Here is a 55,088-nt window from a genome sequence, read left to right as displayed (position 1 = left end):
CTGGCCTACGAGACCGACCTCTTGGAATACGAGGACCTGTTCGACGGCTCCCACGTGGTCGAGGCCAAGGTCGCCGAGCTGTCGAAGGGCGCGCTGGAGCAGTTGGCCCTGATCGACGCGATGGGCGGGGCGTCCAGCGCCATCGACTACATGAAGGCCGAGCTGGTGACCTCCAACGCCAAGCGGGTGCGCTCGGTCGAGACCGGCGACCTGACGGTGGTCGGCGTCAACCGCTGGACCGACACCGAGGTCTCGCCGCTGTCGGCGGGAGAGGGCGCGATCGAGACCGTCGATCCGCGCCTTGAGGCCGACGTCGTCGCGAGGTTGAGGGCCTGGCGCGAGGCCCGTAACGAGAGCGCCGTGGCCGCCGCCCTTGCCGACCTGCAAGCCGCCGCCCGCGACGGCCGCAACGTCATGGAGCCCTCGATCGCCGCCGCCAAGGCCGGCGTCACCACAGGCGAATGGGCCGGGGCCCTGCGCGAAGTGTTCGGCGAGTATCGCGGGCCTACGGGCGTGGCGATCGTCGTTTCGACCAACGAAGCCGAGGACGTCGAAGCGGTGAAGGCGCAGGTCGAGCGGGTCTCCGAACTGCTGGGCCGCACGCTCACCTACCTCGTCGGCAAGCCCGGCCTTGACGGCCACTCCAACGGCGCCGAGCAGATCGCCACCCGCGCCCGCGCGGTCGGCATGGAGGTGGTCTATGACGGCATCCGCTCGACCCCGGAAGAGATCGTCCGCCGCGCCAAGGAAAGCCGCGCCCACGTGGTCGGCCTGTCGATCCTGTCGGGCTCGCACCTGGACCTCGTGCAGGAAGTCATCCGCGTCATGCGCGCCGAGGGCCTGGGTGACATCCCCGTCGTCGCCGGCGGCATCATCCCCGAGGCCGACGCCCTGATCCTCAAGCAGATGGGCGTGGCGCGGATCTACACGCCCAAGGACTTCAAGATCACCGAGATCATGGGGGATGTGGTGCGGCTGGTGGAGGCGACGGTGTTGGAGCGGGCTTAGGCCGCCTCGATCAACCGCCGAAACAGGTCCTCGGTTCGCGCCCAGAGCTCAGGATCGCGCGGCTTCGGACCCGGCTTCTCGCGCAACCCCCACTCCATCTGCGTCCGGACATAGTCGTCGATGGCGGCGATGCGGTCGCCGACGCCTACGCTTTCACCGGCGGCCTGCTTGCGTTCACGCAGGTCGGTCAGGGCCTCGGCCGTCTCCGGCGGCAGGGTCACGCCCTTCAGCAATTCGGGCAGGTTCATCGGTGGCTGACCGCCGGGACCCTCGCGCAGCCAGTGCAGGGCGCAGGCGGGACGGATCACATAGAAATACTTCTTCAGCCGCACCTGGTCGCGACCCTCGATGAACTTGCCCCACTGCCGGCGGGCCAGCCCGTAGTAGTGGGCGATATCGCCGTGTTCGCTGCGCCAGGCTTGGCCGATCGGGGTGAAGGCGTCGCGGAAGCCCTCGGCCTCGGCATAGACGATTGGCGACGACAGCCACTCCAGGATGACGGCGTTGCCGCGCGAGGCCAGCTTCAGGGCCTTGGCGATGTCCCAGCCGCCCAGGTCCAGGTCATCCTCGATCGGGCGCTCGATGACGTCGCGGGCCGGCTCCAGCCCCAGATAGTCGCGGACCGGGCGGGCATAGATGAAGCGGACGTCGTAGTCGCTGTCGGGCGAGTGGAAGCCCCAGGCGCGGCTGCCGGACTCGACGGCCAGCAGGATGCGCACGTCTTCCTCGGCCGCGATCTGGGCCAGGGATTGCGCGATCTGGGCGCGGCGGCCGGCGTCGACGGCAGCGGTCGGATCGAAGGGCAGGACGTCGGTCATGCCGCCTTCTGCCTGTCAGACCCGCGTGGGGTCAACCTTGGCGCGCGGTCAACCGCCACGCCGCCCACAGCCCCACCAGCGCCAGTGGGGTGAAGGCTCCAAACAGCAGCAGGCCGTTGGTCTGGGCCAGCGCCGGGTCGATGCCGTGGCCGAAGCCCAGGACGTTGGCGAGCGCGCCCGCGCCGGCCGAGCCGACGGCGCCGCCGATCAGCAGGGCGGTGGGGACGGCGGAGGCGGCCATGCCTTGCTCGTCGGCGGGGGCGGCGGCGATGGCGCGGCGGGCGACGAAGGCGTGGGCCAGGCCAAAGCCACAGCCCAGGACGAGGAAGGCCAGGGCGTTCTCGATCATGGTCCCGCGCGCCGTGGCCCAGGCGCTGGCGAAGGCACCCAGGACGATGACGGCCGCGCCCAGGCGGATCATGCGGTCGTCCTTGTCGGCCGGGACGTTGCCGGCGGGCAGGGCGGCCAGGGTCCAGCCGGCAGCGATGGCCCCGGTGACATAGCCGGCCGTCAGGGGCGAGGCGCCGTGGCGGGCCTGGATGAAGGCCGCGCCATAGACCGTGAAGCCGATGATCGCCGCCTCGCAGGCGAAGATGTGCGTGAGGCCAAGGCCCGTGGCGGTGCGCAGGTCGGCAACCGTGCGGGGCAGCAGGCGATCGCTGGTCCTGGCGTTGGCGGCCAGCATGGCGGCCATGCCGGCGACTCCGCCCAGCGCCAGGATGGCCGAGACGGTCGGCGAGGCCACGACCCCGGCGCCGCCGATCAGGGTGACGCCGATCACCAGGAGGATCAGCTGCAAGGTGGGGATGCGGCTGCGGCCCTTGTCGCTCTTGTCCGCCGGCAGCATGACCATCACCGCGCCGACGAAGACCAGCGCCTGGACGACGAAGAACCAGAACGTCCCGCGCCAGAAGTGGGCTTCGGCGAACAGGCCGCCGAGCAGCGGGCCCAGCAGCGTCGCCGCGCCCCAGACCCCGGCCACCGCGCCATAGACGCGCGGCCACAGGCTCTCGGGGAAGAGCGCGGTGATGGCGACGTAGCACAGGGCCACGACCGCGCCGGCGCCCAGGCCCTGGATCAGCCGGCCCAGGATGAAGGTGACGAACTCCGGCGCCAGGGCGCTCATCGCGCAGCCGATCGCGTAGACAAGGCCCGTGAGCGCCGTGGCCGTGCGCAGGCCCAACGCCATGGACAGCTTGCCCGAGCAGGCGCCGGCGACGATCGAACCGGTCAGATAGGCCGCCACCGACCAGCCGAAATACTGGTAGCCGCCGATCTCCCTGGCGACGCTGGGCATGATGGTCGCCGTCACCAGGGTGTCGGCGGCGTTCAGCCAGATGCCCAGGCACAGCAGGGCGAAGCGCGGGGCGATGCTCCTGTCGAACAGGCGGTCGGGGGCGGCGGGAGTCGTCATGCGGGCTGAATGGCGGTTTTTGACGCCGTGGCCAAGTCCGGAGGTTGAGCCCGTCGTCATGGCCGTGCTTGGTGCGGCGTTAACCTTTTCCCGTCCCAGGCGTTTTCTCCGCCCATGCGTTATCGCGTCCCGCACAACAAGCGCATCGAGCACGAGGTCCGGCATCGGGCGCGCCTGGCCCGCTATGCCGGGTTGGTGATCCTGTGGCTGATCGTGCTGCTGATGGCGTTCGTGGCCGAGCGGAAGATCCCCGACCAGCACCTGCCGTGGAAGCCGCTCAGCGTCGTCGATCCGGTCGGCCTGGCCACCCGGGTCAAGGCGGCGCGGGCCGGGGCCGATCCCAAGCTGTGCCGGGCGATCATGACCAAGGCCGGGGTGGTCTATGCCGAGGTCCCCGAACGCACCGAGGGCGAGTTCTGCGAGCTTCGCGACGCCGTGCAGCTGGAGTCGGGCCTGGCGCGGTTCGAACCGGCTTCCGCGCCGCTGGCCTGCAAGGAAGCCCTGGCCGTGACCATCTGGGAGCGCCAGGTGGTGCAGCCGGCCGCCGACGAGCTGCTGGGCCAGGGCGTGGTCGGCATCGAGCACTTCGGCAGCTATGCCTGCCGGCGAATGTACGGCCAGAAGGACGGGCCGGTCAGCGAGCACGCCCGCGCCGACGCCATCGACATCTCAGGGTTCCGGCTGACCGACGGCCAGGTGATCAGCGTCGCGTCCGACTGGACCGATCCGGGCCCGCGCGGCCAGTTCCTGCGGCGGGTGCGCGACGGCGCCTGCCGGGTGTTCCTGACCACGCTAAGCCCGGACTACAACGCCGAGCACCGGGATCATTTTCACCTGGATATGAGCGGGTGGACGAAGTGCTCGTGAGTTGCACCTAAATCCGTTTTCCCCGGCGAAAGCCGGGGCCCAGATCTCGAGGCATTGGGGCTGACTGGAAGGGCGCTGCGTTCTTAGAACCCAACCCAGCGCTCTTCCATCTGGGCCCCGGCTTTCGCCGGGGAGACGGGCTTGGGGCTAGGAACTACGGAAGCGTCGCCGCCAGCGCGGCCAGCTGATCCGCCACGATGCCCCAGCCCTCGTGGAAGCCCATCTGCTCGTGGGCGGCCTTGTCCTCGGCGCTCCAGTGGCGGGCCACGGCGCGGTAGCGGGTCTTGCCGTCGCCCAGGTCCTCGAAGGTGACGATGGCGACCATGAACGGCTTGGCGGACGGCTGCCAGGTCTCGGTGAAGGCGTCGGTGAAGACGATCTTCTCGTTGGGGACGACTTCCAGATAGACGCCCGGCTGCGGCATGACCTCGCCGTTGGGGCCGTTCATTTCCAGATAGGTGTTGCCGCCGGTGCGCACGTCCATGCGGACGTTGGAGACGGTCCAGGGCTTGGGGCAGAACCACTGCGGCATCAGCTCCGGCGTGGTCCAGCACTTGTAGAGCTTCTCACGTGGCACATCGATGATCCGTTCCAGGACCAGTTCGCGGTCAGCGGGGAAGGTGGCGGTGTCGAGCGGCATCTGAGCGTCTCCGTGTTTGATCCAGTTCTCGCCCCAAGGACGGCGTTGATCCAGTCGTCCCGACAGTCGTCACGAAAAATTCTGACGAACGGCGTTCGGCGATGGAATTCGCCAAATCCCGGTGGCTCCAGCACAGAGGCGCGCGCCCGAAACGCCGATGTTGTCCTTCGACGGTCGGACGGTCCGACCTACCAAGGAAACGACCATGACCCGCAAGTTCGCCGGCGCGCTCGCCGCTCTCACCCTGTCCACGCTCTTCGCCTCGACCTCGGCCTACGCGGTCGAAGCCTTCCCCGCCGGCTTCAAGGCCAGCGACATCGCCGTCAACGGCACGACCCTGCACGTGCGCGTCGGCGGGACGGGCCCGGCGGTGGTGATGCTGCACGGCTTCGCCGACACCGGCGACATGTGGGCTCCAGCCGCCAAGGAACTGGCCAAGACCCACACGGTCATCGTCCCCGACCTGCGCGGCATGGGTCTGTCGGCCCACCCGGCCGGCGGCTACGACAAGAAGACCCAAGGCGAGGACATCGCCGCGGTGATGGACGCCCTGAAGGTCCAGAAGGCCCAGCTGGTCACCCACGACATCGGCAACATGGTCGGCTACGCCCTGGCCGCCGAGCATCCCGACCGCATCAGCAAGTGGGTGGTGATCGACGCCCCGCTGCCGGGCATCGGTCCCTGGGAGGAAATCCTGAAGCTGCCGATGCTGTGGCACTTCAACTTCCGCGGCCCGGACATGGAGCGCCTGGTCGCCGGCCGTGAGCGCATCTATCTGGACCGTTTCTACAACGAGCTGTCGTTCACCCCGGCCTCGATCACCGAGCAGACGCGCGAGCACTATGCCGCGCTGTACGCCCGCCCCGGCGCGATGCACTCGGCCTTCGAGCAGTTCAAGGCCTTCACCCAGGACGCCGAGGACAACAAGGCTTTCGCCGCCAAGGGCAAGCTGCCCATGCCGGTGCTGGCGGTCGGCGCCGACCATTCGTTCGGGACCAACCAGGCGGCGGTGCTGCGCTTCGTGGCCAGCGACGTGACCGAGAAGGTGCTGCCCAACTCGGGCCATTGGGTGATGGAGGAACAGCCGGCCGCGACGACGGCGATCATCACGGGGTTCCTGAACTAGGCTTTCGTTCAAGACGTGTCGGTCCGGCTGCGGAACTTTCGCCGGGCCGACGCGTCGTTGGCTCTTAGGACTAGAGCAGGAGCAACCCGTCATGCCCGAACGTGAAGACGCTTACGAACCGACCAGCGTCGAGGTCGAGCGCAACATCCAGCAAGGCGGTGGCGTCGGCGCCCGCGACCTGGCCCGCCAAGCGGAGCCGTCCGAGGTGGTGACCGAGGACGCGGGTGATGAAGACCAGGACGCTCCGACCGAAGGCCTCGGCCGGGCGCATCCGCACGAGTAGGCGGGCCTGCCCTCGTCCTTCGACAAGCTCAGGATGAGGGCTACTGAAGCGTTCGAGTAGAAACCTCACCCTGAGCTTGTCGAAGGACGAGGTTTCGGCGCCTCACTTGACCGTCCGCCGACGCCGTCCCACTCTGCGTTCAAACAAACGTTTTAGGGTGGCGCGCCATGAACCTCTTCGACCTGACCGGTAAGGTGGCGATCATCACCGGCTCCTCGCGCGGCATCGGCAAGGCCATCGCCGAGCGGATGGCCGAGCACGGCGCCAAGGTGGTGATCTCCTCGCGCAAGCTCGAACCGTGTGAGGAAGTCGCCGCCGCCCTCAACGCCAAGCACGGCGAAGGCACGGCTATCGCGGTCCCGGCCAATATCGCCTCCAAGGACGACCTGCAGAACCTGGTCGACGAGACCCGCAAGGCCTTTGGCCAGGTCGACATCTGCGTCTGCAACGCCGCCAGCAATCCTTATTACGGCCCGCTGGCCGGGATCAGCGACGATCAGTTCCGCAAGATCCTGGACAACAACATCATCAGCAATCACTGGCTGATCTCGATGGTCGCGCCCGAGATGCAGGCCCGCAAGGACGGCTCGATCATCATCGTCAGCTCGATCGGCGGCCTGCGCGGCAACGCCATCATCGGGGCCTACAACATCAGCAAGGCCGCCGACTTCCAGCTGGCCCGCAACCTGGCCCACGAGTTCGGGCCCGACAACGTGCGGGTCAACTGCATCGCGCCCGGCCTGATCAAGACCGACTTCGCCAAGGCGCTGTGGGACAATCCCGAGACCCTGAAGCGCTCGACCGCCGGCGTGCCGCTGCGCCGGATCGGCGAGCCGGACGAGCTGGCCGGGGCGGCGGTCTATCTGGCCTCCAAGGCCGGCAGTTTCATGACCGGCCAGGCGCTGGTGGTGGACGGCGGGGCGACCATCTAGACGGCCAAATCTGGAAGGGTGTGCTCGAAGTCGCGCAACCGTCGCGACTTGCTTAACCGGTCCTACATCTATCGCCTCGAAGGGTGGCCGCAGTTCCCAGGAAACCGGATTTGCGGCGCCTCCTCGTCTTTCTCGCCTTGATCGGGTCCCTCGTGGCCGGCGCCGCGCAGGCGCAAGGCAACGCGCCCCCATCCCAGCTATTGTCTCAGCGCCTGGACCAGCTGGCCCAGGAGATCGGCGCCCACGAGGTCCGCAACCCGCCGCGCGACAACGAGGATATCGAACGCGCCGGCCGCCGCGCCCTGCGCGATCGCGGCCAGGCCCGGCTCTACGGCCTGTGGCGGGTGCTCTACGCCTACAAGAGCAACCAGATCGAAGGGCGGTTCGACAGTTGGGCCGAGCAGGCCCGCGAGGCCGCCAAGCGGGATCACGACACCACCCTGGCGACCCTGGTCGAACTGGAGACCCTGGCCTATCGCCATGAGACCCACGGTTTCCGCGCCTTCACCGACGGCGACTGGCGCAAATATCTGACGCAGTCCGGTCCCGACATCCGGGTGATGGCCGGGATCGAGCGTGTCCGCCATCTGGGGCAGGTGGGACGCTGGGCCGAGGCCGCGCGCCTGGCCGCCGACCTGACCGTCGACATCGAGCGCCGGGGCCGCGTGGCCCAGCCGGTGCTGGCCGAGCTGCACCAGGTGCACAGCTACACGCTGTCGGATATCGGCGACAAGGAAGGCGCGCTGGACCACATGGCCCAGGCCGTGCGCCTGGACGAGCGCGACGCCTTCCACATCCGCAAGATCGAGCGGATCTACGACATCGCCTACACCGCCGCCGACCTGGGCGAGCTGGGCGCGGCCCAGAAGATGGCCGACCTGCACCACCGAATGGTCGTGGCCGAGGGCGACAAGGATCTGCTGACCTGGGACCAGCATCTGTGCGGTCGCATCGCCCTGATCCTGAACCAGCCACGCAAGGTGCTGGACTGCCTGAAGGGCGCCGAGGCGGAGCTCGACAACCCTACGCGCCGGCTGCAAGTCATCCTGCTGCGCCAGCGCGCCCAGGCCGAGGCCCAACTGGGCATGGCCCCTGCCGCTCGCGCCGACCTGGAGCGCCTCAAGACCGTGCCCAACGTGCTGACCCAGCGCGATCCGCACGTCGAGGCCCTGGTCCAGGCCTATATCGACCAGGCCGAGGGCCGCAGCGACCTGGCCTTCCGCGAACTGGACGCCTGGCGTCGGACCAACAGCGCCGAGACCGACAAGGCCCACGCCCGCAGCGTCGCCGAGATGTCCGCCGCCCTCGACAGCGAGCTGCGGGCCAAGCGCGACGAGAGCCGCCGCCTGACCGAGGAGGTGCGGCTGTCGCGCAGCCTGGCGCGGGCTTCGGTGGTCATCGCCCTGCTGCTGGGCGTGCTGGTCGCCGGCGGCGTCGCCTGGGCCGTCCACCAGCGCCGCGCCTCGCGCCGCCTGAAGGGCGCTCAGGAGCACGCCGAGGCCGCCAACAAGGCCAAGTCGGCCTTCCTGGCGGTGATGAGCCACGAGCTGCGTACGCCGCTGAACGGCATGCTGGGCCTGGCCCAGGCTCTGCGCGCCGGAACCCTGACCGGCGAGCAGCGCGAGCAGGTCGATCTGATCCTGGACAGCGGCGACACGCTGCTCGTCTTGCTGAACGACATTCTCGACCTCTCCAAGATCGAGGCCGGCAAGCTGGAAATCGCGCCGACGGTCGGCGACCTGGTGCAGACCTGCGCCCGCCTGGTCGGCGGCTATCAGCCCACGGCCCGCGAGAAGGGCGTGGCCCTGACCTTCAAGCTGGAGAGCGAGGCGCCCGGGCCGCTGATGTTCGACGGCGTGCGGGTGCGCCAGTGCCTGACCAACCTGGTGTCCAACGCCCTGAAGTTCACGACCGTGGGCAAGGTCGAGGTGGGGCTGGCCTGCTATCCGGAAGCGGACGGCCGGGTCCGGGTGCGCCTGCGGGTCGCCGATACCGGCATCGGCATGAACGAGACCACGGTCGCCAAGCTGTTCCGGCCCTTCACCCAGGCCGACGCCTCGACCACCCGCAATTTCGGCGGCACGGGCCTGGGCCTGAACATCACCCGCCGCCTGGTCAAGATGATGCGCGGCGAGATCACGGTCGAGAGCGACGAAGGCCGCGGCTCGGTCTTCACCATCGAGATGCTGGTCGACGCCGCCGAGCCCTCCGAGGTCCCGGTCTGGGAAGCCGAGGCGGGCGACGAGGAGGCCGGCTTCGCGGAGCTGCAAGGCCGTCGCGTCCTGGTCGTCGATGACCATCCGGTCAACCGCCGGGTCATCCGCCTGTTCCTCGAGCCGTTCGCGTGCGAGCTGGTCGAGGCCGAGAATGGCCAGCAGGCCCTGGACGCCCTGGCGCGCGAACCGATCGATCTGGTGCTAATGGACGTCAACATGCCGGTGATGGACGGGCTGGAAGCGACGCGCCGACTGCGGGCCGATCCGCGCTTCGCGCGCCTGCCGGTGATCGCCCTGACGGCGGACGTGATGTCGGCTCAGATCAAGACCTGCCTGGAAGCCGGCTGTGACGCGCACGTCGCCAAGCCGATCGACCTGCGGAACCTGCTGTCGGTGATGGACCGCTGCCTGGCGCGAGGCATGGCGCGTGAACTGGCGGCGGGGCTGAGCGCGCTCTAGGCGAAGAGTAAAGGGCAAGTATTGATCACAAAAAAGTGATCGCCGTGCCCGTTTTGGTGGAGCGATTCGCGAGTGAGGATGTTGGTCCACGACGTTGCCGCGCCGTGGACCTTGTATCAACGGCTCGTAATGGCTGCGACACTGTAACGACTACAATCTGTCTATGATTGCGAGTCTCAGTCAATGCCATTCCGGCTCACGGAGCCTTATAAAATGGCGTACTACAAATACCCTCAATTTCTCGTTCAATCAGCAAGTGCAGAGTTTGATACGCTTCACGCACCTAACACCGAAACTCCATATTCCGGCATCTACCGGTGCGAAGGCTGTGGTCAGAGCGCGACTTTCGTGTTGGGCAACAATATCCCGCCGCAAAACCACCATCAGCACACGGCGGCACAGGGAGCTATCCGCTGGCGTCTGGTTGTGAAGTCTCACTATCGGTAGGCAACTGAGGTTGAACCAAACGGCGGGGCAGTCGAGCTTTTCGGCTGCCCCTAGATTGTTATGTCGACGGGTGGGGGAATTCAGCTCGTGCCGCCGCCAACCGCTGCACCGCTTCATCCAGCGTCGCATCCGCCTTGGCGAAGCATAGCCGCACCACGTTCGTCACCGGATTCTCGGCGAAGAACGCCGACACCGGGATCGCCGCGACGCCGAACTCCACGACCGTCTGCTCACAGAAGGTCACATCGTCGACCGTGATCCCCGACGCCGTCAGATCGACATTGAGGAAGTAGGTCCCCTGGCTCTCCAGCACGACATAGCCCGCCGCCCTTAGCCCGGCGGTCAGCCGATCGCGCGACCGCTGCATCTCCACCGGCATCTCGTCGAACCAGGCGCGGTGGTGCTCCAGGCCCCAGGCCACGCCCGCCTGCAGGTTCGGCGGGGTGGTGAAGGTCAAGAACTGGTGCGCGGCCGCCAGGGCCTTGGTCAGGGCGGGTGCGGCGCAGAGAAAGCCGACCTTCCAGCCGGTCATGCCGAACAGCTTGCCGGCCGAGCCGATCTTCACCGTCCGCTCGCGCATGCCGGGGAAGCTCATCAAGGGTCTGTGCTCGCGGCCGTCGAACACCACGGCTTCCCAGACCTCGTCGCAGACGGCGACCGTGTCGTGCTTCACGCAGAACTCGGCCAGCAGGGCGAGGTCCTCTTCCGGCGTGACGACGGCGGCCGGGTTCAACGGGCTGTTGAGGACGACCATCCGGGTCTTGTCGCTGAACACCGCCTCCAGCATCGCCCGGTCGAAGCGCCATTGCGGCGGGGAGAGGCGGACCAGTCGGGGAATGCCGCCCGCGCGGCGCGCCAGCGGCAGGTAGGCGTCGTACAGCGGCTGGAACAGCACCACCTCGTCGCCGGGCGAGATCAGCGCCGTGAACGCCGCCGCCAGGGCCTCCGTCGCCCCCGAAGTGACGACGATTTCCGTGTCCGGATCGAGCTCCAGGCCTTGCGTCCGGCCATAGTGCCCGCCCACGGCGGCGCGCAGCTCGGGCAGGCCGCGCATCGGCGGATACTGGTTGGAACCCTCGATCAGCGCCCGCGCCGCCGCCTCGCGAACGGGCAGGGGGCCCTGGTCGTCGGGAAAGCCCTGGCCCAGATTGATCGCGCCGTGCTGGCGGGCCAGGCCGCTCATGCGCTCGAAGATCGTGGTGGGCAGGTTGTCGAAGACGGGATGGACCATGTCTTTGCCTAACACGACGCGAGATTTCTGAAACCCGGCCGCGACTCGTGCATTTCTACGGCGCAGCTTCCAAGGAGGGCATGAGCATGCACGGCGTCGGATTCATCGGAGCCATCATCATCGGCGTGTTCGCCGGCTGGATCGCCGAGAAGGTCATGAACCGCGATCACGGCTTCTGGACCAACCTGATCGTCGGCCTGGTCGGCTCACTGCTGGGCGCGTTCCTGGCCGGGATGCTGGGCATCCACTTCTGGGGCTGGGTCGGCAGCCTGGTGATCTCGACCCTGGGCGCGATCCTGCTGCTGTGGCTGCTGGGGCTGATGAAGAAGTCCTAGACGGCTTCGGCCTCGGCCGCGTCGTCACCGTCGTCCTCGCGCCGCATCTGCCGCGCGAGGTTCGACAGCAGGAAGCTCGGGATATCGCCCACCGGCATCGGACGCCCGTACAGGAAGCCCTGGAAGGTGTCGCAGCGCATGTCGGCCAGCAGCTGGGCCTGGGCGGGGGTCTCGACGCCCTCGGCGGTCACCTGCAGGTTCAGGGTCTGACCCAGCAGGGCGATGGTGCGCAGGATGTCGGCGATGGCCGTGTTGTCCTGCATCTCGGCCACGAACGAGCGGTCGATCTTGATCTTGTCGAACGGGAACCGCCACAGATAGGCGAGGCTGGAATAGCCCGTCCCGAAGTCGTCCATGGCGATCTTGACGCCCAGGGCCTTCAGGGCGGCCAGTTGCTCCAGGGTCTTGGCGCTGTCGTGCAGCAGCAGGCCCTCGGTGATCTCCAGTTCCAGACGGCCGGGCGCCAGGCCCGAGGCCTGCAAGGCGGCGCTGACCTGGGCCACCAGATCGCCTGAAGCAAATTGATTGGGCGACAGGTTGACGGCGACAGTCAGGTGCGCGGGCCAGCCGGCGGCCGTGCGGCAGGCCTCGTGCAGCACCCACTCGCCGATCTTGTTGATCAGGCCCCATTGCTCGGCGCACTCGATGAAGTCGGCCGGCGGCACCAGGCCCCGGCGCGGATGCTGCCAGCGCAGCAGGGCCTCGAAGCCGGTGGTCTCGTGTTCGTGGGCGCCGATCAGCGGCTGGAAGAACAGCTTCAGCTCGTTGTTGGCCAGGGCGTCGCGCAGGTCCAGCTCCAGCGCCCGGCGCTCCTGGGCCCAGACGTCCATGGCGGTCTCGAAGAAGCGATAGGCCCCGCGCCCGTCGCCCTTGGCGCGGTAGAGGGCCAGGTCGGCGTTCTTCAGCAGGCCGTCGGGATCCTCGGCGTCGAACGGGGCGACGGCGATGCCGACGCTGGCCCCGATCAGCACGTTGTGGCCGCGCACGTCGTAGGGGTCCGAGAGGGTGTCGACGATGGCCTGGGACAGGTCGCCCAGCGCCTCGGCGCCCGGCGACGGGGCGATGACCACGGCGAACTCGTCGCCGCCCAGGCGGGCGACCAGGCCTTGCGGGCCGACACAATCGCGAAGGCGGGCGGCGGCCTGGATCAGCAGGGCGTCGCCGATCGGGTGGCCCAGGCTGTCATTGACACCCTTGAAATGGTCGAGGTCCAGGCACAGCACGGCGCAGCCGGCGCCTTCCGGCTTGCCATGCTCGGTCCAGGCCTTGGAGAGGGCCTGCAGGAACGACAGACGGTTGGGCAGTTGGGTCAGCACGTCGTAGTGGGCCAGGCGCGAGATGCGGGCCTGGTCCTCGCGGGCCTGGGTGATGTCGGCGCCGACGCCCCGGAAGCCGATGAAGGCCCCGTCCAGGTCGTGCACGGGCTTGGCCGACAGCGACCACCAGTGGGTCTCTTCTCCCACGCCGATCGAGACGACCACGTCGCGGAAGGTCTTCTGCTCGGCGAACAGGGACGAGAGGGCGGCGACCGGACCGCTCGGGGCCTCGGCCGCGCCGCACAGCTCAGACATCGGACGGCCGATCAGGACGTCCTTGTCGACGCCGGCCGCGGCGGCCATGCGGTCGGAGACGTAGGTCATGCTGCCGGCCGCATCGACCTCCCACAGCCAGTCGCTGGCGCCTTCCTCGAAGTCGCTGAGCAGTAGGGACACGACCTGCTTCTGCTTCTCCAGCTCGTCGGCGGCGACCAGGCGTTCGACGAAGATCTTGGCGTGGGACAGGCACGAGATGCTGACGACCAGGTGGCAGAAGATCAGCAGGCCGCCCAGGGCGTAGAGGATCGGATCGTTGCTGGTGGCCAGCACCCACAGCGCGCCGACCACCATCGGGGTGGAATAGGCCAGGGCCGCGGCGGGCAGGGTCAGCATGGCGAAGCCGCCGCAGCCGATCATGCCGGCCAGCACCGAGGCGACCAGCATCGGCATGGCGCCGGCGAAGCCCTGTTCCTTGGGCATGGTCAGGATCGGCAACGCGCCCCACAGCAGGCCGAGGATGCCGGCCTGCAGCACGATGCGGCGCACGCCTCTGGCCGAGATGGTGGACTTGCCGCCCTTGCGGCGCTTGGCGGCGTACCAGCCGCGCAGGCCCAGCAGCGCGTAGCTGATCACCAGCGTCGCCCAGATGGTCACGGGCGCCCGGTGCGGACCGGTCATGGCGGCCAGGCTGACCAGGACGGCGATGACGAAGTTGGCGCCCATCATCACGGGCGTCATGCGCAGGATGCTCTGAACCTGCTCCATGCGCACGCGGCCGGCCATGGCCTCGGGCACGGCCGGGCTCACGCGTTCGGCCAGCGCGGCCAGGCCGCGGCCGATCATCGAGCTGGTGATGGCGCGCACGCGCGACCCTCGTCTCATCCGGAGTGGAAGCTCCCCCAGCAAACCTTCGTTCGTCCGGGTGAATCCGTGGTTAAGCCCGCGTATCGCTTGAGCAAACCGGCGCGTGAAATCGAATGCGGAGCGGTATTCGCCTCATCCGTTCTTCCCGGCGAAAGCCGGGATCCAGATCTCGGAGCGTTTGGACTGACTGGAAGGGCGCGGCGTTCTTAGAACCCACTCTCGCGCTTCTCCATCTGGGCCCCGGCCTTCGCCGGGGAAACGGGAACGGGGGATAGGCCACAAAGAAAAAGGCCGCCGTCCTTTCGAACGGCGGCCCAATTTTCGAAGAGGCGAGAAGCCTACTCTTCCTTGACGCGACGCTTGCGGAACGACGGGTTCAGGATCTGCTTGCGCAGGCGGATGTTCTTCGGGGTCACCTCGACCAGCTCGTCTTCCTCGATATAGGCGATGGCCTGTTCGAGGGTCATGCGGCGCGGCGGGGTCAGGCGAATCGACTCGTCCTTGCCCGAGGCGCGGACGTTGGTCAGCTGCTTGGCCTTCATCGGGTTGACGTCGAGATCGTCCGAACGGGCGTTCTCGCCGATGATCATGCCGAGGTAGGTCTTCTCGCCGGCGCCGACGAACATCACGCCGCGCTCTTCCAGGTTCCACAGCGCGTAGGCCGCGGTTTCACCGTCCGAGTTCGAGATCAGCACGCCCTTGCGCTGTTGGTCGATGGCGCCCTTGTAGGCTTCGTAGTGGCTGAACACGCGGTTCAGCACGCCCGAACCGCGCGTGTCGGTCAGGAACTCGCCCTGATAGCCGATCAGCGAGCGCGACGGAGCGACCAGCTGGATGCGGGTCTTGCCGGCGCCCGACGGACCCATGTCCTTCAGCTCGGCCTTACGCAGCGACAGCTTTTCGATGACGATGCCCGAGAACTCGTCGTCGACGTCGATCATGACGTCTTCCATCGGCTCCAGGCGCTTGCCGGTTTCCGGATCGTTCTGGAACACGACGCGCGGACGCGAGATCGAGACCTCGAAGCCTTCGCGGCGCATGTTCTCGATCAGAACGCCCAGCTGCAGTTCGCCGCGGCCCGAGACTTCGTAGGCGTCGCCTTCGCTGGTCTCGGTCACCTTGATGGCGACGTTCGATTCGGCTTCCTTCAGCAGGCGGTCACGGATGACGCGCGACTGGACCTTGTCGCCTTCGCGGCCGGCCAGCGGGCTGTCGTTGACCGAGACGGTCATCGAGATGGTCGGCGGATCGATCGGCTGGGCCGGCAGGGCCTCGGTCACTTCGATGGCGCACAGGGTGTCGGCGACGGTGGCCTTCGACATGCCGGCGATGGCGACGATGTCACCGGCTTCGGCGCCTTCGTCGATCGGCGAACGCTTCAGGCCGCGGAAAGCCAGCACCTTGGTGATGCGGCCGCGCTCGATTTCCTTGCCTTCGCGGTCCAGGGCGTGGATCGCCATGCCGGGAACGGCCTTGCCGCTCTCGATGCGGCCGGTCAGCAGACGGCCCAGGAACGGGTCGCTTTCGACCAGCACGTTCAGGATCTGGAACGGCGCGTCCTTCTTGGCGATCTGCTTGGGTTCCGGCACGTGGCGGACGATCAGGTCGAACAGCGGGGCGAGGTTGTCGCTGGGCACGTTCATGTCCAGCGTGGCCCAGCCCGAACGGCCCGAGGCGTAGATGTGCGGGAAGTCCAGCTGCTCGTCCGTGGCGCCGATGGCGGCGAACAGGTCGAAGGCGGCGTTGTGGACGCGGTCCGGATCGGCGTGGGCGCGGTCGACCTTGTTGATGCAGAGGATCGGGCGCAGGCCCATCTTCAGCGCCTTGGTCAGCACGAACTTGGTCTGCGGCATGACGCCTTCCTCGGCGTCGATCAGCAGGACGCAGCCGTCCACCATGCCCAGGATGCGTTCGACTTCACCGCCGAAGTCGGCGTGGCCGGGGGTGTCGATGATGTTGATGCGGGTTTCGCCCGCTTCACCGTTCCACAGCACGCTGGTGCACTTGGCCAGAATGGTGATGCCGCGCTCGCGCTCCTGGTCGTTGGAGTCCATGGCGCGCTCGGTGGTGGCTTCGTTGGCGCGGAAGACGCCCGACTGGGCCAGCAGCTGGTCGACGAGGGTGGTCTTGCCATGATCGACGTGCGCGATGATGGCGATATTTCGCATGGACATGGGAGCGGACGGACTTTCGGGAGGAATAGGGATGACGCTGTACGCGTCAGGCGCGCGGCTTTTACGCGACTGCGGCCGATTTATCCACCCCTGACGATTGGAAAGACTTGTCACAGGTAACCGGTGTCATCAACAAAGCCTTATGAGGCTTGGGTTTGCGCGGTGTTCTCAGTAGAGACCGTTTCAAACGCAACAAATTGTGCAGCGCAGCATGACTAAAAATAAGGCAGTTATAGATAGCGTCGTTCCGTGATCCTTGCCCCACAACGGGTTGCGCTAAACCCCTGTCAAAAAATCGACATTAACGTCATCTTTTTTACTTGCCTGTTTTTGCGCCGCACCCTATAAACATTCCTGTGAGGCGGCGCTGCCGCTTCTGCCCTTCCTGGGCGTTTCCTCCCTAATGAACTAGCCCGGCGGTTTCGCCGGGCTTTTTTTTGGCCTGTGGCCGGGAAGGGACGCCAAGCTCTCACAACGCGTGGTCTTCGGACGGGCTCTAAGCGGGACTTGGTCCGTGCGCGGAGCGCGATCGAACGTCACCGGGCCGGAACCGCCGTCAGGTATTCAACCAGATAGTGTGTCGTGTTAGCCTTCGCATCTGGCGTGAAGGCTGGATGTCGAGCCACGCCGGAATCGCGGGGGCGAAATCTGGATGACGGACGCGGAACGGGCGACTCGCGCCATCGAGCCTGAAGCTGACAGCATCGCCCCCAACGCTTTGGGCGACCAGGCGACATCAGTCGATAGCCTGGGCTTCACACCCTATGTCGAAGCCATAGCGCTTTTCCTGACCGCCCCGGCGACCAGGCCCCCATTCACGATTTCGATCGAGGGCGAGTGGGGAAGCGGCAAGTCGTCGTTCATGCTGCAGCTGGAGAACGCGATCGGCGGGAGCAGGGTCAAGGCGCCGATCCTGGAGCGACTGCCTCGGTGGCTGGGCGGACTGGGGTCTTCGGCGCGACCCGTCAAGGACGCCAGGGGCAGGGCGCTGTGCGTCCGCTTCAACGCCTGGCGTCACGACAAACAGGACGCGCTCTGGGCGGCCTTCGCCTTGGCCTTCGTGAAGTCGTTGCGCAAGGAGGTCGGCCTGATCCGCGCCTGGCAGGGAGACGTCCTGCTGTTTCTGAAGCGGCTGAATGGCGAAATCCTCCGCCTGCTGTGGGCGGTGTTGCTGCTGCTGGCCTGTGGCCTCGTGGCGTGGAGCGTCGCTCGCTATTACCCGCAGTGGCTGGGCGGCCTTTTCGGCTGGTTGAACGGCAAGCAGGATTCGAAGCTGGCCGCGCAGGCCCTGGGCCTTCTGGCCTCGACCGGGGCGTTTGGCGCGACGGCGGCTCTTGGCCTGGCCGGGCTGCGCAAGGTCTATGCCTCGATCAAGCTGCCCCTCTCCCTGAAGCTGGAGAAATACATCTCCAAGCCCGACTATGAAGGGCACACCGCGTTCATCGAGACCTTTCATCTCGATCTGAACCGGCTGATCGAGGCCTATGCCGGCGATCGGCGCATCTTCATCTTCATCGACGATCTGGACCGCTGCGACGTGCCGCGCGCCGCCGACCTGATGCAGGCGATCAACCTGATGATTGGAGACTCCAAGAACCTGGTGTTCGTCATCGGCATGGACCGCGAGAAGGTCGCCGCGGGGATCGCCCAGAAATACAAGGACATCCTGCCGTTCCTGCGCGACAGCGCCCATTGGAAGCCGAACGACGAAAAGGACAACTATACGCCGCTGTATTTCGGCTACGGCTATCTGGAGAAGTTCATCCAGATCAGCTTCTCCCTGCCCATCGCGGGCGAGAATGCGCTCGACAACTTGTTCGCGGGCGAGCGCGCTCCGGCGGCGCGGCCGGGATGGAGCGCGAGGCTCGCGGAGTACTGGGTGACTTGGTTCAGGACGGTCTGGCCGGGGGGCACGCGATCGGTGGCCGAGGTCGCGCCTGTTTCGGCCGAGCCTACTCCGGTCGAACTGGAGAGGCGGCGACGCAAGTTCCAGAGCAAGATGGAGGGGGATTCCAAGCGGATCCGCGACGTCGTGAAGATCGTCAGCGGGGTGTTCGAGCACAATCCGCGACGCATCAAGCAGTTCATCAGCACGTTCCGCCTCGCCCTCTACATCGCCAACGACCAAGGGCTGTTCGACAGCGATATGGACCGCGAGCCCGACGTCTCGCCGGAACAGATCGGCAAATGCGTCGCCTTGCTCCTGAGATTCCCCGATCTTCGCTTCATGCTGGAGCAGGATCGGGACCTGTTTGGCAAGCTTGAGATCGCCGCTCTGGGCGACGTCGAGGCGCGTCCTGCCGCCTATCATTGGCTGGACAAGCCCGGCGCGATTGATCTGCTCACCCACGGATGTCGTCCCGAGGCGATGTCCGATGGTTGCTCGCTCACGAATTTCGATATCAGGCGGCTGTTATCTGTGCTTCCGCGCGTACAGCGACCGATGGATCCTTCCGACCGGGTAATCGCCGCGTTCGCTGAGCTTGGTCGTCGCTACGAAGCCATCCGTGCAGGCGAGCCTGCCGGTGCGGGGCGAACCCGTAAGATGACGGCCCTGGTCCATGAGGCCATCGCGCTGGCGGAAAGCTTGTCGGCCCCGGACCTGGCTTTGGCGCTTTCCGCGCCCGACGCCACGGACGGAGCACGCCTGATGCGGATCGTACTAGCGTCGGTCGACGTAAACGCTGCCAATCTTTCATGGCTCCTCACGTACAACGGAGCCTTCCGGACGCCCTTCGAGCACTATTGGTGCATCCAGATTCTTCTCGACTATGCGCCCGCGATGGACGAAGCGCAGCGCGCTCGGGTCCGCGCCGATCTCGAAGCGCGCTGGTCGACGATCGCAGAGGATAGCGGGCGGGTTGGAGCCGCGCGGCGCCTGTTGGACATGACAAGTCCGAAGCGGCCTGCCGCATCCAGTCGTCGGAGCAGTCCGAAACCGCCGCCGACCTTGGGTAGCTCGAAGGAGGAAAGGGGCGGCGCCGCCATCAAGGCGCCCACGCGGTCAAGAGCAAAGGCTCCGACGGCGAAAAGGAAGCCGCCGGCCTAATGGCGCGCTACTTCAGCTCCCCCACGTCCAGCCCCGCCAGCGCCTTGGTCAGGGCCTGGGCGTCGGCCGTCAGCCGCGCCAGTCCCTCCGTCGGCTCCCGCGTCGTCTCGTTCATATAGAGCGCGCGGTTGATCTCGATCTGCAGGGCGTGGGTGCGCTTGGCCGGGCGGCCGTAGTGCTCGGTGGTGTAGCCGCCGGCATAGGGGGCGTTGCGGACGACGCGGTAGCCCAGCGCCTCCAACTCGCGCTCGACCAGGCCGGTCAGCTTGGGCGAGCAGGCCGCGCCGAAGCGGTCGCCCAGCACGATGTCGCAAGGGCCGCCGTTCTTGGCCCGCTGGCCGCGCGCGGCGGCGGCCGGCATCGAGTGCCAGTCGATCAGGATCGCCGCGCCGTGCGCCGCGCGCGCCGCCGCCAGCTGGCGGTCCAGGGCGTCGTGATAGGGGCGGTGAGTCAATTCGACGCGGGCCCTGGCCTCGGCGAAGGTCAGCTTGCGGGCATAGATCGGCCGGCCCTCGCCGGCGATGCGGGGGATGGTGCCCAGCCCCGCCGCCACCCGGGCCGAGCGGCCATGGGCGTATTCCGGCAGGTCGCCGTCGAACATCGAGGCGTCCATCTCCCACGGCTCGCGGTTCAGATCGACATAGGCGCGGGCGAAGCGGGCGCGGACCGTGGCGGCGCCCAGGGCGGGCGCGCCGGCGATGATCCGATCGACGAAGGCGTCCTCGGACGCGCGCAGCGTCTCCACCGGCAGGCGGGCGGCGTCCATCATGTCTTCGGGATAGAGGTCGCCGGAGTGGGGCGAGGCGAACACCAGGGCCGTCGGCGGCGCGACCCCGGCCGACGCGGCGCGCGTCACCTCGAACGCCGGACCGCTGAAGGTTTCCAGCGGTGCGATCGCGTCTTCCGTCGAAAGGGGCCGCCAGGCGCTCATGCTTCGCATCATCGAAGGCTGGCCGCGTCGGGTCAAACGACAAACAGCCAGAAGTCGGTTCGTCCACAGCCCGCGACGTTTAGGTTCATCCCCGATTTACGGACATCAGGGTAAAGTGCCTCTCCGATCGACGAATTTTCCCCTGGAACGTGACCTCATGGCCCGCATCCTCCTCGCCGAAGACGATGATTCCCTCCGCGGCTTCCTGGCCCGGGCGCTGGAACGCGCCGGCTTCGAAGTCCAGGCCTGCGCGGATGGCGAGGAAGCCGTCCAGCATCTGGAGCATCCCTGGGACCTGCTGCTGACCGACATCGTCATGCCGGGCATGGACGGCATCGAGGTGGCCCGCCAGGCCGCCGCGCGCGATCCGTCCCTGCGCATCATGTTCATCACCGGCTTCGCCGCCGTCGCCCTCTCGGCCCAGGACCGCGCCCCGGCCGGCGCCAAGGTGCTGTCCAAGCCCGTCCACCTGCGCGACCTGGTCGCCGAGGTGGAAAAAATGATGGCGGCATAAGGACTTACGAAAAGTCCTCGAAAAAATGAGATAGGCGGCTTGCGCGCCAGCCAAGCCGCCGCTATACCCCCACACCTTCCCGGCCGGGACGCTTCTCGAAGCGCTTCCGGTTCGCTTCGGCGGACGCGTAGCTCAGCGGGAGAGCACTACGTTGACATCGTAGGGGTCACAGGTTCAATCCCTGTCGCGTCCACCATTCCCTTCCTTCAGTGAAATCAGAATCCTGTAGCCAAGTCGGCTGCGCGATTCCGGCTGGTTGCTGACGTCTCCACCCCAACTTCCCCCAGCATGCGCGCGACCTTCGGGGGCCTCCGAGGGGGGCCGGCGGCTCGAAGTTCGAACCGCCGATCTCACCTTCAGCGCGCTCAGTGCGAGGCGGCCGCGAGCTTGGCCAGCAGGGCGTCGGCGAACTTGTGGTCCGAGAACGGCTGCTGACCGGTGATCAGCTCGCGGTCCACGACCACTTGCGGCTGCCAGGGCGCCGCATCCTCGATCCGGACGCCCGCCGCCGTCAGGGCTTCGTCGTTATAGTAAGGGGCCGGGCCGCCCAGCTGGGGCCCCTCGATCTGCTGCTCCTCGGTCTTGGAGAAGACGGCCACGCGGTAGCCCGCATAGGGCAGGCCCTTCGCCAGGGCCGGCAAGGCGGCCTTGTCGCCCGCGTTGAGGGCGGCGTCGAAGCGCGCGGTTTCCGGCAGGGTCGACAGCAGCGCCATCGGGCCGTGGCAGATCAGGGCCGTCGGGCGGCCGGTGGCGTGGAAGTCGCGCAGGATCGTGCCCAGGTCCTTGTCCTTGACCAGATCGACCATCGGGGCGTGCCCGCCCGGAACGAAGATCGCCTTGTACTTCTGGGTGTGGCCCACCACGCTGGACAGCAGCAGCGGGTGATGCAGGCCCTTCTGGCCTTCCAGCAGCCGCAGCGCGGCGAAGCGCTTGCTCGAGTCGCCGTCGAAGAACTTGTCCTGGTTGGAGCTGGCGTCCATCGATGGGGTGTCGCCATTGGGGCTGGCGAAGACCGGGGTGTAGCCGGCGTCGATCAGCGCCTTCAGCGGCACGGCGACCTCGTTCAGATAGTAGCCGGTGGCGTAGGGCTTGCCGTCCGCGAGGTTCAGGATGTGCCCGCCGGACATCACCACCAGCACCTCGCCCTTCGACGGAGCGGCCTGGACGGGCGAGGCGTGGGTCAGGGTGAAGGCGGCGATCGCCGCCACCGACATCAGGGCGTTCTTGAGGTTCAGTTTCATCGTTTCGTTCTCTTCAGCGGCGTCACGGGCGCGGATCTTGAGGGTCGGCGCGGGTCGTGGGCTTGGCGGCGCCAGGTCGGGTGGCCGGGCGGGATGTCTTTGATCCGCCCCGAAACTAGGTCGAGCTCGTTACGTCTTAAATGTCGAATAAGCGGCGATTTGAGACGCCTTCATTGTCTCCTCCTTCCGGCCCTGAAAAGCGGTCCGCTCGCGGTCGAGAGTGGAGACAACGGGCATGAAAAAGGGGCCCCGGCTCGCGGCCGGCGCCCCTTGGGCGCGATCTGGATTTGTCGCGCGGGTTCCGGGACGCGCGCCAGGGTCAGGGGGCCTTGCCGGACCCGAGCGTGTCGGCCTGGCCCTCGACCCAGTCGTCGCTGAGGCCGCCGTACAGGGTGTGGTACATCTCGTCGCCGTCGTGCTGGGTGAACTCGAGGTTGAGGTTGTCGTCCCTTAGTCCCAGGATTTCCTGGCAGGCCTTCACCAGCTCGGCGGCCAGCTCGCCACGCAACGCCGCCGACCGGCCTCGGCGGATATCGCACATCAGGATGGCTGCCGGACGCGGATCGTCCGGGCCATCGCCGCACCGCCACAGGCCGCCTTCGCCCAGCTCCCGGATCGCCACGGACAGGCGGTTGATGTTGGACGACATCTTCGCCGCGTAGATTTCGCCCAGTCGTTGGGCGAGGCGGCGCTTCTGCTCCGGCGTGTGCGTGAACGGGGTGTCGAGCTGCAGATACGGCATATTCGGCGTTCCTTCCGATGTGCTGGGCGGGGCCGGTGGGGGCCATGCCCATCCGCTCTTCGCGCGCCAACAGACGTACGCCGTCGCCTCGATGTTTTGGATGTCAAATAGGCGGCGTTTCAGGACGCGCCGAGCTAGATCGCGCTCGCCATCTCGTCGGCCTCGTCGTGGATATCGATCCCTCCGAGCCGCGCATTGCGCCGCAGGACCTGCGGCGGTTGACCGAAGGCGCGCAGGAAGGCTCGCCGCATGTGATCGCGGTCGCTGAAGCCGGTCTGGCGGGCCACCACGTCGATCGGGTGCCGGCTCTGCTCCATCAGGTTGCGCGCGCTCTCGACCCGCAGGTTCTCGATCGCCTTGGCCGGGGACTGGCCGGTCTCGGCGTGGAAGGCCCGGCTGAACTGCCGGGGGCTGAGATGGGCGGCCTCGGCCAGCTCGGGCACCGACAGGGGCTTGTGCAGATTGTCGCGCGCGTAGGCGAGGGCGGCCTGGATGCGGTCCGACTTCGGGTTCAGCTCCAGCAGGGCCGAGAACTGCGACTGCCCACCGCCGCGACGATGATAGACGACCAGCTTGCGGGCGATGGCCTTGGCCACCTCGGGGCCAAGATCGTTCTCGATCAAGGCCAGGCCCAGATCGACGCCGGCCGTCATGCCCGCCGAGGTCCAGATCGGTCCGTCATTGATGAAGATGCGGTCCTCATCCAGATGCGCCTTCGGATAGGCCCGCTGCAGGTCGCGCGCGTGCATCCAGTGGGTGGTGGCGCGCCGCCCGTCCAGCAGCCCGGCCTCGGCCAATACGAAGGCGCCCGTGCAGACCGCCGCGATCCGCCGGTGACGCTTGGGGGCCTCGCGCAGGAAGTCGATCACCCCGGGCGTGGACGGCTGGATGACGCCGCCGCCGACCACCAGGGTGTCGAACGGCTTGTCCGTGAACTTCTCGGTCTCCAGCGTCAGGCCGGCCGACGTCTTGATGCGGCCGCCCATCTCCGAGACGTAGTGCAGCTCGTACGGCTCGGGATCGACCATGTCGTTGGCGGTCTCGAACCCCGCCACGATGGCCAGGGCCATCAGCGAATAGCCGGGATAGACGAGGAAGGCGATGTCGCGCATGGCGTCCGTCTTGTGTCCTAAATCTACGTCTATATGACATTTGAGACTTCGGGTCGCAACCGTACTTTCTGTCCACGGGCTCAATCACGAGCCGCTGAAGACGGAGACATACGATGAGCACACCTTCCTCCAAGGGCGTCGCCCTGATCACCGGGGCGTCCACCGGCATCGGCGCGGTCTATGCCGATCGCCTGGCCAAGCGCGGCTACGACCTGATCCTGGTCGCCCGCAATGCCGAGCGGTTGAACGCCGAAGCCGAGCGCCTGCGCGCGGAAGCTGGCGTGCAGGTCACCCCGCTGCCGGCCGACCTGAGCAACCCCGCCGACCTGGCCAGGGTCGAGGCGGTGCTGCGCGACGATCCGACCATCACCGTGCTGGTGAACAACGCCGGCGTCGGGTCGGTCGCCTCGATCCTGCAGGCCGATGTCGACGCGATGGAGGCGATGATCAGCCTCAACATCACCGCCCTGACGCGTCTGACCTATGCCGCCGCTCCGGCCTTCGTGGCGCGGGGCGCGGGCGCCATCATCAACATCTCGTCGGCGGTCGCCATCGCCGTGGAGAACCTGAACGGCGTCTACAGCGCCTCGAAGTCCTACGTCCTCAGCTTCGGCCACTCGCTGCAGAAGGACCTGGCCGAGAAGGGCGTGCGCGTCCAGACCGTGCTGCCCGCCGCCACCGCCACCGAGTTCTGGGACGTCGCCGGCTATGCGCCGCAAAAGACGTCCGACACCACCATGCGGGCCGAGGACCTGGTCGACGCGGCGCTGGCCGGCTTCGACGCGGGCGAGATCGTGACCATCCCGGCCCTCCACGAGACCCAGGCCTGGACCCAATGGGAACAGGATCGTCGCGCCATGGGCTCGAAGTTCCGCAACCCCAAGCCGGCGCCGCGCTACCAGGTCGCGTGACGGACCCCGAAGCCGGCGACGCTTCCGTCTCCGGCTTCATCCAACGGCAGAATGGAGGACGTCATGTCCCGTCTCGCAGGCAAGATCGCCATCGTCACCGGCGCCAGCTCGGGTATCGGCCTGGCCACCGCCAAGCGCTTTCTCGCCGAGGGTGCCTCGCGGGTCTATCTCACGGGCCGCCGCCAAGCCGAGCTCGACGATGTCGTCGCGGCGCTGAACGCCGCCGACCGCGCCGATCGTCCCGAGGGCTATGACTTCGGCTGGAAGAGCCCCCGCGCCGTGGGCGTGCAAGGCGACGTCGCCAAGCCCGCCGACATGGCGCGTCTCTACGACCAGGTGAAGGCCGAGGTCGGCCGCATCGACGTGGTGTTCGCCAATGCGGGCTACGCGGCCCCCGCGCCGCTCGGCGCGCTCACGGAGGAGCATGTCGACGGCCTGCTGGGCGCGGACCTCAAGGGGGTGATCTGGACGGTGCAGGGCGCGTTGCCGCTGATGGGCGAGGGCGGCTCGATCATCCTCAGCTCATCGATCGTCGGGTCGAAGGGCTTTGAGAACTGGAGCCTCTACAGCGCCGCCAAGGCGGCTGTCCGGTCCTTCGCCCGCACCTGGGCCAGCGACCTGAAGGGCAGGAACATCCGCGTCAACGCGATCAGCCCCGGCGTGATCCACACGCCCGGCTGGTCGGAGTCGGACCTTCCGAAGGAACAGGTCGATGGCTTCTTCGCCTTCGCCGCCTCGATCACCCCGCTCGCGCGCACCGGCCGCGACGAGGAGGTGGCCAAGGTGGTCGTGTTCCTGGCGTCGGACGACAGCAGCTTCGTCAACGGCAGCGAGGTCTTCGTCGACGGCGGCCTCGCCCAGATCTGACTTCCGGGTCCATGGGGTTCGCCGGGCGACGGCCGCCCGGCGAACCGCTCCCAGGCCCTATGCCGGCAGCGGACCGGTATAGTCGGCGCGGGGTCGGAAAAGCTCGTGATCCTGGTACTGCTCCAGGGCGTGGGCGATCCAGCCGACCATGCGGCCGACGGTCGAGACCGCCAGCTCCTCGCCCTTCAGGCCCAGGAGCTTGCCCAGGAACAGGGTCGGCACGATGAAGTCGGGGCCCACGCCCATCAGGTCGTCGGCGATGTCGATGACCGCGCGCAGCGGCGCGAAGGCGGCCGGCGCGACCACGCGCTCCAGGGCGGCGATCAGCGCCTGGGCGCGGGGGTCCTTGTCGGCGTAGAGGTGCCCGCCGAAGCCGGGCAGGGGCTCGCCGATCCGGAAGCGCGACAGCACCACCTCCTTCGGATCGCCGGCCAGGATCTCGTCGACGAAGCGCGAGACCGTCTCGGCGCGACCCAGGTGCAGCCGGCGACCGCGTCCCGCCACCAGCCCGGCCATCACCGCGCCATAGGGCGTGACGCCCGTGTTGGCGGCGGCCCGCACGGCGTAGGTCGTCGGGTCCAGTTCGTGGTCCGCGGCCAGGACGATGCAGCGCCGGATCAGGTCGTCATAGCTGGCCGGCGCCTTCAGCGATCGCGCCAGGATCTGGTGCAGCAGGCCATCCTCCAGCGGATCGCCGTCGCAGACGATCGCCGCGAAACAGCGGATCACACCCGCTCCGGCGCGGGCGTAGCCGGCGGGCGTCAGGTCGTGGGCGCGCGGGTTGGCGTGCTCCATCAGGCCCAGCAGTCCGATCGCCCGAGGGATGCGGGGCAGGCCGGCGAACGCCCGGTTGGCGGCCTCGAAGGCGGGCGGCGTCGACAGCGTCGCCTCGGCGAAGGCGTCGGGCGCGTTCCACAGCCGGCAGGCGACGTCCTCCAGCGTGGCCGTCTCGGCCAGATCGATCGCCGAGACGCCGCGATAGAATGGCCCCTTGGCGGTCATCAGGGTGATGGCCGTGGACCTGATGAGGCCGGCGGATGGATCGGCCGGCTTGCCGCGTCCTCGGGCCTGCTCGATGTCAGCCCGCCAATAGCGCCGCGCCTTGGAGCCGGGCTGCCTTTCCGAGCGGATGCCCTTGCGGCTGACATAGGCGTACAGCGTCTGCAGGCTGACCCCGAGGGTGTCGGCGGCCTCGTCGGCGGACATGAACAGGGTGTCGCTATTCACGTTGACAAAATCCGTACAGATTGACGTAGTCAATAGCTAATGGCTCGTATCGCCTCAAGCGCATCAAGAAAATACGCATTGATGAAAATCGTCAATGTGAAAGCGCAATGGAGGGAATGACCATGAAAGCTCGCCTTGGCCTGCTGGGATCGGCCTGTGTCCTGTCTCTGTCGACGACGTCGGCGGCGCTGGCCCAGACCGCCCCGACGCCTGAACCCTTCGCCCTGGACGAGGTCGTGGTCACCGCTCAGAAACGCGCCGAGAACCTGCAGGACGTGCCGCTGACCCTCTCGGTGTTCGGGGCCAAGCAGATCGAGGCCGCGCGCATCGTCCAGGTCCAGGACGTCGCCAACCGAACCCCCGGCCTGGCCTTCGACAACTTCCCCTCGAGCCAGCCTCGGCCGGTGCTGCGCGGCATCGGCTCGTCCGACCGCGGCGCGGCGGGCGATCCGTCGGTCTCGGTGTTCGTCGATGAAGTCTACTATGGTCGCCCGTCCGCGGTGGCGTTCGACGCCTTCGACGTCGATCGGATCGAGGTGCTGAAAGGCCCGCAGGGCACGCTGCTGGGCAAGAACGTGGTCGGCGGCGCGGTCAGCGTCTTCAGCAAGCGTCCGAAGCTGGACGCCTTCGACGCCGGCGCGGCCGTGACGGTCGGCGACTACAAGCGCCTTGAAGGGGCGGGCTTCGTCAACGCGCCGGTCGGCGACAAGGCCGCCGTGCGCCTCAGCCTCAGCAAGCGCACCCACGACGGCTACACCAAGAACGCCTTCGCCGGCGGCGCGGCCGAGGACCAGGACACCACCAGCGGCCGCCTGCAGCTGCTGTTCAAGCCGACCGAGACCTTCACGGCTCTGTTCGCCATCGACGGTACGCGCGATCGCGGCGCCGCCGACGCCCGCCACAGCTTCGAGCTGGACCCGACCGCGCCGGCCAGCGCGCTGTGGCGCGTCAATCGCCAGCGCGACCAGTTCTACGCCGAGACCAACGGCCGCAACGACCGCGACACCTGGGGCGCCCGCGCCAATCTGAGCTGGGACCTGCCGGTGGCGACCCTGACCTACATCGCCTCGTACCGTCACCTGGCCTACCACTACGCCGAGGACTTCGACGGCGGCAATCCGACGATCTACGCCCTGAACTTCCGCGGCGCGCAGGACGAGAAGAGCCACTTCCAGAGCCAGGAAGTACGGCTGTCGGCCCTGCCCAGCTCGAAGCTGCGCTGGGTGATCGGCGGCTATTACTACAGCGGCGACACCGATCGGATCGACACGCTGTGGGGCGACATCAAGTCCCGCCCGACCCCGCCGGCCACCTACGCCGCGCGCGACCGTTTCATCCAGGCCGCGACGACCAAGAGCTATGCGGTGTTCGGCGACGCCACCTGGCCGGTGACCGACCAGATCAACGTCTTCGGCGGCCTGCGCTATTCCCAGGACGACAAGGACTATGCGCTCAACAATCTGGACTCGACGGCGCTGCTGCGCGCCTCGGCCCGCTACGCCATCACGGCCAGCCACGACTGGGACAAGCTGACCTGGCGGCTGGGCGGCGACTATTCGCCCTCCGAGAACGTCATGCTGTACGGCGTGATCTCGACCGGCTTCAAGAGCGGGGGCTTCCAGGACACGCCCTCGACGGCGACCTCGGCCACAACGCCGTTCAATCCCGAGACGGCCAGGCTCTATGAGCTGGGCGCCAAGACCACGCTGATGGATCGGCGTCTGGTCTGGAACACCTCGATCTACCAGACCGACTATCAGGACCTGCAGGTGCGCAGCACCCGAGGCTTCGACACCATCACCAACAACGCGGGCAAGGCGCGGATCCGGGGGCTGGAGACCTCGATCGACGCGCGGATCGACGAGCACATGCGGCTGTCGGCGACCTATGCCTATACCGACGGCAAGTTCCTCAGCCTGTTCGATCGCGGCGCGGACCGCTCGGGCAACCGCATGACCCGCAGCCCGCGCCACAAGGTGACGCTGTCGCCCAGCTTCACCCAGCCGCTGGCCTCGGGCGCGCGGCTGGAGGCGGCGGTCGACGCCACGATCGAGAGCAAGGTCTATGACGACCTCGACAACAACCAGATCATCACCCGCAAGCCCCGGACCCTGGTCGATGGGCGCCTCGTCTACGACAGCGCCGAGGGCCACTGGAGCCTGTCGGTCTGGGGCAAGAACCTGACCAACGACATCTACAAGACCCACCAGGTCGTGTTCCAAGGCGCGAACCTGGCGATCTACGCCCCGCCGCGCACGGTCGGCGCGACGCTGCGCTGGAGCTACTGATGACCCTGGCCGTGCTCGGCTTCCTGATGGTGATCAGCTTCATGACGCTGATCATGACCAACCGTCTGTCGGCGGTGACGGCGCTGATCATCGTGCCGATCGTCTTTGGCCTGTTCGCCGGCGCCGGGCCGCAGCTGGGCGTCATGATGGTCAAGGGCGTCACCCAGCTGGCGCCCACCGCCCTGATGCTGGCCTTCGCGGTCCTGTATTTCGGGATCATGATCGATGCGGGTCTGTTCGACCCGCTGGTGCGCTGGGTGCTGAAGACGGTCGGCGACGACCCGGCGCGGGTGACCCTGGGCACGGCGCTGCTGGCCATGGTGGTGTCGCTGGACGGCGACGGCGCCACCACGGCGCTGGTTACGATCTCGGCGCTGCTGCCGGTCTATCGCCGGCTGCGGCTGAACCCGCTGATCCTGGCCCTGCTGCTGGGGCTCAGCAACACCATCGTCAATCTGGTGCCCTGGGGCGGACCGACGGCGCGGGCGGCCAGCGCCCTGCATCTGGAGCCCAGCGCGGTGTTCCTGCCGATGGTCCCGGCCATGGTCGCCGGCCTGGCCGGTGTCCTGGCCCTGGCCTGGTGGCTGGGCCTGGGCGAGCGCAAGCGCCTGGGAGCGCTGACCCTGGAACCGCTCGACCCCGTCGACGCCGGCGCGCCGTTGGTGGAGACCGGCGAGGCGCAAGCCAAGCGGCCCAAGCTGACCGGGTTCAACCTCGCCTTGACCCTGGCCCTGGTCGGCGGCCTCGTCACCGGCGCGGCGCCGTTGCCGGCCCTGATGATGGGCGCCTTCGCGATCGCGGTGATCGTCAACTATCCCGACATCGCCACCCAGCGCACGCGGGTGGCGGCCCACGCCAAGAACGTGCTGGGCGTCGTGCTGCTGATCTTCGCGGCCGGCGCCTTCACCGGCATCCTGTCCGGCACGGGCATGGTCAAGGCGATGGCCGACGCGACCCTGGTGGCGATCCCGCCCAGCCTGGGGCCGTACCTGGCGCCGATCACCGCCCTGATCAGCATGCCGATGACCTTCTTCATGTCCAACGACGCCTTCTATTTCGGCGTCCTGCCGGTGATCGCCGAGACGGCGGCCAAGTTCGGCGTGCCGGCCGACGCCATCGCCCGCGCCTCGATCATCGGCCAGCCCGTCCACGGCCTCAGCCCCCTGATCGCGGCCATCTACCTGGTCACCGGCCTGTTGAAGGTCGAGGTCGGCGCGGCCCAGCGCTTCTCGCTGAAGTGGGCGGTCGCCGCTTCCCTGCTGCTGCTCGTCGCCGCCCTGGCGACCGGCGCCTTTCCCCTGCGAGCCGGCTGATGACCGACGCGGCTCCCCTGTTTCCGAAGGATCCTTCCATGCATGACGACAAGCTGCCAGCCGGCGGCGTCAAGGTCCTGGTGCCGGCCGGCGCGCTGGGCGCCGGCGTCAGCCCCGAGGAGGTCGAGGCGGGCCTCGCCGCCGGGGCGCACGCCATCGCCCTGGACGCGGGCTCCACCGACAGCGGCCCCGCCTATCTGGGCACGGGCAAGTCCAAGTACAGCCGCGCGGCGGTCAAGCGCGACCTGACCATCCTGATGGCCGCCCGTGACAAGGCCGGCATCCCGCTGCTGATCGGCTCGTGCGGCACTTCGGGCTGCGATGAGGCGGTCGATTGGACGCTGGAGATCGTCCAGGAGGTGGCCGAGGAACTGGGCCAACGCCCCCGCATCGCCCAGCTCTATTCCGAGCAGGACAAGGCGACGCTGAAGGCCAAGACCGTCGCCGGCCAGGTGCGGCCCTTGCCGCCGATGGGCGCGCTGGACGAGGCGACCATCGACGCCTGCGCTCACATCGTCGCCCTGCTGGGGCCCGAGCCCTATATCGCCGCGCTGAAGGGCGGCGCGGACATCGTGCTGGGCGGCCGCACCACCGACACCGCCGTGCTGGCCGCCGTGCCGCTGATGCTGGGCGCGGCCGCCGGTCCGGCCTGGCACGGCGCCAAGGTCGCCGAGTGCGGCGGCCAGTGCACGGTCAATCCGATGAACCCGGGCATCCTGTTCAGCGTCGACGACGAAGGCTTCGTCATCGCCCCGCTGTCGCCGGACAACCGCTGCGAGCCGCGCACCGTCTCGGCCCACATGCTCTACGAGAACAGCGATCCGTTCCGACTGATCGAGCCCGGCGGCGTGCTGGATGTCACTGGCTCGGTCTATCAGCCGCTGGACGCCCGCACCGTGCGGGTCACCGGTTCGGTCTGGGAGCCCAAGCCCTACACCATGAAGCTGGAAGGAGCGGGCGGTGGTCCGTTCCAGACCATCATGCTGGTCGGCATCGAGGACCGCGAGGTGATGGCCGACCTGGACGGCTTCATGGCGCGGATGTCCGAGGTTCTGAACCAGCGCGTGCGTCGCGCTATGGGCGAGGCGGCCGGCGAGTTCGATATCTCGCTGCGGGCCTATGGCTGGAACGCGGTGTCGGGCCTGACGCCGCCGCAGCACACCGCGCCGCCGCGCGAGATCGGCCTGCTGTTCGTCGCCACCGCCCAGAGCCAGGCCCTGGCGACCCAGATCGCCAAGGTCTGCAATCCGTACTTCTTCCACTTCCCGGTGCGGCGCGACATCGAGCTGCCCAGCTACGCCTTCCCCTTCTCGCCGGCCGAGATCGAACGGGGCCAGGTGTTCGAATTCAAGCTGAATCACGTGGTCGAGACCGCCGACCCGTTCGAGCTGGTCCGCATCCGTTGGGTCGGGGCCGGCGTCCAGGACAAGGAGGTCCGCGATGACTACGCTGCGTGAGGTCTGCCACCAGGTGCGCTCCAAGAACGCCGGGCCGTTCTGGGTGACGATCGATGTGTTCTTCGACGGGCCCGAGAGCTATGGCCGCTACAAGGACGCGCCGGCCTTGTCGGCGCGGGCGATCGCCGCCGCCTACGGCGCCGACGCCAGCCAGGTGAAGCGCTTCGAGGTCGACGCCTTGAGCATCCTGAAGATCTCGTACCCCCGCAGGACGCCACAAGGCGGCGTGGTCGAGCGCGACATGCACAGCGGCCAGCAATATGTCCGGCTGCTGGATGCGGTGGTCGGCTAGCGGTCAGCGCCTGCGGGCGATTTCGGCCAGGCTCGACCAGTCGCGGGCGCCCAGGCCTTCCGCTACCGCCTGGGTCATCGCCTGCTGTACGATCTGGGCCGAGGGGAGCGACGCCCCACGCTCGCGCGCGGCGTCGAGGGCGAGGTTCACGTCCTTGAGGCCCAGGGTCAGCTTGAAGCCAGGATCGTAGGACTCGTTGGCGATGTTGGCGCCGTAGCGGCGATAGCTGGGGCTGGCGAACAGGGTGTTGGTCAGGATGTCCAGGAAGTCGGCCGCCTTCAGACCGTAGCGTTCGGTCAGGCCGACCGCCTCGCCCATGGCCTCGATGGCCAGGGTGATCATCATGTTGCCGGCAAGCTTGGTGATGATCGCGTGGGTCTGGTCCTCGCCGAGCCTCCAGGTCTTCTGCCCGATCGCGTCGAAGAGGGGCTGAACCGTATCCAGGGCCTCCAAGGGGCCCGCCGCGACGATGTTCAGCTCGGCCTTGACGGCCACGGCCGGGACGCCGAACACCGGGGCGGCGACATAGGCGATCCCCAGGTCCTGGTGACGGCTCTTCAGCTCGGCCACCAGGGCCGGGGAGATCGTCGCCATCACGATGTGAACGCAGTCCTTCCGCGCGGTGCGCAGGACGTCGCCGTCGAGGATCACCGCGCGGACGGCCGCGTCGTCCGCCAGCATTGTGACGACGGCGTCGCACTGGAAGGCCGCCGCGGCCGACGGGAGGGCGCGCACGCCGTCGAGATGGGCGAGCGACGCCGGCGTGCGGTTCCAGGCGCTGACCTCGTGGCCGGCGCGGATCAGATTGGGGATCATGGCCGTCGCCATGCTGCCGACGCCGATAAATCCGATCTTCATGCGGGGCTCCTTCAGGGCGCGTGGCGAGCGTCTCAGGGCAAGCCGTCATGCGGCTCGCGATCGAGGTAGATGTATATGCCGGTGCTTCCTACGGGGCCGGCGACAAGATCAGGTCGAAGACGTCCAGGAAGTCGCGCAAGGGCTGGCCGTCCTGCTCGGCCTTCATGCGCACCAGGGCGCCCTCCCAGGCATTGAGGAGAAACGCGGCGGTGCGCGCCGGCTCCAGCGATGGCGGCAAGGCGCCCGTCTCTCGCGCCGCCTCGAGCATCGCGACGATGTCGCCTTCCCAGACCTTGAACGCGGCGCGCAGCCGGTCGCGCACGACGACATTGCGCGCGCCGATGTCGATGCTGAGATTGCCCAGCAGACAGCCTTCGGCGAACTGACGGTCTTCGTAGCGCCTCTGATAGGTTTCGAACGATCGCCTTAGCCGCGCCAGCGGTGCGACGGTCTCGTCCTGCAGGATCAGCGCGCGGTCGGCCAGGCCAGCATCGGCATAGCGGTCGACGACCTCGGCGGCGTAGTCGTCCTTGCTGCCGAAGTAGTAGTAGAACGAGCCCTTCGGCACGCCGGCCAATTGAACGACATCCTTGATGCCGGTCGAGTTGAAGCCGCCCTCCAGCATCAACTTGACGCCGGCCTCGAGGAGCCGTTCCTTGGGATCGATGTTCATGTCGTGATCGTCACTGACTGGATGGAGGCGAGCCGCTGCCGTCCGCGCCGGCGGCTGAGCCTCCGGCGCGGGGATTCGGATCAGGCCTGGCGATCGTAGAGGAAGGCGGCGTTCGTGCCACCGCCCTGCCCAACGGCCAGTTCGATATTGAGGTGGGCCATCGCCTCGAGATAGCGCGCCGACTTCAGCGGCCCGGCGTTGATCGGCGACAGGCCGATCCGCACGCCAAGGTCGGCGATGGTCTGGGTGGCGGCCGCGTCGTCGCTGGCGATGAACAGCGTGAGCTTGTGGCCGTTGCGATCGATCCGTTCAGGCGCGAGCACGTCGGCGAAGATATTGTTGAAGGCCTTGGCCACGCGCGAACGCGGAAGATGTTCCTGCATGGCTTCGGCCCCGGAGGATTGCTCGCCGGTCAGGATCGGCGCCCAGTCCGCGCCGACCGGGTTGGTGGCGTCGATGACTAGCTTCCCCGCCAGCGCGTCCGACAGCGCGGGCAGGACTTGGTCCAGCACATAGAACGGGAGAGCGACCACCACGATGTCGGCGCCGGCGATCGCGTCCTCGAAGCCGCCATAGGTGAAGCCGGGCGCGTCGCCCTGGGCCGGGTTGCGGACGCCCAGCACGACCTGGTGGCCAACGGCTTGGGCCAGGGCGCCGACGGCCTTGGCGATCGAACCGCCGCCCAGGAAACCAATTTTCATCTTCGTCATCCTTTATGAAGTTGACCGGTCGTCTAGTGAAATTGCGAAGACCGGCACAGAGCCGCCTTAGGGCGGATGTCTGCTGTTAGCCTCGCGACGAGCCTTGGCTGTGGGTGGCGAAGGCCGTCGAGAAGTCGTCGGAGGCCAGAACCATCAGCGCGTCCCTCAGGTGGCGCGCCCTGTCCTCGCCGAAGGCGGTTTCGAGGCTGGCCTGGGCCACGCCCCAGAGCGCCATGGTCTCGGCGACCTTGCGCTGGCCGGCCTTGGTCAGGGTGACCCGCTTGCTGCGTCCGTCGTCGGGGTTGGGCACGAGCCGCACCAGGCCGTCTCGCACCAAGGGTTTGAGGCTGTGGCCCAGGGCCGAAAGGTCCATGACCAGTTCCTGGGCCAGGGCCTTCATGGTCGGCTCGTCCAGTTCGTCGATATGCACGAGGAGCCCAAACTGGCTGTTGCGCAGGCCGCTGGGCGCCAGGACGGTGTCGTAGAGTCTGCCGACATTGCGCGCGGCCTTGCGCATCGTGTCGTTGTTGCACAGCAGGTAGTTCGCAACCCGTTTGCTCTCGCCGCTCGCCATCGCTCTCGTCCGCTGGTCCTGCCTGACTGCGGATCTCATTTAGAGGTATATGCCGGTATGTGCAATGGTCAGCGTCTGACTTTATGCGCGACGCTCTGGCGTTGCCGGTAGCGACGCCCCGGCCTAGGATCGGCCATTCCACGGGGATCACCATGAAGTTTGCGAAACTTGCTCTGCTGGCGACCTTGGCGTCGACCGCTGCTCACGCCCAGACCAACCTGGGAAGCCAGGCGCCCGAGGCCAGCCTGCCGTTCGCCGTCACCCAGGTGGCGACCTTCGACAAGCCCTGGCGCATCGCCTTCCTGCCCGACAGCCGGATGCTGATCACCGAGAAGCCGGGCGCCTTGTGGCTGGTCACCCCGAAGGGCGAGAAGACCAAGATCGCCAATGTCCCGGCGGTGCTGTCGCAAGGGCAGGGCGGTCTGCTGGGCGTCTATCTCTCGCCGCGCTACGCCAGCGACCACAGCGTCTATCTGACCTATTCCGAGCCGGGCGACGGCGGCTCCAGCCTGGCCCTGGCCAAGGCGACGCTGTCGCTGGGCAAGGGCGGCCCCAGCCTCGACGGCCTGAAGGTGATCTGGCGCGACGGCGCGCGCGGCAAGGGCGGCCAGTTCGGCGCCCAGATCGCTTTCTCGCCGGACGGCAAGCTCCTGTACCTGACCGTGGGCGATCGCCAGCGCATGACGCCGGCCCAGGACCCCAACTCGCCGCTGGGCAAGATCCTGCGCCTGACGCTCGACGGCAAGCCCGCGCCGGGCAATCCGATGGCGGGCAAGACCGGCGCGGCCAGCATCCCGATCATCGATCCGCCGGCCGACACCGAGAAGGCCAAGACCGCGCCGGTGGTCAAGACCTATGCCTTCCCCGGTCCGAACCTGACGCCGGCCGAGACCTGGAGCAGCGGCCACCGCACGCCCTACGGCCTGGCCTTCGCGCCCGACGGCAAGCTGTGGGAAGTCGAGCACGGCCCCAAGGGCGGCGACGAGCTGAACCTGATCGAGCCGGGCAAGAACTACGGCTGGCCGCTGGTGTCCTACGCGGTGAACTACAACAACGTGCCGATCCCCAGCCCGGACACGCGCCCTGACCTGCAGAAGCCGGTGCTCTATTGGACGCCCGTGATCGCGCCGGGGAACCTGATCTTCTACAGCGGCAAGATGTTCCCGCAGTGGCAGGGCTCGGCCCTGATCGGCGGCATGGGCAGCAACAGCCTGAACCGCGTCGTCGTCAAAGGCGCCACCGCCACGTCCGCCGAGCGCTGGACGGTCGGCCACCGCATCCGCGACGTCGAGGTCGCGCCGGACGGCGCGCTGTGGATGCTGGAAGACGACAGCGCCGGCGGCCTGTTCCGCGTGACGCCGAAATAGCCGAGAGGCTGGGGCGTGCGAGCATCATGCGCTCGCACGCTCCGTCGGTATGCTCCATCCGAGTGGTCCGCCCTGGTGGTCGAAGGCCGAGCGGGCGGCTCTGGCCTTCAAGGCCACGACGCGCAAGGCCCGGGGCGCCAAGCATTCGGTCTATGTCGTGCTGCTGCACGACCCGCGCCGCGCCGATCCCTGGGGTCTCTATGTGGGCCAGACCTCGCGCGATCCGGACCTGCGTTTCGACCAGCACAAGACCGGCTACAAGGCCAGCGGCGCGGCCAAGCGGTTCGGCGTCCGGCTGGTTCCGGCGCTGACCGAGCACCTCAATCCGATGCGCCAGTGGGAGTCGCTGGACCTGGAGGCCGCACTGGCCGAGGCGTTCCGCGCGGCCGGCGTGCCCTGGGTCGAGGGCGGGCACTAGTTCAGGCCAAAGCCCTTCAGGCGAGCGTCGGATAGCCCTGCCGGACGGCGAGGTCCTCCAGATACCCGGCGGCGCGATAGTGCGTCAGGGGCAGGACGTTGACGCCGTCCAGCAACAGGGTCCGGCGGACATCGCGAAGGGAAGGGTCTTCCATCACGTCTTCCAGCGCCGCGCCGAGCGCCCTGTAGGCGGCGCGGGGAAGATCGGCCGCGGCGATCAGGGGCAGGCCGGGCGTGCGGCTGGTCCAGGCCAGGACGCGCAGGCCCTTGGTCAGGTCGGACCGGTGACGCCGCAGATGCGCCCAGGTCACGCAATCGATCGCCGCGACATCCGCCGCGCCCTCGGCCAGGGCCTGGGCGCTGCCCACATGCGCGCCGGTGATCAGGATGTCGCTGAAGAACGGCCGGCCTTTGGCCAAGGGCGCGATCTCCGCGCGCAGCAGGTTCATGCCGGTGTTGGAGTCGCGGGCGTTGATCGCGCAGCGCAGGCCCCGGGTGTCGAGCAGGCTCTGGGCCTTGTCGCTGGCGCGGACGACGACGACGCTGCGATGGAACGGGCCGTCGCAGCCCTGGGCGGCGTAGCGGGGCGTGGCGATCAGCTTGACCACGCCCTGCAGGCTCTTGCCGAGAGGATAGCCGCAGGTCTGGGCCAGCAGCAGGCGCGGGTGACGCCAGAGCACGTCGAGCGGCAGCTCGCGGTCCAGGGACGTGGGCGCGGGCGTTCCGCTGGCGGCCAGGCGGATCCGCAAGCCCTCCCACAAGGCGTCGTTGGCCGCCTGCAGCTCGGGGAGGTCGTACATGGGCAGAGCGGCGACGTAGCTCATCGCGCTTGCTCCAGCGCCTGGGCGTGGTCGAGCGCGTGGTGCGGTCGCCACAGATAGCGCCGGAAGACCTCGGCATAGCCATCATAGACGAGGCCGCCATTGCCCGCGACCAGGCGCGTCCGCTCCCGGGCGTGATAGGCCGGCAGGCGATGCCAGGCCAGGCCCGGGCGCTCGTGATGGGCGACATGCAGGTTGTTGTTGAGGAACAAGAGCCCCAGCAGCGGCGCGTTCTCGACGATGGCGATGCGCTGGCCCGGGTCGGCGTGAGCGCGGTGCTCAGCGAACGAGCGGATCAGGCCCAGGGCCACGCCCGGATAGACGAAGCACAGCAGGTAGCGGCCCAGGCTCATGCCGCAGACCACGATCAGCCAGGTCGCCAGGCCCGCCACGAGCAGGCCATGCACGGCCCAGATCGCGCGGCGATCCTGCTGGCCCCTCCAGATCAGGCGCGCCTCGCTCGCCAGGAAGGCGCCGACCTCGACGAAGGGCCCCAGCAACAGCCGTCCGGCCAGTGGCGCGCTCAGCCGGGCCAGGGCGCGGCGCAAGGGCGAGGCCGCGTCGGTCAGGTAGCGCGCCTCGGGGTCGCTGTGCGGCGCCGTCAGGTCGTGGGTCGCGTGGTGCGCCAGGTGCGAGCGGCGATAGATCGCGAAGGGCAGCCATAGCGACAGCGGGACCGAGGCGAGGATCGCGTTCAGCCGCGCCGACCGCGTCGGATGGCCGTGGATCGCCTCGTGCTGATAGCTGCCGTGCCAGGCGACGATCCAGCCGCCGGCCAGGAACAGCACCGCCGTCGGCAATCGGTCGTGGAAGAAGGTCAGGGCCAGCCAACCGCCATGGATCGTCAGCCACAGGAACAGGGTTGGCCATTCGAGGCTGCGCTGCGACCGGACGGACAAATGCGGCGTGGTCGCCATGCGCGCTCTACCCAGACCTCGAAGGAAGGCGTCTCCGGCGCGACGGGCAGGCCGCGCCGGAGGCGTCGCGCAGGACTTCCCATCCGCGCGAGAGTTGGCGGCGCTGAAAGGGAGGTGGCGCCACTGACAAAAGCCTATCTATTGAGTAGGAATTTGGTCGAGGCAGATTTTCTGAGGGCGCGTACAGCCCTCCAGGAGCGGGCGTCTAGCGCGCCGGCTTGACCTTGGGCAGGACGGTGATCGGTTCCAGGACGATGTCGCGGAAGAAGGTCTCGGCCCCCTCGGACTGCAGCTGGATCGCGCCGTGGGTCAGGGGCTGGCCGTCGGCCTTCAGGTCGCGGACCTCCAGCACCGGCACGCCGTTGACGACGTGGACGGCGCGGTCGCCCAGGACGTAGAGGTCCAGGGTGTTCCACTGGCCGGCCGGCTTCTCGGCGTCGCTGTAGGCCTCGACGTTCCAGTCCGCCGTGCCGCCCTTGGCGGTGGTGGCTTTGCCGGTCGGCGAGAAGCGCAGGTTGGGCTTGATCAAGGACGGATCGTTGACCGCGTCGGTGACGACGCTGATCGCCTCGCCGACCGGCACGACCATGCCGATCGAGCCGGTCATGATCTCGAACTCGACCGCCTGGCTCCAGGTGCCCCAGACCACGCCCGGCGCCCCGTGCGAGTGGTAGAGCAGGCCGTTGTTCGGCGCTTGCGTCTCGCGCGGCGCCCAGCGGCCTTGGCCCCATTTGTACTGCAGGCGCAGGTGATAGTTCTGGAAGTCGCCGGTGTGGACCAAGCTCCCCCAGATCTTGCCGTTGACGTAGAGCGCCGGGCGGCCGTCCTCGGTGACCACCTTGAAGATCTCGGCGCTCTGAGGCGTGTCGCCGATCGGCGCGACGGCGGGGCGCTTGTAGGTCAGGGCCGGGTCGGCATAGCCGAGCCAGGAGCGCCAGTCGGCAAGGTCTTTGCCGTTGAAGAGCACGGTCTGCGGCCCCGTGGCCTTGGGGACGTCGGTCAGCGTCAGGGGCGGATGCGGCTCGGCGAGCGCCAGCGCCGCCATCAGGGCCAAGGTCTGAAGCATGCCGTCCTCCTAAGATCTCGCCTCCTAGTCGCCGAATGTCCGACAGCGTTGTCAAGGATGTCATGGTCGTATTGGCGGGCGTCGGCAAGCAACCTAAGGTCCCGGGCTCGACAGGGAGGTCGCATGCCAGTTCGCTCCGTTCTCACGCTCGCCGTAGGCCTGTGCGTGGCCTCTTCCGCCATGGCCCAGACCAAGCCGGAGGAGACCGAGGTCTGGAAACCGGCCGCGCCGGTGGTGACGACCTCGGGGGCCGCGCCGTCCGACGCGATCGTGCTGTTCGACGGCCACGATCTTGACCAATGGGTGGCTGCCAAGGACAAGTCGTCGGCCGCCTGGACGGTGGCCGATGGCGTCCTGACCGTCGACAAAACCAAGGGCAATATCGAGACCAAGCGGAGCTTCCGCGACTACCAGCTGCACCTGGAATGGCGCATCCCGGAGGGCATCACCGGGACGGGCCAGGCGCGCGGCAACAGCGGCGTGTTCCTGGCGTCCACGGGCGCCGGCGACAAGGGCTACGAGGTGCAGATCCTCGACAGCTATGAGAACCCGACCTACGTCAACGGCCAGGCGGCCAGCGTCTACAAGCAGCATCCGCCCCTGGCCAACGCCAGCCGCAAGCCGGGTGAATGGCAGACCTACGACATCGTCTGGCATGCGCCGGTGTTCGGCGCGGACGGCGCGCTCGTGACGCCGGCCGATGTCACCGTGATCCACAACGGCGTGCTGGTGCAGGACCACACGGTGCTGGCCGGCGAGACGGTTTATATCGGCAAGCCCAGCTACAAGGCCCATGGCCCCGCGCCGATCAAGCTGCAGGCGCATGGCGATCCCAGCGCGCCGATCAGCTTCCGCAACATCTGGGTCCGCGAACTGGCGCCCCGCTAGACGGGCGGCGCCGCGGTGCTGGCGCGCACCACCAGCTGGTGGGGCAGGGTGACGTTCTGCAGAGCCGTGGCCCGGCCGCTGAGGATGTCCATCAGCAGGCGCACCACCTCGTGGCCGATCTGCTCCTTGGGCTGGCTGACCGTGGTCAGCTGCGGGTGCAGATACTGGGCGAAGCGGATGTCGTCGAAGCCGACCAGCGACACGTCCTCCGGACACCGCAGGCCGCGCAGGCGGATAGCCTCCAGCGCGCCCATGGCCATCTCGTCGCTGAAGCAGAAGATCGCCGTCGGCCGGCCCGGTTCGTCCAGCAGCTCACCGGTCTGGCGCACGCCGGACTCGATCGAGAAGTCGCCGATGGCCATGCGCAGGGCGCTGGCCCGGCCGTGACGCTGGGCGGCGGCCAGCACGCCGGCCAGGCGGTCGCTGCTGATCGGGCTGGCCAGCGGACCGGTGACCACGCCGATGCGGGTGTGACCCAGGCCGTACAGGTAGTCGACCACCTCGGCGGCGGCGGCGGCGTTGTCGATATGGGCGCTGGACACGGCCAGACCGGGGCGGAACTCGCAGCCGTTGACGATCGGCGTCTTGGGGCCCTTGGCGGCGACCATCTCGGCCAGCACGTCGGGCAGGCGGTGGCCCAGGAAGATCAGGCCGTCGGCCTCCTTGCGGCGGAACATCGCCGCATATTGCTCCTCGCGCGCTTCCTCGTGGCGGGTGTCGCCCAGCAGCACCGAATAGCCGGCGGCGAGAGCGGCTTCCTCGACGCCCCGGATCACCTGCGAGAAGAACGGGTTGGAGATGTCGGGCACCGTGACCAGGATCTTCTCGGTCCGCAGGGTGCGCAGGCTCTTGGCGGCGAAGTTGGGCTCGTAGCCCAGGCGGTTGACCGCCTCCATCACCTTGTTGCGGGTGGTCTCCAGCACCAGTTCGGGCGCGCTGAACACCCGTGAAACCGTCGCCGTGGAGACGCCCGCGTCGCGCGCTACGTCTTGAATGGTGGCCATTGGCCGGACACTGGCGACTAGCCGACAGCTTGGCAAGCAGACGGAGCCCTGTTATCGATGATTTCGATTACATCGGAGCGGAGGCGGTCCAAACGGGCCGAAACTGCCGCCCAAGCTGGTCGGGGAGGCCAGATCCATGAACACGAGCTTCCGGCTCTTCGTGATGATGGTGCTGCAGCTGGCGATCTGGGGCGCCTGGGCGCCAAAGATCTTCCCCTACATGGGCATGCTGGGCTTCGCGCCCTGGCAGCAGTCGCTGGTCGGCAGCTCGTGGGGTGTGGCCGCCCTGGTCGGCATCTTCTTCTCCAACCAGTTCGCCGACCGCAACTTCGCGGCGGAGAAGTTCCTGGCCGTCAGCCACCTGATCGGCGGCCTGGCTTTGGTCGGCACGGCCTTCGCCACCGACTTCTGGCCGTTCTTCGCCTGCTACCTGGTCTTCAGCCTGGTCTATGTGCCGACCCTGTCGGTGACCAACTCGATCGCCTTCGCCAACCTGAAGGACCCGGCCGCCGGTTTCGGCGCGGTGCGGATGGGCGGGACGGTCGGCTGGGTGCTGGTCAGCTGGCCCTTCGTGTTCCTGCTGGGCGGCCACTCGTCGGTCGAGCAGGTGCGCTGGATCTTCCTGGTCGCGGCGATCGTCTCGTTCGCCTTCGCCGGCTACGCCCTGACCCTGCCGCACACGCCCGCCCGCAAGGACGCGCCGGGCATCGACAACCTGGCCTGGCGACGGGCCTTCAAGCTGCTGGCCGCGCCGTTCGTGCTGGTGCTGTTCGTCGTCACCTTCATCGATAGCGTCATCCACAACGGCTATTTCGTGATGGCCGACGCCTTCCTGACCAACCGCGTCGGCATCGCCGGCAACCTCTCGATGGTGGTGCTGAGCCTGGGCCAGGTGGCCGAGGTGCTGACCATGTTCCTGCTGGGCCGGGTGCTGGTGCGCCTGGGCTGGAAGACGACGATGATCATCGGCGTGCTGGGCCACGCCGCGCGCTTCCTGGTCTTCGCCTTCGCCGCCGACAGCATCCCGACGATCGTCGCCGTCCAGCTGCTCCACGGGATCTGCTACGCGTTCTTCTTCGCCACCGTGTACATCTTCGTCGATGCGGTGTTCCCCAAGGACGTCCGCTCCAGCGCCCAGGGCCTGTTCAACCTGCTGATCCTGGGGATCGGCAATGTGGTCGCCAGCTTCCTGTTCCCCGAGCTGATCAGCAAGCTGAGCGCCGGCGGCACGGTCGACTACACCCGCCTGTTCCTGGTCCCGACCGGCATGGCCCTGGTCGCGGTGCTGCTGCTGGCGATCTTCTTCCGCCCGCCCTCGCGCGGTCCGGTCGCCGAGACCGAAGACCTCTCCGCCACCGCCAATCCGGCCCAAGTCTAAGCTTCAACGAAGGAAAGCCTCGTGAACGCACATCTTTCTCGACGTGGTCTCCTCGGCGCCGGCGCGGCCCTGATGGGCGCGAGCTTCGCTGGCGTCGCCGGCGCGGCCCAGCAGCCGTTCTTCCAGCGCCACAAGCTGCCGGTCGGCATCCAGCTCTACAGCCTGGGTCCGGACCTGGCCAAGGAGCTGGACGCCCAGCTGGCCACCGTCGCCAAGATCGGCTTCAAGTCGGTCGAGCTGGCCGGCTATCTGGGCCGTACGCCGGCCGAGCTGCGCGCCGCCTTCGACAAGGCGGGCCTGGTCTGCCCCAGCGCCCACATCTCGCCCAAGGGGCCGAGCGGCTTCAGCGGCGACCTGTCCAAGCTGGCCGACGAGATGCACGTCATCGGCGTCAAGTCGGTGATGATGCCGATCTTCTACATCCCCGATCGCCTCAGCCAGGACCTGCGCGCGGCCGGCGTGCAGATGACGGCCGACGACTGGAAGTGGAACGCCGACTTCCTCAACGAGAAGGCCGCCGTGCTGAAGAAGGCCGGCATCGCCGCCGGCTATCACAACCACAATTTCGAGTTCGCGCCTCTCAAGGATGCAAAGGGGGGCGACACCAACGGCATGGAGATCCTGCTGAAGGGCACCGATCCTGCCGTGGTCACCTTCGAGATGGACGCCGGCTGGGTCACGGCGGCTGGCCACGATCCGCTGGCCCTGCTGAAGGCCCATCCGGGCCGCTTCACCCAGATGCACGTCAAGGACGTCAAGGCGACGACCAAGACCAATTTCGAACTGAAGCAGGACCCGACCGAGGTCGGCGGCGGCATGATCGACTGGAAGAAGCTGCTGCCCGCCGCCTATGCCGAAGGGGTGCGGGGCTTCTACTACGAGCAGGAGCCGCCGTTCGCCCATCCGCGTCTGGAGTCGGCCAAGATCAGCTACGACTACCTGGCCAAGGTCGTCGCCTGATGAGCCTTCGGATGGCCATGGTCGGCGGCGGTCCGGGCTCGTTCATCGGGCCCGTGCACCGCATGGCCGCCGAACTGGACGGCCGCATCCGGCTGGTCGCCGGGGTGTTCAGCCGTGATGCGGCCAAGAACGCCCAGGCGGCCGCCGCCTGGGGCGTCGCCCCCGACCGGGTCTATCCAGACCATCACGCGATGATCGCCGCCGAGCGGGCGCGCGAGGATGGCGTCCAGCTGGTCTCGGTGGTGACGCCCAATCACCTGCACTTCGACGTCTCGGCCGCCGCGCTGAAGGGCGGGCTGCACGTGATCAGCGACAAGCCCGCGACCCTGAACCTGGCTGAGGCGGAAGAGCTGGCGGGCATCGTCGCGGCGTCGGGCAAGTTCTACGGCCTGACCTACACCTATACCGGCTATCCCATGGTCCGCGAGGCGCGCGAGATCGTGGCGCAGGGCGACCTGGGCGCGGTGCGCAAGGTGGTGGTCGAATATTCGCAAGGCTGGCTGTCCAAGCCCTTGGAACTGGATGAGGCCAACAAGCAGGCCAGCTGGCGGGCCGATCCCAAGCAGTCCGGCGTCGGCGGCTGCATCGGCGACATCGGCGTCCATGCCTTCAACATCGCCGAGTTCGTGACCGGCCATCGCGTCGCGCGCCTGTGCGCCGACGTCTCCACCGTCGTCCCGGGCCGGGGCCTGGACGACGACTGCAACGTGCTGCTGCGCTTCGAAGGCGGGGCGCGCGGCGTGCTGATCGCCTCGCAGATCTCGGCCGGAGCTCGCAACGGCCTGACGCTGAGCGTCTATGGCGAGAAGGGCGGCCTGACCTGGTCGCACGAGGACCCCAACGTCCTGACGATCGACTGGCTGGACGGTCCTAGCCACGTGCTGCACGCCGGCTCGGGCTATCTGGGCGCGGCGGCTCGCGCCGTGACACGCCTGCCGACCGGCCATCCCGAGGGCTTCATCGAGGCCTTCGCCAACATCTATCGCGACTTCGCCGACGCCATTGAAGGGCGGAGCGGCGGGGTCGTGCCCGACATCGGCGAGGGCGTGCGCGGCATGGCCTTCGTCGAGCGCGCCGTGGCCGCCAGCCGCGACGACGCCGGCTGGGTGAGCCTAACAGGAGACGGCCGATGAAGACGCTCAAAGGGCCCGCGATTTTCCTGGCCCAGTTCATCGGCGACAAGCCGCCGTTCGACAAGCTGGAGACCATGGCCAAGTGGGTCGCTGACCTGGGCTATGTCGGCGTGCAGATGCCGACCGGCGGGGCGGACTCGTTCTTCGATCTCGCTTTGGCCGCCGAGAGCCAGACCTATTGCGACGACATCGCCGGCCTGCTGGCCGAGTACGGCCTGGAGATCACCGAGCTCTCGACCCACCTGCAGGGCCAGCTGGTCGCCGTGCATCCGGCCTATGACGAGCTGTTCGACGGCTTCGCCCCGCCGGAGCTGCGCGGCAAGCCGGCCGAGCGCCAGGTCTGGGCCGTGGGCCAGGTGAAGGCCGCCGCCGCCGCCAGCCGGCGCCTGGGCCTGAAGGCCCACGCCACCTTCTCCGGCGCTCTGGCCTGGCCGTACTTCTACCCCTGGCCGCAGCGGCCGGCGGGTCTGGTCGAGGAGGCCTTCGCCGAACTGGGCCGTCGCTGGAAGCCGATCCTGGACGTGTTCGAGGACAACGGCGTCGACGTCGCCTACGAGATCCATCCGGGCGAAGACCTGCACGACGGCGCGACCTTCGAGCGATTCCTGGACGAGGTCGGCGGCCATCCGCGCGCCAATATCCTCTATGATCCCAGCCACTTCGTCCTGCAGCAGCTGGACTATCTGGGCTACATCGACCGCTATCACGAGCGCATCAAGGCCTTCCACGTCAAGGACGCCGAGTTCCGGCCGACGGCCCAGTCGGGCGTCTATGGCGGCTATCAGGGCTGGGCCGAGCGGCCGGGCCGGTTCCGCTCGCTGGGCGATGGCCAAGTGGACTTCAAGGCGATCTTCTCCAAGCTGGCCCAGTACGATTTCGACGGCTGGGCGGTGCTGGAGTGGGAGTGCGCGCTGAAGCATCCCGAGCAGGGCGCCCGCGAAGGCGCGCCGTTCATCCGCGACCACATCATCCAGGTCACCGACAAGGCGTTCGACGACTTCGCCGGCAGCGCGCCGGACGCCGGTCGCAATCGTCGCCTACTAGGCCTGTGATCTTTCCCGACGGAGTATCCTCGATGAAGTCCCCGCTTATGTTCGCCGCCGTTCTGGCCGCGACGGCGACCAGCGCCGTCGCCGGACCCACCGGCCAGCAGGTGTTTGAGCAGCGCTGCACGGTCTGCCATTCGCTGCAGCCCGCGCCGGGCAAGATGGGCCCGCCCCTGGCCGGCGTCGCCGGTCGCAAGGCCGGGACCGCCCCGGGCTTTGCCTACAGCACCGCCATGAAGGCCTCGGGCATCACCTGGACGCCGGAAGAGCTGGACGCCTTCATCAAGGCCCCGGGCAAGAAGGTGCCTGGCACCAAGATGCTGCTGGGCGCGCCCGACGACGCCCAGCGCGCGGCGGTGATCCAGTATCTGTCGTCGGTGAAGAAGTAGGCTGAGCCTGGGGAGAGCGGCGATGAAGACGATGGTCAGAGCCTTCGCGATCTGCGCGACGTCGTTGCTGCTGGCCTTGCCAGGCGTCTCCAGCGCTCAAGCCGCCGACCCGACCGGTTTCGCGAGCGGCGCGGAGGTCCAGGCCCAGATCCGCGACATGCTGGCCGCGATGAAGCCCGACCAGGGGTTCATGTGGCGTCCCCTGGTCCGCGATGGGACCACCGTGGCGGCGATCGAAATCTGGAAGAAGCCGGGCCGCCCCGCCGTCCACCCCGACCAGGCGGAATACGCCATCGTGCTGGAGGGCGACGGCACGTTGGTCTCGGGCGGGACGCTCGTCGATCCGAAGGTCAAGAACCCCACGCTCACCGACGGCGACAAGATCGAAGGCGGGACGACGCGGACGCTGGGCCCCGGCGACGTCATCCTCGTGCCCGCCGGCGTGCCGCACTGGTTCGGCATCACCGGCGAGCGACTGGTCCTGCTGGGCGTCAAGCTGCCCGGCGCGAAGTGACGGCGCTCAGCGCGCCGTCAGCTCTTGAATCTGGATGTCCTTGAATTCGATCGGGTGACCTTCGCTCTGTAGCGCGATGTAGCCCTCGGTCACCGGTTTCGCGCCGCGCTCCAGGATGTAGGGCTTGGCGCCGGCGGCGACGGTGTCTTCGGGGTCGAGCATCACGTCGGCATAGTGATGGACGGCCGCGCCGTTGATTTTCTGGGTGATCTGGCCGTTGGGCAGCACTTCCAGCTCGGCCTGGACCCATGTGCCATCGGGGATGGTCGGGGCGTTGGCGGACGGGGTGCAGTGCTCCTTCACCTTGGCGCCGTCGATGGTGATGGTCAGGCCCGGCGTGCAGACCGCGCCGGTGGGGCGGGGCGCGTCGCCGTCCTTGCCCAGCAGCTGGAACTCGATCGAGACCGGGAAGGGCTGGGGGACCGTCATGCTCTCGGGGCTCTGGCTCAGGAACATGATGCCGCTGTTGCTGCGCGCCCACGCGGGGGTGTCGGGCAGGCCGCCCTCGGTCAGGAAGCGATAGGTCAGCTTCAGGCGATAGGCCTTGAACGGCGTCTTGTAGAAGAGGTGCCCGAACTGGCCGTCCAGCTTGTCGTAGCCGGCATAGGACACCCGGATCACGCCGTGATCGACGACGAAGGTGTCGCGGTAGTTCTCGCCGGCCGGATGCTTGGCGACCTTCGGCGTCCAGCCGTTGAGGGTCTTGCCGTCGAACAGCGGCCGCCACGGGCCGGCCTTGACGTCCTGCGCGTGGGCGGTCCCCCCAAGCAGCGCCAGCATGAGTCCAATCGCGACGAACGGCTTGGCCATGATCCTGTCTCCCTCCCAATCGCTCAGCCCATTTTTACGGTCAAATGCCGAGCTTTCTTGCAATGTAACCCATTTCATGGAAGCCTCCAGGCAAGAATGAAGGGTTCGCCGAGGTCGGGGCGTCGCGTTGCTTAGAGCTTCCGACGTGGTCCATCGAGCGGCCGCAAAGGGAGCGAACATGGCCAATGTGAACGGTCGCGCGCGGCGTAAGAACACTTATGACGCGATCGTGGTGGGTAGCGGTATCACCGGCGGCTGGGCCGCCAAGGAGCTGACCCAGAAGGGCCTGAAGGTCCTGGTTCTCGAGCGGGGCCGCATGGTCAAGCATCTGGAGGACTATCCGACCGCCGTCCTCGATCCCTGGCAGACCAAGTACCCGCAAGGCCAGCTGCCGAACGCCGAGCTGGACGCGCACTACCAGGTGCAGCGCCGCACCGGCTACACCATGACGGAGTACAGCCAGCACTTCTTCGTCAAGGACGACGAGAACCCCTACACCGAAGAGAACCGCTTCGACTGGATCCGCGGCTATCACGTCGGCGGCCGGTCGCTGACCTGGGGCCGGCAGAGCTATCGCCACAGCCCGATCGACTTCGAGGCCAACGCCAAGGAGGGCATCGGCGTCGACTGGCCGATCCGCTACGAGGATCTGGCCCCCTGGTACGAACACGTCGAGCGCTTCATCGGCGTCTCGGGCCAGCACGAGGGTCTCGCCCACTTCCCCGACGGTCACTACCAGCCGCCGATGGAGATGAACTGCGTCGAGAAGGCCTTCAAGGCCAAGTCCGAGGCCCGCTTCCCCGAGCGCCGGGTCAGCATCGGCCGCACGGCCCACCTGACCGACCCGACCGAGGAACAGCTGAGCCTGGGCCGCACCAAGTGCCAGTTCCGCAACCAGTGCATCCGCGGTTGCCCGTTCGGCGGCTATTACAGCTCCAACTCCGGCGGCCTGGTGGCGGCCGAGCGCACCGGCAACCTGGTGATCCGCCCGAACTCGATCGTCACCGAGCTGATCTATGACGCCAAGGCGGGCAAGGCGACCGGGGTGCGGATCCTGGACGCCGAGACCAAGCAGGACGAGGAATTCCACGCCGACGTCATCTTCCTGTGCGCCTCGGCCCTGAACTCGGCCTGGATCATGATGAACTCCACCAGTTCGCGGTTCGAGAACGGCTTCGGCAACGGCAGCGACCAGCTGGGCCGCAACGTCATGGACCACCATCTGGGTGTCGGCGCGTCGGGCGACGCGCCCGAGTTCGGCGACATGTACTATTCGGGCCGGCGTCCGAACGGCATCTACGTGCCGCGCTTCCGCAACCTCGGCGACGAGGCCACCAAGCGCACCGACTACCTGCGCGGCTTCGGCTATCAGGGCGGGGCGTCGCGGCCGATCTGGGATCGCGATCTGGGCAACCGGGCCAAGGGCGCCAAGGGCTTCGGCGCGGCGCGCAAGACCGCGCTGACCCAGCCCGGTCCGTGGAACATGGGCCTCGGAGGGTTCGGCGAGATCCTGCCCTACGAGGACAACCGCATCACGATGAACCACGCTGTGAAGGACGCCTTCGGCCTGCCGACCCTGTCGTTCAACGTCACCATGCGCGAGAACGAGATGGCCATGCGCCGCGACATGCAGGCCGCGGCGGTCGAGATGCTGGAGGCCGCCGGCTTCAAGAACGTCAAGGGCCACGACGGCGGTTACGCGCCCGGCCTGGGCATCCACGAGATGGGCACCGCCCGCATGGGCCGCGATCCCAAGACCTCGGTGCTGAACGCCCATAACCAGGTCCACGAGTGCACGAACGTCTACGTCACCGACGGGGCGGCCATGACCTCGGCCTCGTGCGTGAACCCGTCCCTGACCTACATGGCCCTGACCGCCCGCGCCGCCGACCATGCGGTGAAGGCTCGCAAGCGGGGAGACATCTGATGCTGAACCGACGTGACACCCTGCGCGGCCTGGCCCTGGCGGTCGGCGTCGCCTCGACCGGCTGGGCGCAGCGCGCCCTAGCCGCCGCGCCGGCGCCGGCCCTGAGCTGGACCCCGACGGCCTTGACCGCCGACCAGGCCCGCCTGCTCGACGTGGTGGCCGAGCTGATCATCCCGGCGACCGACACGCCCGGGGCCCGCGAGGCCGGCGTCCCGCAGTTCATCGACCGCGCGGTCGGCGACTACTACGACAAGGGCCAGGTCGAGCAGCTGCTGGGCGGCCTCTCGCGCATGGACGCCGACGCCCGCGCCGCGCACGGCGACGGCTTCGTGGCGCTGGCGCCCGAGCAGCAGGTGGCCTTGCTGACGACCTACGACCAGGAAGCCGGCGCCGCGCGCGGGCAGGGGCAGGGCCACTTCTTCCCGGTGCTGGAGGACATGGTCACGGTCGGCTACTTCACGTCCGAGGTCGGCGCGACCCAGGCCCTGAAGTACGAGGCCGTACCTGGCGCCTATCACGGCTGCGTGCCGCTGGCCGAGATCGGACGCGCCTGGGCGACGCGGTAGGTCGGATCGAGGTTCAACGAAAAGGACCGCTCCTAGCCGCTCATCCCCGCGAAAGCGGGGACCCAAGCTGACTTTCGGGTCTGTTGAATGGCCTTGCCATGATCGCTGACACGGCTTGGGTCCCCGCTTTCGCGGGGATGAGCGGGGTTTTGGGAGTTTGTACGTCCTGATGGGGGAGGGGAGCCTAGACCGGCTCGCCGACCGCCTGGAAGCTGGCCGGATCGAGACCCTCATCGACGCCCTTCACGTACAGGCCCTCGGCGTGGTGGTGGTAGTCCTCGACCTCGTAGACCTGGCCCGAATAGACGCCCAGGTGGGGCAGGCTCACGCCGGTGCGCAGCAGCAGTCGCCTTGGCGGAAGATGCGTTCGTTCATGATCGGTCCCTCTACCTGCCCGCGCAGCCTGCGGCGCCGAGGCCCATCCCGCCAAGACACGACTTCGTCAGCTTCCGGAAGGGAACGATTCCAGCCATTCGCGCAGCCGTTGGTTTTCGGCCTCCAGCGCGCTGAGCCGTTCGCGCAGCGGTGTCACCGCGCGATTGATCTCGGCCTCGGTGAAGCGGGGCACGATGTGCTGCGGGCAGTTCCAGTCGAAGGCCGCCAGCCGCAGGCGGAAGATCCGCTCGGGCCGGGCGCGATAGCCGGGAACCGCGACCCGCGCCATCAGGTCGGGCTCGGCGTCCAGGGCCAGGCGCTCGGCGTGGGCCAGGATCTTCAGCCGGGCGCGGCGGGGATAGTCGACCAGGATCAGGGCCACGCGATCGTTGGCGTCCAGGTTGCCCATGCTGATGTACTGGCGGTTGCCGGCATAGTCGGCGAAGGCCAGGGTCGTCTCGTCCAGCACCTTGAGGAAGCCGGGCGGGCCGCCGCGATGCTGCACATAGGGCCAGCCGGTCTCGGACACGCTGGCCATGTAGAAGCTGTCGCGCTCGGCGATGAAGGCGACTTCGTTCGGAGTGAAGGCCTCGGACACGCGATCGACCGCGCCGGGCGTCCAAAGATGATCGACGCCCATCTCGGCCTGGGCCGCGCGCACGCTGGCCGAGCTGGCCAGGTCCAGGAAACTGTAGTGGCTCATGGAGAGGTCTCCCGGCGCCGCACTCGGATGAAGCGCAACGCCGGGAAGGATCCTATTCGACTAGGCTGGCGTCGAGGGTGATCTCGGCGTTCAGCAGCTTGGAGACCGGGCAGCCGGCCTTGGCCTTGGCGGCCAGCTCTTCGAACTGGGCCTGATCGGCGCCGGGGATGCTGGCCTTCAGGGTCAGGTGCGAGGCGGTGATGGCGTAGCCGCCCTCGACCTGTTCCAGCGTGACCTTGGCCGAGGTGTCCATCCGGTCGGCCTTCAGGCCGGCCTCGCCCAGGATCAGCGACAGGGCCATGGTGAAGCAGGCCGAGTGGGCGGCGGCGATCAGCTCCTCGGGGTTGGAGCCGGGCTGGCCCTCGAAGCGGCTGGCGAAGCCGTAGGGATAGTCGGTCAGGGCGCCGCTCTCGGTCGAGATCGAGCCCTTGCCGTCCTTGATGCCGCCGCTCCAGGCGGCCGAGCCGCTTCTGACGATCTTCATGTCGGTTACTCCAGATGGGGAATGTCGGGAGCGATCCACCACGTCGCGGCGAGGGCGGCTTGAAGGAAACCGGCTTTTCACGCCCGCGCCACGAACGAAAACGGCGGCGCGCCCGAAGGCCCGCCGCCGCGTCGTCTGGTCTGAACCGCAAGGTCGTCGCCTCAGGTCAGGTTGTATTCCGGCTTGGCGTAGGTCCCGATAAGGTCGACGCCATAGACGTTGTGCGTCAGCTGGTCGGCGAAGAAGGCGTCGGCCGACTTGGCGTAGAGGCCGACATGCTCGTTCTCGGCCGCCGCCAGCAGGAAGCCGACCATGGCCGCCTTGGTCCCCTGGCCGTTGGCGCCGTCCTGGCCGTAGTAGGCCAGGTAGTCGGTCCGGGTCATGGTCATGCCGCCGACGGTCACCATGGTGTCCAGCAGGTCGTGGACCTTCTGGTCGGTCGGGGTCAGGCCGAAGATGCTGGCATAGGCCTTCTTGGTGGCGTCGAAGAGGGACAGCGACCCGTACATGTTGCTGAAGGCCGTGGCGCCTTCGCCGTTCTTGCCCAGGTTCACCGCGAAATTGATGAAGCGGTTGATGGTGTCGAATGACTGGTAGTAGGCGCTGTTGAGGTTGTTCTGGTTCGCCCCGTTCGGATCGACCAGATAGTCCATGCCAGCCACCGTCGGCGTCTTGCCGGTGAAGAACTGGTAGGAGAGGGCGGCCACGGCGCTGGTGCCGATCGCGGCCTTGGTCACCAGGGTGAGGGCGTCGGCGTAGCTGGTTCCCGAGGCCATGGCGCCGGCGATCGACTTGGTCACGGCGTCGGCGCCGGTGCTGAAGGCCTGCAGGCGCAGGACGCTGGCCATGGCCGCGGCCACGCGGCTGTCGACGATGGCCACGGTGCGGTCCGAGAACTGCAGGCTCTCGATATTGATCGCGGTGTCGGTCCCGTCGCTTCCGGCGTTGTCCTTGATCTGCCAGCCGCCGGTCGCCAGGGCGGTGATGGCGTAGGACGCGAACTTGCCGGCATAGGCGGCGGTGTCCAGGCCCGCCCCGCCATCCAGGATGTCGTTGCCCGCGCCGCCGGTGATGCGGTTGGCCACCGCGTTGCCGACGATGGTGTCGACGCCCGAGCCGCCGATGGCGTTCTCGATGACCGCGCCGATGGCGATGGTGACGTTGCCCGTCGCGCCGCCGACGCTGGAGAAGAAGCCCGCGCGCAGGTCGATGGTCTGGGCGACCTTGTAGCCGGAGAAGTCGAAGGTGTCGGTCCCGCCGGCGTCCCAGGCGGCGAAAACCAGCTTGCTCGACGACGACGTGGCCGAGAACCAGTCCCGGTCGGTGTTGGAGTTGAAGCCGTAGACCGTGTCGCCGGTGCGGGTGGTCATGTTGGCGCCATAGGCCATCTGGGCGGCGGCGATGTCGTCCAGCAGCGGGGCGGACGCATAGGTCCCGCCGAAGGCGCCGCCGGTGTTGCCCTCGCCGAAATAGGACATCACCGTGTACTGACGGCTGTCCTCGTAATAGGTGGCGTTGGCGCTGTAGGTGAGGGCCGCGCCGCCGGCGTTGTATTCGGACGGGTGGGCCAGACCGATGGCGTGGCCGATCTCGTGGACCAGCACCATGCCGCCGTAGTTCGAGGCGCTGGGGTTGCTGTTGTAACCCAGGCTGGAATTGATCCAGACATCGCCCGAACGGCTACTGGCCTGGGTGTTGCCCGGATAGTAGGCGAAGGCGGCCGAGCCGGACTCGCCGGTGCTGTAGTTGCCGAACAGGATCGCGGCGTTGTCGCTATAGGCGGCCGCGCCCGTCGTTCCGGCGCCGGCGCGCACGAAGGTGATGTTGGCCACGTCCGACCAGCCCAGCAGGGCCTTCTCGGCCTGGGCGATCTGGGCGCTGTTGAATTGCGAGAAGCCCGCCGTGTCGCTGGGCATCGTGTTCGGCGCCGAGGCGCGATAGGCGTAGGTCACCGTCGCGGCGACATTCAGCGCCGGGCCCCAGCCAGGCTCGCCGCGCAGCAGCTGCGAGGCCGCCTCGGCCACCGTCAGGCTGTTCTTGCCGGCGACCACGCCGTCGCGGGCGTCGGCGTTGACGAAGCTGTTTGGGGTCTGATCGCCCGTGATGGGGGCGGGTTCCTGGTCGGCCACGGGAAACGGTTCAATACTCACGCACATACTCCACACGCCCAACATCCCAAGTATGTAGAATCGAGATTTCTCCTGCAATCTCGGCTACTTGCGACATCTGCGCGCAGTTTCCTGGCTAAGCTAAGCGCCACCGGTCTGATCCCCCGCCCGCGACCTTTTTTACAATTGACCTGTTTCTGTGGCGTTTACGCCACACCTGAATCCGGGAAGTGCGCGTTTGTCGTGCTGAGGTCCCGGGGACGTGTCGGGCCCGCGACATTCGATTGAGACTAGAGAGGGTTTTTACACATGAATATGCGGTTGCTTGCCGGCGTCGCCTTGATCGCGCTCGGCGCGGCCTCGGGCGCTTCGGCTCAAAGCGCCCTGAGCGGCTTCTATGTCGCGGGCGACGTGGGCTACCACGAGCCGAGAGACGTGAAGGCCACGTCCTCGAACGGCTATCAGTGGAATTTCTCGGGTGACAAGGACTGGGCCGGCTTCGCCCGCTTCGGTTACAAGTTCACCCCGAACTGGCGCGTGGAAGCCGAATACGGCTATCGTCCCAGCGACCAGAAGAGCGTTCGCGGCAACGGCCTGGCCGGCGCTCAGCCGATCGGCCTCTGCACCCCGGGCGTCGGCCGCTCGCCGGCCTCGCCGGATTGCGGTGAGATCGACGGCAGCCTGAAGGCCACCACCCTGATGGCCAATGTCATCTTCGACCTGGCCCCGGGCGGCACGTTCAACCCCTATATCGGCGCCGGCGCCGGTACGGCCTGGGTGCACAACAAGGCCTATGGCCAGCTGTCGGGCGTTCCGGCCGGCGGCGCGCGCTTCCAGAACACCAACTTCGACGACGTCGACCAAGCCTTCGCCTACCAAGGCATCGTGGGTCTGGGCTGGAACTTCGCCGAGAACTGGTCGATGGACCTGACCGGCCGCTATCTGGAAACCAAGAACCTCAAGTGGGGTTCGGTGACCACGAACACGGGTCCGGCCGGTGGTTCGATCACCGACGTCGGCACCTTCTCGGGCAAGTACAAGGACGCTTCGGTGACCCTGGGTCTGCGCTACACCTTCGGGTCCGCGCCGCCTCCGCCGCCCCCGCCGCCTCCGCCC

At 67.9% G+C, this 55,088-nt stretch carries 51 protein-coding genes and 1 tRNA gene (1 of these 52 running past the window's edge); 28 read left to right on the top strand and 24 right to left on the bottom strand.

From position 1 onward, the window contains the following. Nucleotides 1–1,008, top strand: the 3' portion of a protein-coding gene (locus AC07YH_RS17090; RefSeq protein ID WP_494748154.1) for a methylmalonyl-CoA mutase family protein. Its footprint begins 981 nt before the window's first position; 1,008 of the gene's 1,989 nt are visible here — the last part of the coding sequence; its start codon lies beyond the left edge, outside the window; its stop codon occupies nt 1,006–1,008. On the opposite strand, the gene AC07YH_RS17085 is transcribed toward AC07YH_RS17090, so the two are convergent. Both AC07YH_RS17085 and AC07YH_RS17080 read right to left on the bottom strand, forming a co-directional pair. Continuing rightward, entirely contained in the window at nt 1,005–1,826 is an 822-nt protein-coding gene (locus AC07YH_RS17085) for a nucleotidyltransferase domain-containing protein (protein WP_494748153.1), read from the bottom strand. The genes AC07YH_RS17090 and AC07YH_RS17085 overlap by 4 nt on opposite strands. 31 nt (nt 1,827–1,857) lie before the next feature. Beyond that, the gene (locus AC07YH_RS17080; protein ID WP_494748152.1) at nt 1,858–3,240 is read right to left on the bottom strand and encodes an MFS transporter; all 1,383 of its coding nucleotides are present in this window, start codon (nt 3,238–3,240) and stop codon (nt 1,858–1,860) included. Between the two features lie 114 nt (nt 3,241–3,354). On the opposite strand from AC07YH_RS17080, the gene AC07YH_RS17075 reads away from it, so the two are divergent. Next, nucleotides 3,355–4,107 (top strand): extensin-like domain-containing protein, encoded by a 753-nt coding sequence (locus AC07YH_RS17075; protein ID WP_494748151.1) that lies wholly within the window; start codon nt 3,355–3,357, stop codon nt 4,105–4,107. 154 nt (nt 4,108–4,261) lie between these two features. Here the strand turns inward: AC07YH_RS17075 and AC07YH_RS17070 are convergent, their stop codons facing one another. Beyond that, complete coding sequence (locus AC07YH_RS17070; protein WP_494748150.1) at nt 4,262–4,747, bottom strand: SRPBCC family protein; 486 nt, start codon at nt 4,745–4,747, stop codon at nt 4,262–4,264. Nucleotides 4,748–4,952: 205 nt separating this feature from the next. Between AC07YH_RS17070 and AC07YH_RS17065 the strand changes: the two genes are divergently transcribed. The 4 genes from AC07YH_RS17065 to AC07YH_RS17050 all read left to right on the top strand — a co-directional run bounded on the left by AC07YH_RS17065 (nt 4,953) and on the right by AC07YH_RS17050 (nt 9,763). After that, on the top strand, nt 4,953–5,873 hold the full coding sequence (locus AC07YH_RS17065; protein ID WP_494748149.1) for an alpha/beta fold hydrolase: 921 nt from the start codon (nt 4,953–4,955) through the stop codon (nt 5,871–5,873). Between the two features lie 91 nt (nt 5,874–5,964). Beyond that, nucleotides 5,965–6,156 (top strand): hypothetical protein, encoded by a 192-nt coding sequence (locus tag AC07YH_RS17060; RefSeq protein ID WP_494748148.1) that lies wholly within the window; start codon nt 5,965–5,967, stop codon nt 6,154–6,156. A 167-nt stretch (nt 6,157–6,323) separates the two neighbouring features. After that, entirely contained in the window at nt 6,324–7,088 is a 765-nt protein-coding gene (locus AC07YH_RS17055) for an SDR family oxidoreductase (RefSeq protein WP_494748147.1), read from the top strand. A 110-nt stretch (nt 7,089–7,198) separates the two neighbouring features. Next, the gene (locus AC07YH_RS17050; protein WP_494748146.1) at nt 7,199–9,763 is read left to right on the top strand and encodes a hybrid sensor histidine kinase/response regulator; all 2,565 of its coding nucleotides are present in this window, start codon (nt 7,199–7,201) and stop codon (nt 9,761–9,763) included. A 505-nt stretch (nt 9,764–10,268) separates the two neighbouring features. Here AC07YH_RS17050 and AC07YH_RS17045 read toward each other — a convergent pair. After that, nucleotides 10,269–11,441 (bottom strand): aminotransferase, encoded by a 1,173-nt coding sequence (locus AC07YH_RS17045; RefSeq protein ID WP_494748145.1) that lies wholly within the window; start codon nt 11,439–11,441, stop codon nt 10,269–10,271. Between the two features lie 86 nt (nt 11,442–11,527). Here AC07YH_RS17045 and AC07YH_RS17040 point away from each other — a divergent pair, with 86 nt between their 5' ends. Next, complete coding sequence (locus AC07YH_RS17040; RefSeq protein ID WP_494748144.1) at nt 11,528–11,776, top strand: GlsB/YeaQ/YmgE family stress response membrane protein; 249 nt, start codon at nt 11,528–11,530, stop codon at nt 11,774–11,776. On the opposite strand, the gene AC07YH_RS17035 is transcribed toward AC07YH_RS17040, so the two are convergent. Next, nucleotides 11,773–14,175 carry a putative bifunctional diguanylate cyclase/phosphodiesterase gene (locus AC07YH_RS17035; RefSeq protein ID WP_494748143.1) on the bottom strand — a complete coding sequence of 801 codons (2,403 nt, stop codon included), beginning with the start codon at nt 14,173–14,175 and terminating at the stop codon, nt 11,773–11,775. The two genes, AC07YH_RS17040 and AC07YH_RS17035, sit on opposite strands and share 4 nt — an antisense overlap. Before the next feature lie 338 nt (nt 14,176–14,513). Further along, a complete protein-coding gene (typA, locus tag AC07YH_RS17030) occupies nt 14,514–16,349 on the bottom strand; it encodes a translational GTPase TypA (protein WP_494748142.1) in 1,836 nt (611 codons plus the stop codon). 652 nt (nt 16,350–17,001) lie between these two features. Between typA and AC07YH_RS17025 the strand changes: the two genes are divergently transcribed. Beyond that, the gene (locus AC07YH_RS17025; protein ID WP_494748141.1) at nt 17,002–19,398 is read left to right on the top strand and encodes a KAP family P-loop NTPase fold protein; all 2,397 of its coding nucleotides are present in this window, start codon (nt 17,002–17,004) and stop codon (nt 19,396–19,398) included. Nucleotides 19,399–19,405: 7 nt separating this feature from the next. On the opposite strand, the gene AC07YH_RS17020 is transcribed toward AC07YH_RS17025, so the two are convergent. After that, on the bottom strand, nt 19,406–20,329 hold the full coding sequence (locus AC07YH_RS17020) for an N-formylglutamate amidohydrolase (protein ID WP_494748140.1): 924 nt from the start codon (nt 20,327–20,329) through the stop codon (nt 19,406–19,408). A gap of 157 nt (nt 20,330–20,486) precedes the next feature. Between AC07YH_RS17020 and cpdR the strand changes: the two genes are divergently transcribed. Next, nucleotides 20,487–20,843, top strand: coding sequence for a cell cycle two-component system response regulator CpdR (cpdR, locus tag AC07YH_RS17015; RefSeq protein WP_004616083.1), 357 nt, complete (start codon nt 20,487–20,489; stop codon nt 20,841–20,843). A gap of 121 nt (nt 20,844–20,964) precedes the next feature. Continuing rightward, nucleotides 20,965–21,039, top strand: a tRNA-Val gene (locus tag AC07YH_RS17010). 169 nt (nt 21,040–21,208) lie between these two features. On the opposite strand, the gene AC07YH_RS17005 is transcribed toward AC07YH_RS17010, so the two are convergent. From AC07YH_RS17005 to AC07YH_RS16995, 3 genes are all read right to left on the bottom strand, one after another. Next, nucleotides 21,209–22,084: a type 1 glutamine amidotransferase domain-containing protein gene (locus AC07YH_RS17005; RefSeq protein WP_494748139.1), complete on the bottom strand. Its 876-nt coding sequence runs from the start codon at nt 22,082–22,084 to the stop codon at nt 21,209–21,211. A gap of 319 nt (nt 22,085–22,403) precedes the next feature. After that, nucleotides 22,404–22,826, bottom strand: a complete 423-nt coding sequence (locus AC07YH_RS17000) for a tautomerase family protein (RefSeq protein WP_494748138.1) — start codon at nt 22,824–22,826, stop codon at nt 22,404–22,406. Nucleotides 22,827–22,960: 134 nt separating this feature from the next. Then, nucleotides 22,961–23,938 carry a GlxA family transcriptional regulator gene (locus tag AC07YH_RS16995; protein WP_494748137.1) on the bottom strand — a complete coding sequence of 326 codons (978 nt, stop codon included), beginning with the start codon at nt 23,936–23,938 and terminating at the stop codon, nt 22,961–22,963. Nucleotides 23,939–24,051: 113 nt separating this feature from the next. On the opposite strand from AC07YH_RS16995, the gene AC07YH_RS16990 reads away from it, so the two are divergent. Further along, on the top strand, nt 24,052–24,849 hold the full coding sequence (locus AC07YH_RS16990) for an SDR family NAD(P)-dependent oxidoreductase (protein ID WP_494748136.1): 798 nt from the start codon (nt 24,052–24,054) through the stop codon (nt 24,847–24,849). Nucleotides 24,850–24,912: 63 nt separating this feature from the next. Next, complete coding sequence (locus AC07YH_RS16985) at nt 24,913–25,716, top strand: SDR family NAD(P)-dependent oxidoreductase (protein WP_494748135.1); 804 nt, start codon at nt 24,913–24,915, stop codon at nt 25,714–25,716. Between the two features lie 57 nt (nt 25,717–25,773). On the opposite strand, the gene AC07YH_RS16980 is transcribed toward AC07YH_RS16985, so the two are convergent. Then, nucleotides 25,774–26,943: a citrate synthase gene (locus tag AC07YH_RS16980; RefSeq protein ID WP_494748134.1), complete on the bottom strand. Its 1,170-nt coding sequence runs from the start codon at nt 26,941–26,943 to the stop codon at nt 25,774–25,776. A gap of 122 nt (nt 26,944–27,065) precedes the next feature. On the opposite strand from AC07YH_RS16980, the gene AC07YH_RS16975 reads away from it, so the two are divergent. Genes AC07YH_RS16975 through AC07YH_RS16960 form a run of 4 tightly spaced genes read left to right on the top strand, consistent with a single transcriptional unit; the run spans nt 27,066 to nt 32,293 of the window. Further along, complete coding sequence (locus tag AC07YH_RS16975) at nt 27,066–29,231, top strand: TonB-dependent receptor (RefSeq protein ID WP_494748133.1); 2,166 nt, start codon at nt 27,066–27,068, stop codon at nt 29,229–29,231. Continuing rightward, the gene (locus AC07YH_RS16970; protein WP_494748132.1) at nt 29,231–30,544 is read left to right on the top strand and encodes a CitMHS family transporter; all 1,314 of its coding nucleotides are present in this window, start codon (nt 29,231–29,233) and stop codon (nt 30,542–30,544) included. Before AC07YH_RS16975 ends, AC07YH_RS16970 begins: the two co-directional genes overlap by 1 nt. 38 nt (nt 30,545–30,582) lie before the next feature. Further along, nucleotides 30,583–32,001 carry an acyclic terpene utilization AtuA family protein gene (locus tag AC07YH_RS16965; protein WP_494748131.1) on the top strand — a complete coding sequence of 473 codons (1,419 nt, stop codon included), beginning with the start codon at nt 30,583–30,585 and terminating at the stop codon, nt 31,999–32,001. Next, nucleotides 31,985–32,293, top strand: coding sequence for a DUF4387 family protein (locus AC07YH_RS16960; protein WP_494748130.1), 309 nt, complete (start codon nt 31,985–31,987; stop codon nt 32,291–32,293). Before AC07YH_RS16965 ends, AC07YH_RS16960 begins: the two co-directional genes overlap by 17 nt. Before the next feature lie 3 nt (nt 32,294–32,296). Here the strand turns inward: AC07YH_RS16960 and AC07YH_RS16955 are convergent, their stop codons facing one another. The 4 genes from AC07YH_RS16955 to AC07YH_RS16940 all read right to left on the bottom strand — a co-directional run bounded on the left by AC07YH_RS16955 (nt 32,297) and on the right by AC07YH_RS16940 (nt 35,099). Beyond that, nucleotides 32,297–33,151: an NAD(P)-dependent oxidoreductase gene (locus AC07YH_RS16955; RefSeq protein ID WP_494748129.1), complete on the bottom strand. Its 855-nt coding sequence runs from the start codon at nt 33,149–33,151 to the stop codon at nt 32,297–32,299. An 88-nt stretch (nt 33,152–33,239) separates the two neighbouring features. Continuing rightward, entirely contained in the window at nt 33,240–33,824 is a 585-nt protein-coding gene (locus tag AC07YH_RS16950; RefSeq protein WP_494748128.1) for a TetR/AcrR family transcriptional regulator, read from the bottom strand. Between the two features lie 80 nt (nt 33,825–33,904). Next, nucleotides 33,905–34,525: an NADPH-dependent F420 reductase gene (locus AC07YH_RS16945; RefSeq protein ID WP_494748127.1), complete on the bottom strand. Its 621-nt coding sequence runs from the start codon at nt 34,523–34,525 to the stop codon at nt 33,905–33,907. An 85-nt stretch (nt 34,526–34,610) separates the two neighbouring features. Beyond that, nucleotides 34,611–35,099: a MarR family winged helix-turn-helix transcriptional regulator gene (locus AC07YH_RS16940; RefSeq protein WP_494748126.1), complete on the bottom strand. Its 489-nt coding sequence runs from the start codon at nt 35,097–35,099 to the stop codon at nt 34,611–34,613. 152 nt (nt 35,100–35,251) lie between these two features. Between AC07YH_RS16940 and AC07YH_RS16935 the strand changes: the two genes are divergently transcribed. Then, nucleotides 35,252–36,466, top strand: coding sequence for a PQQ-dependent sugar dehydrogenase (locus AC07YH_RS16935; protein WP_494748125.1), 1,215 nt, complete (start codon nt 35,252–35,254; stop codon nt 36,464–36,466). 49 nt (nt 36,467–36,515) lie between these two features. Further along, a complete protein-coding gene (locus tag AC07YH_RS16930) occupies nt 36,516–36,884 on the top strand; it encodes a hypothetical protein (RefSeq protein WP_494748124.1) in 369 nt (122 codons plus the stop codon). A gap of 16 nt (nt 36,885–36,900) precedes the next feature. Here AC07YH_RS16930 and AC07YH_RS16925 read toward each other — a convergent pair whose 3' ends face one another. From AC07YH_RS16925 to AC07YH_RS16915, 3 genes are all read right to left on the bottom strand, one after another. Next, entirely contained in the window at nt 36,901–37,707 is an 807-nt protein-coding gene (locus AC07YH_RS16925; RefSeq protein WP_494748123.1) for a phosphate/phosphite/phosphonate ABC transporter substrate-binding protein, read from the bottom strand. After that, entirely contained in the window at nt 37,704–38,621 is a 918-nt protein-coding gene (locus AC07YH_RS16920; RefSeq protein WP_494748122.1) for a fatty acid desaturase, read from the bottom strand. Before AC07YH_RS16920 ends, AC07YH_RS16925 begins: the two co-directional genes overlap by 4 nt. A 205-nt stretch (nt 38,622–38,826) precedes the next feature. Beyond that, nucleotides 38,827–39,687 carry a 3-keto-disaccharide hydrolase gene (locus AC07YH_RS16915; protein ID WP_494748121.1) on the bottom strand — a complete coding sequence of 287 codons (861 nt, stop codon included), beginning with the start codon at nt 39,685–39,687 and terminating at the stop codon, nt 38,827–38,829. Between the two features lie 123 nt (nt 39,688–39,810). Here AC07YH_RS16915 and AC07YH_RS16910 point away from each other — a divergent pair, with 123 nt between their 5' ends. Beyond that, on the top strand, nt 39,811–40,575 hold the full coding sequence (locus AC07YH_RS16910; protein ID WP_494748120.1) for a 3-keto-disaccharide hydrolase: 765 nt from the start codon (nt 39,811–39,813) through the stop codon (nt 40,573–40,575). Here AC07YH_RS16910 and AC07YH_RS16905 read toward each other — a convergent pair. Continuing rightward, a complete protein-coding gene (locus AC07YH_RS16905; protein WP_494748119.1) occupies nt 40,572–41,579 on the bottom strand; it encodes a LacI family DNA-binding transcriptional regulator in 1,008 nt (335 codons plus the stop codon). The two genes, AC07YH_RS16910 and AC07YH_RS16905, sit on opposite strands and share 4 nt — an antisense overlap. Before the next feature lie 136 nt (nt 41,580–41,715). Between AC07YH_RS16905 and AC07YH_RS16900 the strand changes: the two genes are divergently transcribed. From AC07YH_RS16900 to AC07YH_RS16875, 6 genes are all read left to right on the top strand, one after another. Beyond that, on the top strand, nt 41,716–42,957 hold the full coding sequence (locus tag AC07YH_RS16900) for an MFS transporter (RefSeq protein ID WP_494748118.1): 1,242 nt from the start codon (nt 41,716–41,718) through the stop codon (nt 42,955–42,957). A gap of 72 nt (nt 42,958–43,029) precedes the next feature. After that, nucleotides 43,030–43,917 (top strand): sugar phosphate isomerase/epimerase family protein, encoded by an 888-nt coding sequence (locus AC07YH_RS16895; RefSeq protein WP_494748204.1) that lies wholly within the window; start codon nt 43,030–43,032, stop codon nt 43,915–43,917. Beyond that, nucleotides 43,917–45,050 (top strand): Gfo/Idh/MocA family protein, encoded by a 1,134-nt coding sequence (locus tag AC07YH_RS16890; protein ID WP_494748117.1) that lies wholly within the window; start codon nt 43,917–43,919, stop codon nt 45,048–45,050. Before AC07YH_RS16895 ends, AC07YH_RS16890 begins: the two co-directional genes overlap by 1 nt. Continuing rightward, a complete protein-coding gene (locus AC07YH_RS16885) occupies nt 45,047–46,102 on the top strand; it encodes a sugar phosphate isomerase/epimerase family protein (RefSeq protein WP_494748116.1) in 1,056 nt (351 codons plus the stop codon). Before AC07YH_RS16890 ends, AC07YH_RS16885 begins: the two co-directional genes overlap by 4 nt. A gap of 23 nt (nt 46,103–46,125) precedes the next feature. Further along, a complete protein-coding gene (locus AC07YH_RS16880) occupies nt 46,126–46,485 on the top strand; it encodes a c-type cytochrome (RefSeq protein ID WP_494748115.1) in 360 nt (119 codons plus the stop codon). 22 nt (nt 46,486–46,507) lie between these two features. Beyond that, nucleotides 46,508–46,999 (top strand): cupin domain-containing protein, encoded by a 492-nt coding sequence (locus AC07YH_RS16875; RefSeq protein ID WP_494748114.1) that lies wholly within the window; start codon nt 46,508–46,510, stop codon nt 46,997–46,999. A gap of 6 nt (nt 47,000–47,005) precedes the next feature. Here AC07YH_RS16875 and AC07YH_RS16870 read toward each other — a convergent pair whose 3' ends face one another. Further along, nucleotides 47,006–47,809 (bottom strand): 3-keto-disaccharide hydrolase, encoded by an 804-nt coding sequence (locus AC07YH_RS16870; protein ID WP_494748113.1) that lies wholly within the window; start codon nt 47,807–47,809, stop codon nt 47,006–47,008. A 178-nt stretch (nt 47,810–47,987) separates the two neighbouring features. Here AC07YH_RS16870 and AC07YH_RS16865 point away from each other — a divergent pair, with 178 nt between their 5' ends. After that, nucleotides 47,988–49,736, top strand: a complete 1,749-nt coding sequence (locus AC07YH_RS16865) for an FAD-dependent oxidoreductase (protein WP_494748112.1) — start codon at nt 47,988–47,990, stop codon at nt 49,734–49,736. Beyond that, entirely contained in the window at nt 49,736–50,302 is a 567-nt protein-coding gene (locus AC07YH_RS16860) for a gluconate 2-dehydrogenase subunit 3 family protein (protein ID WP_494748111.1), read from the top strand. The genes AC07YH_RS16865 and AC07YH_RS16860 overlap by 1 nt, the downstream gene beginning before the upstream one ends. 184 nt (nt 50,303–50,486) lie before the next feature. Here AC07YH_RS16860 and AC07YH_RS16855 read toward each other — a convergent pair whose 3' ends face one another. The 4 genes from AC07YH_RS16855 to sapA all read right to left on the bottom strand — a co-directional run bounded on the left by AC07YH_RS16855 (nt 50,487) and on the right by sapA (nt 54,020). Then, on the bottom strand, nt 50,487–50,630 hold the full coding sequence (locus AC07YH_RS16855; RefSeq protein WP_494748110.1) for a hypothetical protein: 144 nt from the start codon (nt 50,628–50,630) through the stop codon (nt 50,487–50,489). Nucleotides 50,631–50,744: 114 nt separating this feature from the next. Then, the gene (locus AC07YH_RS16850; RefSeq protein ID WP_494748109.1) at nt 50,745–51,380 is read right to left on the bottom strand and encodes a pyridoxamine 5'-phosphate oxidase family protein; all 636 of its coding nucleotides are present in this window, start codon (nt 51,378–51,380) and stop codon (nt 50,745–50,747) included. A gap of 52 nt (nt 51,381–51,432) precedes the next feature. Next, entirely contained in the window at nt 51,433–51,864 is a 432-nt protein-coding gene (locus AC07YH_RS16845; RefSeq protein ID WP_494748108.1) for an OsmC family protein, read from the bottom strand. A gap of 161 nt (nt 51,865–52,025) precedes the next feature. Further along, nucleotides 52,026–54,020: a protease SapA gene (sapA, locus tag AC07YH_RS16840; protein ID WP_494748107.1), complete on the bottom strand. Its 1,995-nt coding sequence runs from the start codon at nt 54,018–54,020 to the stop codon at nt 52,026–52,028. Between the two features lie 261 nt (nt 54,021–54,281). Here sapA and AC07YH_RS16835 point away from each other — a divergent pair. Continuing rightward, a partial coding sequence (locus tag AC07YH_RS16835) for an outer membrane protein (protein ID WP_494748106.1) occupies nt 54,282–55,088 on the top strand: 807 nt, incomplete at its 3' end.

Source organism: Caulobacter sp. GW456-12-1-14-TSB4 (genome assembly GCF_059424195.1).
This window is presented reverse-complemented; position numbering and strand designations above follow the sequence as displayed.

Excerpts from the sequence above, each read along its gene's own strand:
- AC07YH_RS17085 (WP_494748153.1), bottom strand. The coding sequence starts at position 1,826 with ATGACCGACGTCCTGCCCTTCGATCCGACCGCTGCCGTCGACGCCGGC.
- AC07YH_RS17080 (WP_494748152.1), bottom strand. The coding sequence starts at position 3,240 with ATGACGACTCCCGCCGCCCCCGACCGCCTGTTCGACAGGAGCATCGCC.
- AC07YH_RS17075 (WP_494748151.1), top strand. The coding sequence starts at position 3,355 with ATGCGTTATCGCGTCCCGCACAACAAGCGCATCGAGCACGAGGTCCGG.
- AC07YH_RS17070 (WP_494748150.1), bottom strand. The coding sequence starts at position 4,747 with ATGCCGCTCGACACCGCCACCTTCCCCGCTGACCGCGAACTGGTCCTG.
- AC07YH_RS17065 (WP_494748149.1), top strand. The coding sequence starts at position 4,953 with ATGACCCGCAAGTTCGCCGGCGCGCTCGCCGCTCTCACCCTGTCCACG.
- AC07YH_RS17060 (WP_494748148.1), top strand. The coding sequence starts at position 5,965 with ATGCCCGAACGTGAAGACGCTTACGAACCGACCAGCGTCGAGGTCGAG.
- AC07YH_RS17055 (WP_494748147.1), top strand. The coding sequence starts at position 6,324 with ATGAACCTCTTCGACCTGACCGGTAAGGTGGCGATCATCACCGGCTCC.
- AC07YH_RS17045 (WP_494748145.1), bottom strand. The coding sequence starts at position 11,441 with ATGGTCCATCCCGTCTTCGACAACCTGCCCACCACGATCTTCGAGCGC.
- AC07YH_RS17040 (WP_494748144.1), top strand. The coding sequence starts at position 11,528 with ATGCACGGCGTCGGATTCATCGGAGCCATCATCATCGGCGTGTTCGCC.
- typA (WP_494748142.1), bottom strand. The coding sequence starts at position 16,349 with ATGTCCATGCGAAATATCGCCATCATCGCGCACGTCGATCATGGCAAG.
- AC07YH_RS17025 (WP_494748141.1), top strand. The coding sequence starts at position 17,002 with ATGACGGACGCGGAACGGGCGACTCGCGCCATCGAGCCTGAAGCTGAC.
- AC07YH_RS17020 (WP_494748140.1), bottom strand. The coding sequence starts at position 20,329 with ATGAGCGCCTGGCGGCCCCTTTCGACGGAAGACGCGATCGCACCGCTG.
- cpdR (WP_004616083.1), top strand. The coding sequence starts at position 20,487 with ATGGCCCGCATCCTCCTCGCCGAAGACGATGATTCCCTCCGCGGCTTC.
- AC07YH_RS17005 (WP_494748139.1), bottom strand. The coding sequence starts at position 22,084 with ATGAAACTGAACCTCAAGAACGCCCTGATGTCGGTGGCGGCGATCGCC.
- AC07YH_RS17000 (WP_494748138.1), bottom strand. The coding sequence starts at position 22,826 with ATGCCGTATCTGCAGCTCGACACCCCGTTCACGCACACGCCGGAGCAG.
- AC07YH_RS16995 (WP_494748137.1), bottom strand. The coding sequence starts at position 23,938 with ATGCGCGACATCGCCTTCCTCGTCTATCCCGGCTATTCGCTGATGGCC.
- AC07YH_RS16990 (WP_494748136.1), top strand. The coding sequence starts at position 24,052 with ATGAGCACACCTTCCTCCAAGGGCGTCGCCCTGATCACCGGGGCGTCC.
- AC07YH_RS16985 (WP_494748135.1), top strand. The coding sequence starts at position 24,913 with ATGTCCCGTCTCGCAGGCAAGATCGCCATCGTCACCGGCGCCAGCTCG.
- AC07YH_RS16975 (WP_494748133.1), top strand. The coding sequence starts at position 27,066 with ATGAAAGCTCGCCTTGGCCTGCTGGGATCGGCCTGTGTCCTGTCTCTG.
- AC07YH_RS16970 (WP_494748132.1), top strand. The coding sequence starts at position 29,231 with ATGACCCTGGCCGTGCTCGGCTTCCTGATGGTGATCAGCTTCATGACG.
- AC07YH_RS16965 (WP_494748131.1), top strand. The coding sequence starts at position 30,583 with ATGCATGACGACAAGCTGCCAGCCGGCGGCGTCAAGGTCCTGGTGCCG.
- AC07YH_RS16960 (WP_494748130.1), top strand. The coding sequence starts at position 31,985 with ATGACTACGCTGCGTGAGGTCTGCCACCAGGTGCGCTCCAAGAACGCC.
- AC07YH_RS16955 (WP_494748129.1), bottom strand. The coding sequence starts at position 33,151 with ATGAAGATCGGATTTATCGGCGTCGGCAGCATGGCGACGGCCATGATC.
- AC07YH_RS16950 (WP_494748128.1), bottom strand. The coding sequence starts at position 33,824 with ATGAACATCGATCCCAAGGAACGGCTCCTCGAGGCCGGCGTCAAGTTG.
- AC07YH_RS16945 (WP_494748127.1), bottom strand. The coding sequence starts at position 34,525 with ATGAAAATTGGTTTCCTGGGCGGCGGTTCGATCGCCAAGGCCGTCGGC.
- AC07YH_RS16940 (WP_494748126.1), bottom strand. The coding sequence starts at position 35,099 with ATGGCGAGCGGCGAGAGCAAACGGGTTGCGAACTACCTGCTGTGCAAC.
- AC07YH_RS16935 (WP_494748125.1), top strand. The coding sequence starts at position 35,252 with ATGAAGTTTGCGAAACTTGCTCTGCTGGCGACCTTGGCGTCGACCGCT.
- AC07YH_RS16930 (WP_494748124.1), top strand. The coding sequence starts at position 36,516 with ATGCTCCATCCGAGTGGTCCGCCCTGGTGGTCGAAGGCCGAGCGGGCG.
- AC07YH_RS16925 (WP_494748123.1), bottom strand. The coding sequence starts at position 37,707 with ATGAGCTACGTCGCCGCTCTGCCCATGTACGACCTCCCCGAGCTGCAG.
- AC07YH_RS16920 (WP_494748122.1), bottom strand. The coding sequence starts at position 38,621 with ATGGCGACCACGCCGCATTTGTCCGTCCGGTCGCAGCGCAGCCTCGAA.
- AC07YH_RS16915 (WP_494748121.1), bottom strand. The coding sequence starts at position 39,687 with ATGCTTCAGACCTTGGCCCTGATGGCGGCGCTGGCGCTCGCCGAGCCG.
- AC07YH_RS16910 (WP_494748120.1), top strand. The coding sequence starts at position 39,811 with ATGCCAGTTCGCTCCGTTCTCACGCTCGCCGTAGGCCTGTGCGTGGCC.
- AC07YH_RS16905 (WP_494748119.1), bottom strand. The coding sequence starts at position 41,579 with ATGGCCACCATTCAAGACGTAGCGCGCGACGCGGGCGTCTCCACGGCG.
- AC07YH_RS16900 (WP_494748118.1), top strand. The coding sequence starts at position 41,716 with ATGAACACGAGCTTCCGGCTCTTCGTGATGATGGTGCTGCAGCTGGCG.
- AC07YH_RS16895 (WP_494748204.1), top strand. The coding sequence starts at position 43,030 with ATGGGCGCGAGCTTCGCTGGCGTCGCCGGCGCGGCCCAGCAGCCGTTC.
- AC07YH_RS16890 (WP_494748117.1), top strand. The coding sequence starts at position 43,917 with ATGAGCCTTCGGATGGCCATGGTCGGCGGCGGTCCGGGCTCGTTCATC.
- AC07YH_RS16885 (WP_494748116.1), top strand. The coding sequence starts at position 45,047 with ATGAAGACGCTCAAAGGGCCCGCGATTTTCCTGGCCCAGTTCATCGGC.
- AC07YH_RS16880 (WP_494748115.1), top strand. The coding sequence starts at position 46,126 with ATGAAGTCCCCGCTTATGTTCGCCGCCGTTCTGGCCGCGACGGCGACC.
- AC07YH_RS16875 (WP_494748114.1), top strand. The coding sequence starts at position 46,508 with ATGAAGACGATGGTCAGAGCCTTCGCGATCTGCGCGACGTCGTTGCTG.
- AC07YH_RS16870 (WP_494748113.1), bottom strand. The coding sequence starts at position 47,809 with ATGGCCAAGCCGTTCGTCGCGATTGGACTCATGCTGGCGCTGCTTGGG.
- AC07YH_RS16865 (WP_494748112.1), top strand. The coding sequence starts at position 47,988 with ATGGCCAATGTGAACGGTCGCGCGCGGCGTAAGAACACTTATGACGCG.
- AC07YH_RS16860 (WP_494748111.1), top strand. The coding sequence starts at position 49,736 with ATGCTGAACCGACGTGACACCCTGCGCGGCCTGGCCCTGGCGGTCGGC.
- AC07YH_RS16850 (WP_494748109.1), bottom strand. The coding sequence starts at position 51,380 with ATGAGCCACTACAGTTTCCTGGACCTGGCCAGCTCGGCCAGCGTGCGC.
- AC07YH_RS16845 (WP_494748108.1), bottom strand. The coding sequence starts at position 51,864 with ATGAAGATCGTCAGAAGCGGCTCGGCCGCCTGGAGCGGCGGCATCAAG.
- sapA (WP_494748107.1), bottom strand. The coding sequence starts at position 54,020 with ATGTGCGTGAGTATTGAACCGTTTCCCGTGGCCGACCAGGAACCCGCC.